The organism is Pseudomonas rustica (assembly GCF_018336155.1).
Lineage (GTDB): Bacteria > Pseudomonadota > Gammaproteobacteria > Pseudomonadales > Pseudomonadaceae > Aquipseudomonas > Aquipseudomonas rustica.
This window is the reverse complement of the sequence record NZ_JAGYHF010000007.1, coordinates 1-57,671: the sequence shown is the minus strand read 5'-3', so window position 1 is coordinate 57,671 and position 57,671 is coordinate 1. Positions and strand designations below refer to the sequence as shown.

Here is a 57,671-nt window from a genome sequence, read left to right as displayed (position 1 = left end):
CGACGATCCGGCCGTTGTCGAGTACCAGCAGCCGATCCACCAGGCTCAGCATCGAGGTGCGGTGAGTGACCAGCAGCAGGGTTTTGCCTTGCACCCAGCCATGAAGTTTCTGGCGCAGGATGTCTTCGCTGCTGTTGTCCATGGCGCTGGTGGGTTCGTCGAGGAGCATGATCGGCGGGTCGAGCAACAGCGAACGCGCGAGTAATACCGCTTGGCGTTGGCCGCCGGAAAGCAATTGCCCGCGCTCACCGACCGGCCGATCAAAACCTTGCGGATGCTGGCGAGCGAGTTCGGTGACGCCGGTCAGCTCAGCCACTTCAAGCATCCGCGAATCGCTGACGTAGCGTGCGCCGAGGGTGAGGTTATCGCGCAGGCTGCCGGCCAGCAGCGGCAGGTCGTGGGCGACATAGCCGATTTGCTGGCGCAGATCCGCGACATCCAGTTGCCGCAGGTCGAGACCGTCGAGCAGCAACTGGCCTTCTTCTGGCTCATAGAAACCCATGACCAATCGCGCCAAGGTGCTTTTACCCGAGCCACTGCGACCGATAATGCCAACCCGTTCGCCGGCTTTGAGACTGAAACTGATGTTGCTCAGGGCCGGCGCATTCTGGCCGTTGTAGTGAAAGGTCACGCCGTTGACGTCCAGCGCACCTTGCAGTTGCGTGCGTTCCAGCGGCCGCTGTTTGCCGTCGCGTTCCTGCGGCAACGACATCAATGCGTCGGTGCTTTTCATGGTCAATTGCGCTTGCTGATAACGGGTGATCAGCCCGGCGATCTGCCCCAGCGGCGCGAGTACGCGGCTGCCGAGCATGTAGCTGGCGACCAGCGCACCAACGCTGAGGTTGCCGGCGATGATGCTGTAAACCCCGGCGACAATCGTCGCCATCCCCGAGAACTGCTGAATGAACAATGTGCCGTTGGTTGCCAGCGCCGAGAGATTGCGCGCATGGCTGTCGAGGCGGGTGAGGGCGCCGTGGGTGCTTTCCCATTTGTGCTGGCGCTCGCTTTCGGCGCTGCAGGCCTTGAGGGTTTCCAGGCCACCGAGGGTTTCGATCAGCACGGCCTGGCGTTCGGCGCCGAGGCTCAGGCTTTTCTGCACGGTGTCACGCAGGCGCACCTGAATCGCCAAGGCGAAGATGATCGTGATCGGAAACGCCAACATCGGAATCACCACCAGCCAGCCGCCGAGCAGACCGATCACTACCAGCATCAGCACGACGAAGGGCAGGTCGATCAGGCTGGTCAACGTCACCGCCGTGAGGAATTCACGCAGGCCCTGAAAGTCATGAATGCTCTGCGCAAACCCGCCAATGGTCGCTGGCCGTGCCTTCATCGACATGCCGGTGATGCGTTCAAATAAAGTCGCGGAAAGGATCACATCGGTTTTCTTGCCGGCGGTGTCGAGCAAGTGCGCACGCACCACCCGCAGCACCAGTTCGAAACCGGTGCCGATCAACAGGCCGATCGACAACACCCACAAGGTCGACGTCGCTTGGTTTGGCACCACGCGGTCGTAGGTCTGCATGACGAACAGCGGCACCATCAGGCCCAACAGGTTGATCAGGAAACTGGCGAGAATCGCGTCGCCGTATAGCCATTTCGACAGCTTCAGGGTGTCGCGAAACCAGGCATGCACGCGCGGCACCAGCGGTGAGCGCAGGTCTTCGAGTTCGTGCCGCGGCCGGGCGAACAAGGCCTGGCCGCTGTAGTGTTCGGTGAGTTCTTCACGGCTGACCCATTGCTCGCCGCCATCGGCTTCGCTGGGCAGAATCAGCGCTTTGCCGTCATCGCCGAAGCGCCGCAACACGGCGGTGCGGCCGTCGTTGAGTAACAACAGAATCGGCAGGTTCAGCGGTGAGATGTCTTTCAGTTCACGGCGCAACATCCGCGCCTGCAACCCTGCACGAGCAGCAGCGCGGGGTAGCAAATCGAGGCTCAAACGTTGTTTGTTCAGCGGCAGCCCGGCACTCAGGCTGGCGCGACTGACCGTCGCGCCATGCAGTTTGCAGAGAATCAACAGACCGTCGAGTAACGGATCATCGAAGCTCAGCCGCGGATCGACCCCAGAGTTGCCGGGTTCCATGCTGGTCATATTGATCGCTCCTTTGAACTGGCTCGGACACCCACATCAACCCTGCTGCGTGATCGTTCCCACGCTCTGCGTGGGAATGAAGCCCGTGACGCTCCGCGTCACTGGACGCAGAGCGTCCCTAGAGGCATTCCCACGCAGAGCGTGGGAACGATCATGCAGCCTTCGGCAGCTCCTACAGAGGGGTTATTTCAGCTCTGGGAGGCGGGCTTCGTTTTTCACTTCGCTGGAGGCGATCGCATCGGCGGGCAGCACCACCCGTTGTTTGCTCAGCAACTGGCCCATGTTCGCCAGCACGCGGTACATCGAATATTCCTCGGTGTAGCGAATTTCGGTGTAACGACGGTTGGCGTTGTAGAGCTCGTTTTCACTGTCGAGCAAGTCAAGCAGGGTACGTTGGCCGAGGCCGAACTGATCCTGATACGCGGCGCGTACACGCTTGGTGGTTTCCGCGTATTCGCGGGCGGTCGGGGTCTGTTTCTTCGCGTTGAGCATGGCGTTCCAGGCCAGGTGAATGTTCTCGTTGAGCTGACGCAGGGCGTTGTTGCGGATGTCCATTGCCTGGTTGATCTGGTGCGCATCGGAGGCCAGTCGCGCCTTGTCGCTGCCGCCACGGAACAGGTTGTAGTTCATGATCACGCCGACACGCCATTCGTTGTCGTGACCTTCATCGCCCTGCACGTTGTTGTTCGCGCCGACTGCCGCTTCTGCGTCGAAACGTGGGTAGAACGGCGACTTGGCGACTTCGTATTGGCTCTCGGCCGATTGCACGTCGGCCTGCGCCGATTTCAGGTACGGGTTGTTTTCGACCATGCTCTGCTGGGCTTCCGGCAGGGTGGTCGGCAACTCGCCACGGGTCGTGGCCGGGGCTTCCAGTTCATCAGGCATGCGCCCGACGACGCTGAAGAAGTTCGACTCGGCATCCGCCAGATCCACTTCAGCGGTGTCGAGGTTGTTTTGCGCCAGCGCTTTACGCGCCACCGATTGATCGGAGTCGGCGGTGCTGCCGATGCCGCGCTCGGTGCGCAGGCCGATCTGATCGTTGACGCGCAAGTGCGCTTGCAGGTTATTCGTGGCCAAAGTCACCAGTTCGCGGCGCTTGAGCACTTCGAGGTAGACCTCGATGGTGCGCAGGGCCAGATCCTGAGCGGTGCCTTGCGCGTAGTAGGCGCGCGAATTGGACACGCCTTTGGTGCGCTCAACCTCGTTGGCGGTGTTGAAACCGTCGAACAGCATTTGCCGCAAGCGCAGCTCGGATTGGGTGTAGTTGAGAATTCGTGTGTCGTGGTTACCGAAGGCGCGGGTGTTGGTGTTGTCGCTGTAGCCACGGCCATACGCGGCGTTCAAATCGACGGACGGATAGAAACCGCCCTTGGCGACTTTGATCTGTTCATCAGCCGACAGGCGTGCGTCCACGCGCGAAGCGAGTTCCGGGTGGGTGGCAATGGTGCTTTGGATCGCCTCGGTGAGGTTCATGGCCTGGGCTTGGGATGTGCAAGCCATGGCCAGCAAAACCGCGCTGCAGAGGGGGGTTAAAACGCGCATGGGTGCATCTCCCTGAGTCCTGATGGTGTGTTACTGTCGCCAAAAATTTGACGATATTTTTAGTGGAAAGCGTTTCACTCTTGTAACAACAGAGCTAAGAACATAATGAAGCGTAGCTAAGAAAAAATTTTCATAAGGCTTATTCCGAAAAAAACTTATGCGGTTTGTAAAATCCGGCACATTGTTCAGCTCGAAAGCCTTTGTTTTATGCGCGCTAGGGAGCGCAGAAAGGCTTGAGGAAAGTTCCATTCACTTTGCGACATACGGCGAAGTACTGCTGAAGGGGAGGGACGCGTAGCGACTGGGGAGCGACAGATTTTTGTCACTCGAGTGATTCACCAGCGTTACGTAGCGCTCGTGGGAATGCTGCATTGATCAGGGTTTTCAAGTGCTTGATAGCACTGATGTTTCCTGAACGGCGCAACCTGCGAACGAACTGTCGAAGGCGCGAGCGTCGCCACGGCAACCCGATTGAGCCATGGGCTACTTCGTTAACCAGTGCCGACAGTGGTCGGCAGCGGAGGAATTCACATGGCAACGCTCATCGGTACCGTCACTAAAGTCATTGGTCAGGTTTTCGCACAGGCAGCGGACGGCACAAAACGCGCGCTGGTCGAAGGCGATCGGCTGTTTGCCGGCGATCAATTGATCACCGGAGCCGAAGGCGCCGTCGCCGTTCATCTGCAAAATGGCAAAGAGCTAACCCTTGGGCGCGGCAGCAGCATGACCCTGTCCGGGCAACTGCTCGCCGATCAGGCCGCGCACGTGAACGCGGCCGAGGCGGTGACGCCGAGCGAAGCGCAACTGACCGACGTTGAGCAAATCCAGAAAGCCATCGCCGCCGGTGATGACCCCTCGAAAACCGCTGAAGCCACTGCCGCCGGGCCAAACGCTCCGGGTGGCGCGCCAGGTGAAGCGGGCGGTGGTCACAGTTTTGTCTTGCTGACGGAAGTCGGCGGGCGGGTTGATCCGATCATCGGTTTCCCCACCGCCGGGTTCGGCGGCATTCCTGAATTCCCTGAAGAACGCCACAACGTGGTGATCGACAACGGCGACGACACACCAGTGATCGTGCCGCCACCGGTCAACAACCTGGTGACCCTCAACGGCCTGTCCGTGCCGGGTGGCGAGCTGAATCTCAACGAAGCCAATCTGCCCGACGGCTCGGCCGCCAATCCGGCAGCGCTGACCCAAAGTGGCAGCTTCACCGTTAACGCGCCGGACGGTTTGACCAGCCTCAGCGTCGGCGGCATCAGCCTGGTCAGCGGCGGTGTGGCGGTCGGTTTCCCGCAGTCGATCACCACGCAATTGGGCAACACCCTGACCATCACCGGCTACAACGCAAGCACCGGTGTCGTCACCTACAGCTATACCCTCAACGGCAGCGACACCCACGCGGCGGGCGACGGCGCGAACAACCTCAGTGAACAATTCACCGTGGTTGCCGGCGACAGCAATGGCGACACCGCGACTGGTACGCTCGACGTCAACATCACCGATGACGTACCGCGCGCGGTGGATGACAGCAACGCCTCAACCGCTTCGGAAACCTTGCTGACGCTGACCGGCAACGTGCTGACCAACGATGTGCAAGGCGCTGACCGCGTGGCCACTGGCCCGGTGACGCCCGGTACGTTCACCGGCACTTACGGCACCCTGGTGCTGAACGCCAACGGCACTTACACCTACACGCTGAATACCAGCGATGCCGATTTCAAAGCGCTGCACGGCGGTGGCAACGGCACCGAAACCTTCGCCTATACCCTCACCGATTCGGACGGCGATAGCAGCACCGCGAATCTGGTTTTGCAGATCCACAACAACGACGACCCGGTGACCCTCGGCGGTTTGAATATTGCGGGCGGCGAGCTGACGGTTTTCGAGAAAAGCCTGGCCTTGGGCAGTTCACCTGATTCGGCAGCGCTGACGCAAAGTGGCAGCTTCACGGTGACGGCACTCGATGGTGTCACCACGCTGACCGTCGGCGGTATTGCTGTGGTCACCAACGGTGTCGCGGCTGGTTTTCCGCAATCGGTGACGACGCCGCTGGGCAGCACGTTGACCATTACCGGGTTCAACGCGGCGACAGGCGTGGTCAGTTACAGCTACACCCTGGTCGATAACGAAGCGCATCCGAACGCCAATGGCGCGAACACTCTGCCAGAGCAATTCGCTGTCACCGTCGTCGACGACAACGGCACCACTGGCAATGCCACGCTCGATGTGAACATCATCGACGACCTGCCAAAAGCGGTGGATGACAGCAACACTGGCACCGCCTCGGAGACCAATCTCAGCCTCACCGGCACCGTGCTGACCAACGATGTGCAGGGTGCCGACCGTGTGGTCATCGGCGAGAATGCCGGCCCGATCACAGCGGGTACTTTTGCGGGGACTTACGGGACTTTGGTGCTGAACGCCAACGGCACTTACACCTACACGCTGAACACCAGCGATGCGGATTTCAAAGCGCTGCACGGTGGCGGTAACGGCACTGAAAACTTCACCTACACCATCACCGATTCCGATGGCGATACCAGCACCGCGAACCTCGTCTTGCAGATCCACAACAACGACGACCCGGTGATCATCAACGGCCTCAACGTGAATGGCGGCGAACTCACCGTTTACGAGAAAAACCTCAGCGACGGCAGCGCACCAGATTCCACCCAACTGACCCAAAGTGGCACGTTCAACATCACCGCACTCGACGGCGTGACCACGCTGACCGTTGGCGGTATTGCCGTCGTCACCAACGGCGTAGCCGCAGGTTTCCCGCAATCAATCACCACGCCTCTGGGCAGCACGCTCACGATCACCGGTTTCAACGAAACCACCGGCGTCGTCAGTTACAGCTACACCCTGGTCGATAACGAAGCGCATCCGAACGCCAATGGCGCGAACACTCTGCCAGAGCAATTCGCCGTCACCGTCGTCGACGATAACGGCACCACAGCCAACGCGACCCTCGATGTGAATATCGTCGATGACTTGCCAAAAGGCGTGGATGACTCGAACGCAGGTACCGCCTCGGAAACCAATCTGTCGCTCACTGGCAACGTGCTGACCAACGATGTGCAGGGCGCCGACCGTGTGGTCATTGGCGAGAATGCCGGGCCGATCACTGCCGGCACGTTTGCGGGGACTTACGGGACTTTGGTGCTCAACGCCAACGGCACGTACACCTACACCCTCAACACCACCGATGCTGATTTCAAAGCGTTGCACGGCGGCGGTGATGGCACCGAAACCTTCACCTACACCATCACCGATTCCGATGGCGATACCAGCACCGCGAACCTCGTCTTGCAGATCCACAACAACGACGATCCGGTGATCATCAACGGCCTCAACGTGAATGGCGGCGAACTCACCGTTTACGAGAAAAACCTCAGCGACGGCAGCGCACCAGATTCCGGTGCATTGACGCAAAGCGGCACCTTCAACATCACTGCGCTGGACGGCGTGACCACGTTGACGGTTGGCGGCATCGCCGTCGTCACCAACGGCGTGGCCGCAGGTTTCCCGCAATCAATCACCACGCCATTGGGCAGCACGCTCACGATCACCGGTTTCAATGAAACCACCGGCGTCGTCAGCTACAGCTACACCCTGGTCGATAACGAAGCGCACCCAACCGCTAACGGCGCGAATACGCTGCCAGAACAGTTCGCCGTCACCGTCGTCGATGACAACGGCACCACCGCCAACGCGACCCTCGATGTGAATATCGTCGATGACTTGCCAAAAGGCGTGGATGACTCGAACGCAGGTACCGCCTCGGAAACCAATCTGTCGCTCACTGGCAACGTGTTGATCAACGATGTGCAGGGCGCTGACCGCGTGGCCACTGGCGAAAATGCCGGGCCGATTACCGCCGGGACGTTTGCCGGGACTTACGGGACTTTGGTGCTCAACGCCAACGGCACTTACACCTACACGCTGAACACCACCGACGCCGATTTCAAAGCGCTGCACGGTGGCGGCAACGGGACAGAAACCTTCACCTACACCATCACCGATTCCGACGGCGATACCAGCACCGCAAACCTCGTCTTGCAGATCCACAACAACGACGATCCGGTGATCATCAACGGTCTCAACGTCAACGGTGGCGAACTCACCGTTTACGAGAAAAACCTCAGCGACGGCAGTGCACCAGACTCCGGTGCACTGACCCAAAGCGGCACGTTCAACATCACCGCACTCGATGGCGTAACCACCCTGACCGTGGGCGGCATCGCCGTGGTCACCAACGGCGTGGCCGCAGGCTTCCCGCAATCAATCACCACCCCGTTGGGCAGCACACTGACCATCACCGGTTTCAACGAAACCACCGGCGTCGTCAGCTACAGCTACACCCTGGTCGATAACGAAGCGCACGCAACCGCTAACGGCGCAAACAATCTGCCAGAGCAGTTCGCCGTCACCGTTGTCGACGACAACGGCACCACCGCCAATGCAACCCTCGACGTCAACATCGTCGACGACCTGCCTAAAGCGCTGGACGACAGCAATACAACCACGGCGTCGGAAAGCCAACTGACGCTGACCGGCAACGTCCTGACCAACGATGTGCAGGGCGCCGACCGTGTCGCCAGCGGGCCGGTTACCGCCGGTACGTTCACCGGCACTTACGGCACCTTGGTGCTCAATGCCAACGGCACGTACACCTACACCCTCGACACCACCGATGCCGACTTCAAAAATCTGCACGGCGGCGGCAACGGTACCGAGAATTTCACCTACACCATCACCGACTCCGACGGCGATACCAGCACCGCGAACCTGGTGCTGAACATCCATAACAATGACGACCCGGTGGTGCTCAACGGCCTCGACGTCAATGGCGGCGAACTGACGGTCTACGAGAAAAATCTCGGTGACGGCACCGACCCCAATACCCCGGCGCTGACCCAGAGCGGCACCTTCACCGTCACTGCCCTCGACGGTCTGCAAACCCTGACCGTCGGCGGCATCAACGTGGTGACCGGTGGCGTCGCCGCAGGTTTCCCCCAATCGATCACCACGCCGTTGGGCAGCACGCTGACCATCACCGGTTACAACGAAACCACCGGCGTCGTCAGCTACAGCTACACCTTGGTCGATAACGAAACCCACCCGAATGCCAACGGCGCCAACAGCATCACCGAGAACTTCAACGTGGTGGCGACGGACACCGATGGCAGCACCGCCAACGGCCAGATCAACGTCAACATCGTCGATGATTTGCCGAGCGCCCACCCTGATGCCGCGTCGGTGGCAGAGGGCGGAACCGTCAGTGGCAATGTGCTCGACAACGATATCGGCGGCGCCGATGGCCCGGCGGCGACCGGCGCGGTGGTTGGCGTGCGTGCCGGCGCCGACACGTCGACCTCGGCCCTCGGTGGCCTGAACAGCAACATCAACGGCACCTACGGCTATCTGACTCTGGATGCCAATGGCAACGCCGTCTACCACAGCAATCCCAATGCGGTGAACGGCCCGGGCGCGGTGGATGTATTCACCTACACCGTACGCGATTCCGACGGTGATGAAAGCACCACAACCATCACCATCGACGTCGCCAACAGCAAACTGTATGCGACCAGCGACACCGATGTGACCGTGTTCGAGAAAGCACTCGACCTGACCAAGGACGGCGCGGATCTGGCCCCCGGTACGGTCACCGGCAGCGACCCGAGCAACACCGGCGAAACCGCGTCCGGCACCCTGGTCGGCTCGGTCACTGGCGCGGTCGGCGCGATCAGCTATGCATTGGTCGGCAGTGCCACCGGCAACTACGGACAGATCGTCCTCAACCCCAACGGCACCTACACCTACACCCTGACATCGCCGGCGACCACCACGCCGCATGCCGACGACGGCGCCAACATCCTGACCGAAAGTTTTACCTATCAGGCCACCGATTCGCTGGGCAATATCGTCACCAGCACCATCGTCGTCAGCATCGTCGACGACGTGCCACATGCAGTGAACGACAGCAACGCCAACAGCGCTTCGGAAAGCCTGTTGACCCTCACCGGCAACGTGCTGACCAACGATGTGCAAGGCGCCGACGTGGTCGCGAGCGGGCCGATTACCCCCGGCACCTTCACCGGCACCTACGGCAAACTGGTGCTCAACGCCGACGGCTCGTACACCTACACGCTGGACACCAGCGATGCTGACTTCAAAAATCTGCACGGCGGTGGCAACGGCACCGAGACGTTCACCTACACCCTGACCGATGCCGATGGCGACGTCAGCACCGCCAATCTGGTGCTGAACATCCATAACAATGACGATCCGGTGGTGCTCAACGGCCTCGACGTCAACGGCGGCGAACTCACCGTTTACGAGAAAAACCTCAGCGACGGCACCAGCCCGAATACTCCGGCCCTGACCCAGAGCGGCACCTTCACCGTGACCGCCCTCGACGGCCTGCAAACCCTGACGGTCGGCGGCATTGCCGTGGTGACCAACGGTGTCGCCGCCGGCTTCCCGCAATCGGTGGTTTCGCCGCTGGGCAGCACCTTCACCATCACCAATTACAACCCGACCACCGGTGTCGTGAGTTACAGCTACACCCTGGTCGACAACGAAACACACCCGAACGCCAACGGTGCCAACAGCCTCACCGAGAACTTCAACGTGGTGGCGACGGACACCGACGGCAGCACTGCCAACGGCCAGATCAACGTCAACATCATCGATGACCTGCCGACCGCCAAAGCCGACACCGGCTCGGTGGCCGAGGGCGGTACCGTCAACATCAGCGTGCTGGGCAATGACGTCACCGGCGCCGATGGCGCAGCAACAGGCGGGGCGGTGGTCGGCGTGCGCGCCGGCAGCAACACCGGCACCTCGGCCATCGGCGGGCTCAACAGCAACATCAACGGCAACTTCGGTTACCTGACCCTCGATGCTGCGGGCAACGCTGTTTATCACAGCAACCCGAACTCGGTGAGCCCTGCGGGCGCGACCGACACTTTCACCTACACCATCCGCGACAGCGACGGCGATGAAAGCACCACGACCATCACCATCAACGTCGCCGACAGCAAACTGATTGCCTCGGTCGATCAGGACGTCACGGTCTACGAAAAAGCCCTCGACCTGACCAAGGACGGCCAGGATCTGGCCGCCGGCACGGTCACCGGCAGCGACCCAACCAACACCGGTGAAACCGCGACGGGCACGCTGGTCGGCGCGGTCACCGGCGGCAGCGGCGCGCTGACCTACACCTTGGTCGGCAGCGCCACTGGCAGCTACGGGCAGATCCAGCTGAATGCCGACGGCACCTACACCTACACGCTGACTTCGGCGCCGAAAACCTCGCCGAACGCCAACGACGGGGCGAACAGCCTCAGCGAAAGTTTCACCTACAAAGCCACTGACGCACTGGGCAACAGCACCACCAGCACCATCGTCGTCAACATCGTCGATGACGTGCCAAAAGCCGTGGCTTCCGATCGTTCGGTGGCAGCGGTGGAGATCGATTCCAACCTGCTGATCGTCCTCGACATCTCCGGCAGTATGGCCGACGCCTCCGGCGTGCCCGGCCTGTCGCGACTGGCGCTGGCCAAGCAGGCGATCAGTGCCTTGCTCGACAAATACGACGATCTCGGCGACGTGAAGGTGCAACTGGTGACCTTCAGCAGCAGCGCTACCGATCGCACCTCGGTGTGGGTCGATATCGCCACTGCCAAGACGATACTGGCGGGTTTGACCGCGGGCGGCGGCACCAACTACGACGCCGCCGTGGCGACCATGCAGACTGCGTTCAACACCTCGGGCAAACTCACCGGCGCGCAGAATGTTGGCTACTTCTTCTCCGACGGTAAACCGACCACTGGCCAGGAAATCGGCACGGCGGATGAAACCGCGCTGAAAGCCTTCCTCGACGCCAACAACATCCGTAACTACGCGATCGGTCTGGGCAGCGGCGTGAGCAACGCCAACCTCGATCCAGTGGCGTACGACGGCATCACCCACACCAACACCAACGCTGTAGTGGTGACAGATCTCAACCAACTCAACTCGGTGCTTTCGGGTACCGTGGTCGGCGCGCCGGTTACCGGTTCGTTGCTGGGCGAGGGCGGTACGTTCGGCGCGGATGGCGGCTTTATCAAAACCATCGTCGTCGACGGCACCACCTACACCTACGATCCGAAAGCCCTTAGCGGTCAGGGTTCGTTGACGGCGACGGTTGGCACCAACCACGGCACGTTCAACACCGTAAACAACTCGGTGAGCATCGCCACCAACAATGGCGGCACGCTGGTGGTCAACCTCGACACCGGCGACTACACCTACACTTCGCAGAAAACCACCGCCGTGGTGATTACCGAGAACATCGGCTTCACCGTCAGCGACAACGACGGCGACCTCGCCAGCTCGACACTGACCGTGAAAGTGATCCCCAATGCGCCGCCGGTGGCGGCGGACGATCACGTCATCACCAACGTGCTGTCGAGCAACGTCGTGGTGCCGGGCGAATTGCTGCTGGCCAACGACACCGATCCGAATGGCGATACGCTCAATGCCACGCCGACGACGTTCAATACCGGTTGGATCTCGAAAGCGGCGGACTTCACCGGCACCGGGGCGATCAACTTCACTGGCACCAACGCCAATACCGCGGCCAACCAGAACCTGGCTAACGTGCGCAATTCGTTCAGTGCCAACGCGGCAACCATGACCGCTGTGCTGGTGGTCAGCGGTTATCTCGGTGCGGTGACCAACAGCAACGCCAACGATGAAGACCGCATCACCGTCAATCTGCGTCAGGGTGAGACCCTTAATCTGGATCACAACCTGGCGGCCGGTCACGTCACCATGGAGTACTCGATCAACGGCGGCGCTTACACCACGCTGGCAGACGGGCAAACGCTGACGGCAGCCGCGAATGGGACTTATCAAATCCATATCACCAACATCAACGACACCACGGGCAGCGGCGGTAACTCAGCGGAAAACTACCAACTGACCATGACCCTCAACTACGCCGGGGCCCACGACATCACCCCGGACTTCAACGGCACCTACACCGCCAACGACAACCATGGCGGCAGCGACACTGCCAACGTCAGCATCAGCTATCAGGACGGCCACACCCTCACCGGAACCTCCGGTGATGACATCCTGGTCGCCGGCACCGGCAACAACATCATCAACGCCGGCGACGGCAACGATGTGCTTACCGCAGGCTCCGGCAACAATGAAATGCACGGCGGCGCCGGCAACGATTTGCTCTACAGCGGCCCGGGCAATGACCTTCTCGATGGCGGCACCGGCACGGACACGGCGAGCTATGCCCACGCCACCGCCGGCGTCACGGTCAACCTCGGCCTGCTCGGTGCGCAAAACACCCTCGGTGCCGGAACTGACACCCTGACGGGCATCGAAAACCTCGTCGGCTCGAACTTCAACGACACGTTGACCGGTGACAACAATAACAACGTGATCAATGGTGGGCTGGGCAACGACATCCTCAACGGTGGCGGCGGTGACGACTTGCTGATCGGCGGCCTGGGCAACAACACCCTGACCGGCGGAGCAGGGGCCGACACCTTCCAGTACCTCAAGGGCAACAGCGGCCACGACACCATCACCGACTTCACCCCCGGCACCGACAAGCTCGACCTGTCGCAACTGCTGCAAGGTGAAAACGGCACCACGGCGTCGCTCGATGACTACCTGCACTTCACCGTCACCGGCACGGGCGCGTCGGTGCTCACCAGCATCGACGTCAGCGCCATGGCCGGTGCCACGCCAAACCAGACCATCGACCTGGCCGGCGTCAACCTCGCCAGCCACTACGGTGTAACACCGGGGGCCGGCGGGATGATTGCCAGCGGGCACGACACGGCGACGATCATCACCGGCATGCTCAACGATCACTCGTTGAAGGTCGATACCGTCTGATCCGAGGCTGAAACGACAAAACCCGCGCTCCCGGTTGAAGGGGAGGGCGGGTTTTTTTGTGCCTGAGCATTCCCAATGGGCGTATCTCCGACAGACGGTAGCAATACCTGTAATTTCTGACAGTAGCCAAGCTCACGACGACGCCGTTAAATCAACTCACGGCCCAAGAGAGGCCTGAACACACAGGCCGCGCGTCCGCGTGTTCCATGACAGCCGAGTCTTGTGGGAGTGGGTGTAATGGCGTCTTCTGATAGCCCGATCAATCCTGTCGTGGAGCTGGCGCTCGAAGCGCCGAAAGTGCCCGTCATTCTCAAGGATGAAAACGGTCAGGAAAGCCCTGAAGGCCTGTTACCAAGAGACGCGTTGAGCGGTGACCTGGTTGTCGTTGTTCCCAATTGGAGCGCCGCCTTCACAGCACCGGAGCCGCTTTACATCATCGACATCAGCTGGACGCTGGAGGGAGGGCCATTTACTTCTGTGTTCCGTGATGAATACGAGGAACCGGGGGATAAAACCTTGAAGGTGCCTCGTGACAAGCTGGATCAGGGCACCTATTCCCTGTCGTATCGGGTCAGTTATGGCGGCAATCCTTTGTACTCGGCACTCAAGCGTGTGACCGTCGACCGATCCCCGCCCAACGACAATCAGGAACCCGTTCGACTCGATATGCTCGATGTCCCGGGCGTTATCACCGATGACTACCTCACCCAACATGGCAAGGTGGAGTTTCAAGTACCGCTGTACGTGGATGCCAAAGTCAGGGATCGCGCGATTTTTTACTGGTCGGATGACCCGACCCCGCCCGATTCTGAAATTGAGATCGGCGAGAAGACATTCAATCAGCAGGACATTGATGACAAGCGATTGATCATCACCGTACCCGAATCGGTAATTCGTCAGCGGGGTGCCGGGCAGCGTTATGTCTTTTACCGATTGCGCGACTGGGTGGGCAATCGAGGGCCGCGTTCGACACTGTTAGCGGTCAGCGTCGACTTGAGTGCGGCGCCCGGTAATCTCAAGCCACCACGAGTGCCATTGTCGGTGCGCGGTTTGCTCGACCGCCAGCACGCCCGGGAAGGGGCAGTGGATCAGGGCGCCGTGACGGTCGAAATCGACGAATATGACGATGTCGCTGTCGGCGATCAGATTCTGATCAAGTGGAACGGCCATGATCTCGGTTCGGTTGATGTCGATCCTGACGGGTTTCCACTGAAGACCACCGTACCTTGGGCGACCCTGATAGATGACGGTCTTGGGCCAGCGCAGGCGACCGTGCTTTATCGCGTGCGCCGCGGTGGAACGTTGACCCTGCCGTCCCCCGAAATAAAAGTGCCGTATAACTTTACGGTCGCCGGCCAGGATCACGACAGCGCCCCGGCGCTATTGAACCCCACCTTGGCGAAACTGCAGGTGTATGGCGCGGTATCGAATCAACTGAATACGCTGTTGCCTGGCGATTTCGGCAAGCCTGCCGAGGCGCGATTGACCCTCTACGACAATCCGCTACCGGGGCAGAAAGTCTTCCTGTATTGGGGAACGATCCCGAGCCCGGTCGCTGAGTACGAAGTCAAGTCGGGCGACGTGGCGGGGAAAATCATCCCGTTGAGCATCGCCTGGGAATTCATTGAGAAAGACAAAGTAAACCCTGCGCTGCCGACCTGGTACACCACCAGCAACGGCGTCAATGAGCAATTGGCGCAAGTGACGCCGCTCAATCTGGCCATCGTGGTCATCGACAATTTGCCGGAACCGGTTTTCACCCATGCCGATCGTGATGGCGTACTTCATTGCTGCGCCCGACCCCGTTTGTGGGAAGGGGTATGGGTGCATATCAAAGGCAACGCGGCGTTCGCCGAGAACGATGTCGTCGAACTGACCTGGCAAGGCTGTGCCAATCAGAATGGTTCTTCACCGATTGCAGGTACCGATGATTCATTTGAAGTCACGCTGACCGCGGATCAGGCGCGCGATGGATTTGATGTGCATGTCAGTGACTATCCGCGACTGATTGCGCCAATGGTCGATAACGGTTCGGCGTTGTGTCGGTATTACTTGAGAAAACACAGCGGTGGGCTTGGCTCATCCAAACCTGACTTCGTGATTATTAATCGAACCATGCCCAGCGGGGTGGTCTGTGGCCCCGATAATGATATTTGTCAGGAATAAGCTGTAGTGGCTGTAAGCGAAGAGTGAAGTAAAAACTCATTGTAATGATCGTTGTGGTTTCTCGATTTGTTTTTGCAATGTTGTTTGTAAATGGCATCAGTGCCCACGTGCTCTGGCAAGGATCCTTATTGTCCGGTGCCAGTCAATCAAGTTGCTCAGAGGATAATCAAGATGACTGTTATTCAATCGTTAAAACCGGCGGAAAATCGTGCGCGTTATTTTAGTGTTCTGCGACGCAGTGTTAAAACTAACGCTGCGCCGCCTGCCATGCACGCTGATAATCTTTTGCTGCCTAATGAAACCGATGATTTTCCTAATCAGTTGCATAGCAGCTTTCAAGGCTTCCCGCTGAAAATTGTGATCCCACGCTTTAGTGAGGCAGAAGATCCTGGGGCCGTTGCGGGTTTTTTGCATTTGACATGGGATGGCACTCCGGTGGGTGACAGGGAATTGTATGTAACTCCCGTAGATCCATTAATTACTGAGTTTGTTCTGGTACTGCCTGAGGGGCTCTCGGCACAACCCGGTACTCATGAGTTGAGTTATATCCTGAATCACGGTGGTAATAAGCCACTTGTCTCCAAGCTGATTGTCAATATTGATAACCGCGCACCGCTCCCCGTCGGTAAGCCGCAAGTTCCACCGGAGGTTGAACGCGACGGTATTACCAAGAAGTATCTGGATGACAACGATGGGAAAGTGGTGGTGACCGTCCCCCCTTATGGGGAAAAAAAGATTGGTGACGTCATCGAATGCTTCTTTGGCAAAAGTTTGCCACTGGCAGTGTTGGTCGGCAGAAAAACATTGACCGAAGCCGATTTGCCGCTACCCATTACCTTCGACCTTACCGCTGATAAAATCGGAACAGAGGAAGGGGTCAAGTCGCTCTTCTACTACATCGAAGATCGCAAGGCTAACAAGAGTTCACCGTCGGCTTTTACCGAGCTCAGTATCACCCTGACAGATCCCCCTGAAGGTTTGCTGGTTCCGTATATTCCCCTGTTTGATGACGATACCGCCCCAAAGCTGGTGGATCTGGCCGATGCGCAAGTCCCTCTGGGTGTGGGGATTTTGGCTGAATACACCAATTATCTGGAAGGGGTCGATGAACTTGAGGTGACGTTCGACGGTAAGAAGTTACCGGCGCTGAAAATCAATACCTTTCCGTTCTTTATCAACGTTCCTTACAATTATGTGTTTAACGGTGACTTGGGTATAAAGACAGTACCCGTCAGTTATCAAATTATACGCAATGGTGCGCCCCATCCACGAGTGCCACTCACTAAAGACGTGGACGTCGATCTTCGTCGTCCAGGTGTTGGCGAGGGCGGAGAGAATCCAAATCCGACACTTGCGTTGCCCGTTGTAAAAGGCGCTGTGACGACCGGTAATAATATTCTGCGAGCGGAAGATGCTAACGCAAACGTGACTGTTAGTTTTGCGGTGTTTGACGGTGTCAAAGCGAATGATGAGGCTACGCTAATTTGGAAAGGCGTTGAGCTTACCGACGCGCAGGGCGGCTATAAAAAACTGACGGGCACTGAAACCGGTAACTTGCAGTTCAATGTGATTTGGGACGTGGTGAGTGATGCCGGTAACGCAAAAGCACTACCAGTCACTTATAAAATTACCCATCCTCTTAACGGCAACGCTGAATATTCCCGGCCACAAGACGTCGATGTTTTAATCAGGCCCGGTGTGGTGCCCGAGTTGAAAATTCTGCACCTTGATCCAGACTTTACCGACTGGTTTAACTGCCAGTCCCTAGTGCCCGATACTCTGTTGGTGAGATGTGCGGAAGTGTCTGTTGGGCCAGGTGAGATACAATTGGCGGATCAGGAGCTGGAGTTTACTTATCAGGGCTATTCAGATGCTGCGGGTACGACGGTGATACCGGACACACTTGAGACGGTTAAATACACGCCGACTCTACAGGAAGCGACGGCTGGTTTTATCGTAAAAATCCCATATCAAAAAATCATTGCAACGGTAATTCCTAATTTGCCCGCTTGGGGGGCGGTTACTTATAAGGCAATCATCGACGGTCACCCAGCAAGCGCTGATCGGCATTTGGTCAGAGTTCATGTGAAAACGGGTGATGGCAGTACTTGCGAAATTTGAGTGGTGAAATGAGGGAGGCTTGACTGCCTCCTTTTCTTTTTGCGAAAGCTGTTTTCCTGATTTAAAAAAGTAGGACTTTTCCATGCGTCTATTAAGACTTTTCCTACTTTTTTACCTAGGCGAAGCCATTACCGTACGCCCGCATTTGCGCTATCGCAGCGGTAGTGGTGTGTGATTTTTTTTCAGGTGATCAAATTATGAAGATGTTTCGTCTATCACGTGTTGGCGCTACACCCCTAAGGGGGCTTGGCGTAATGTGTTGCCTGCAGGCGTTGATGTTGCCCGGGGATTACGCACAGGCGGCGACTATTGTTGATAACGCCACGCTGGACATCAACTCATCGGTCCCCGCGACTGACTATCTTGTGCGTAACAACGGCGTGTTGAATGCTAGCGGTGCCAACACACGATCGATTACTGCCCAGACCGGTTCGACACTGAATATCAGTGGCACTACGGTTGTCGGCAACGCTGGCAATGAAGGTGTCGTGGTCACCAGCAGCAAAGGCACCGTTGATCAGACCAGTATCACCAGTGATGACATCGGCCTGGCCGTCAACCGTTCCTCTGTCGCAGCGGGTGGTTCCAGCGTGACGGTGTCCAACAGCCGGATCACAGGGGATGTGGCGGGTGCTCAGGTTACGGGGTTAAGCACCCTTTCACTGATCAATACGCAAGTTACCGGCGCTGGCGCCAATGGCATTGGCGTGAACATTCTGGGCGGCGAAGTGAACGCCTCCGCAGGCACGCACATTACTGGGCAATCGACTGGCGTGCGGATCGTCAATGACTCGGCAAACGTTGGCGCTCGCACCTTGTCGCTGGATAACGCAACGGTTCAGGGCGTGGACGGTTCAGCGATCCTGGTCGAGCGCGGAACGCAGGCCATCATCCATATCCTCAACGGTTCCACTCTGCTCGCCGGCAATAACATCTTGCTCGACATCCAGGGCGCTTCGGCCGCAACCGTGGCTGTTGCCGGCAGCAGCCTTACAGGCAATATCAATTTCGCCGGCGGCAGTAGCGGTGATATTTCCTTCGAACAGAGCCAAATGATGGGCGACGTGTTGGTCAATGGCACCTCGACCACAACCCTGAACCTTGCGGGCAGCAGCAATCTTTCAGGCAATATGCGGATCACCGATGGCAGCACCGGTCATCTCAACTTCGAACAAAGTACTATGACCGGTGATGTACTGGTCGATGCATCGACAGCAACCGTGAACCTGGGCTACGGCAGTGCGCTTGAGGGCAACGTCAATGTCTCGGGGGGCAGCCTCGCCGATCTTGCCCTCGATCAAAGTCAGATGAAGGGCGACGTGATTGTCAATGGCGCATCGAGTGCCAACTTGAGCGTGGCAGCAAACAGCGCGCTGACCGGTAAAATCGATATCACTGGCGGCAGCACCGGCCACCTCAATTTCAATCAGGGCCACATGGCGGGCGATGTGCGGGTCAATGAATCGACAGCCACCATCGCGTTCGCCAACGGCAGCAGCCTGGAAGGCAACGTAAATTTCACGGGTAACAGCGTTGCTGAACTTAGCTTTGATCAGAGCCAGATGAAGGGCGACGTACTGATCGATGGCGTTGCCTCCACGCCCCTGAAGTTCACTAATCAAAGTGCCCTCAACGGTAACGTCGACATCGCCAACGGCAGCCGTGTTGACCTTGGCTTCGACCAAAGTCAGATGACCGGCGACACCCTGGTCAAAGGTGCCTCAACTGCAAATCTGAACGTGACCGCCAACAGTTTATTGACCGGCGCAGTCGACATCGCCGAAGGCAGCACGGGTAATCTCAACTTCAATCAGGGCCACATGGCGGGCGATGTGCGGGTCAATGACTCGACAGCCACCGTCGCGTTTGCCAACGGCAGCAGCCTGGAAGGCGACGTGAATTTCACGGGCAACAGCGTTGCTGAACTTACCTTTGATCAGAGTCAGATGAAGGGCGACGTACTGATCGATGGCGTTGCCTCCACGCCCCTGAAGTTCACTAATCAAAGTGCCCTCAACGGTAACGTCGACATCGCAAACGGCAGCCGTGTTGACCTTGGCTTCGACCAAAGTCAGCTGACCGGCGACACCCTGGTCAAAGGTGCCTCAACTGCAAATCTGAACGTGACCGCCAACAGTTTATTGACCGGCGCAGTCGACATCGCCGAAGGCAGCACGGGTAATCTCAACTTCAATCAGGGCCACATGGCGGGCGATGTGCGGGTCAATGACTCGACAGCCACCGTCGCGTTTGCCAACGGCAGCACCCTGGAAGGCGACGTGAATTTCACGGGCAACAGCGTTGCCGAACTTAGCTTTGATCAGAGCCAGATGAAGGGCGATGTGCTGATCGATGGCTTGCCCGACACGACGGCCGTGAACTTTGCCAACAACAGCGTACTCACCGGCAATGTGAACATCGCGGGCGGGAGCAACGTCGATCTGCGCTTCGATCAAAGTCAGCTCACCGGCGATGTCCGGGTCGCCGGGAACTCGACGACGCAGATGGCGCTGAACAACAGCACGTTTCTCGGCAACCTGAATATCAGCGATGACAGCACCGCCAATCTGACGCTCAATCAAAGCCAGATGACAGGTGACGTACTGGTCGATGGGTTAAACACCACTGAGTCGGTCACCCTGGAAAATCAGTCGCAACTCACCGGGCGTCTCGACAAGGTCAACAGCGTTAACATCAAAAGCCAATCAAACTGGACGCTGACGGGTAACGACAACATTGGTACGTTGGGCATGAATGGTGGCAGCGTCACGTTTGGCGCTGCCGAGGCAACCAGCACTTATTACACACTCAACGTCGGCACGTTGGCAGGTACCACCGGTACGTTTGTGATGAAGGGCGATTTTGTCAGCGGCGAGAGTGACAAACTCATAGTGGCTGGACAATCGACGGGGAATTACGGGCTTGCCGTCGCGGCCTCCGGGCTGGATGCGATAGCCCCCGAGCAGGTTGTCCTGGTGCGCACCGGCACCACCGATGGCGCCAGTTTTACGTTGGCGGGCGATCGTGCGGTGGATCTCGGCACCTGGTCTTACAGTCTGGCCAGTCGAACCAATGCCGAGGGCGGCAAAGAGTGGTACCTCGATCCGACCACTGAAGTCATCAGCCCCGGTGCTCAGTCGATTCTGGCCTTGTTCAACACCCCGGTCACCAGTTGGTATGGCGAACAGTCGTCACTGCGCACCCGCATGGGCGAGCTGCGTCTTAACGGCGGACAGTCCGGCGGCTGGATGCGCACCTACGGCAGCCAGTACAACGTCGCTGATGGCTCGGGCGTGGGTTATCAGCAAAACCAGCAAGGGATCTCGCTGGGCGCCGATGCGCGAGTCGGCGACAGTCAGTGGCTGGTCGGTGTGCTGGCGGGGACGAGCAAGTCGGATCTGAATCTCGATCACGGCACCACGGGCACCGTAAAAAGCTACTACGTCGGGCCCTACTTAACGTGGATGTCCGACAAGGGCTACTACTTCGACGGTGTGCTCAAGTTCAACCGGTTCCGTAACGAGTCCAAGGTCAACCTCAGCGATGACACCCGCGCCAAGGGTGATTACGACAACTGGGGCCTCGGCGCTTCGGCGGAATTTGGTCGGCAATTCAAACTCGCCGACGGCTACTTCGTCGAACCGTTCACCCAATGGTCTGCGGTGCAAATTCAGGGCAAACGCTACACCCTGGACAACGACATGACAGCCGACGGCGACACTACGCGTTCCTTGCTCGGCAAGGCGGGCGTTACGGTTGGCCGTAACTTCGAGTTCGGCAAGGCCAGTATTGCGCAGCCTTATCTGCGCATGGCGGTCGCTCATGAGTTTGCGAAGAATAATGAAGTGAAGGTCAACGACAACGTATTCAACAATGACCTGTCAGGCACACGCGGCGAGTTTGGCGCAGGTGTGGCAGTGGCGATGTCCGAGAAGTGGCAGGTGCATGCGGACTTTGATTACTCGAATGGGGAACATATTGAGAAGCCGTGGGGGGCGACACTTGGATTTAGGTTTTATTGGTAATCAGGTGGTTTAGCCTGATAAAAAACCGCTTTTCCTTTAAGGGAACAGCGGTTTTTTTGTGCCGTAAATCATGTTGTGTTCGAACGTGCTCCCTTAACGCTCAAATGTGAAGTGATCGAGTAAATAGGCGTCATTGGCGCCACGAATTTCGATGGCGGTTATTCCGGCGTAGGCACCCTCAATTCTTTCCAGCGTCGATGGGCTTTCTGATTGAGTGAAGGGTTTCGAGCCGAGTAGCTCATTTTTTTTGAAAAAGTAGACCGACGTAGAGTTTTTGGTTTGGTTATACCAAAAGCTGACTTTGGAAAACTCTGCTTTGAAGTCCAGGCGAATGGTGGATTGCACGCCGGACGAGGGTTCAAGAAAAAGCACATTGTTTTCCATCTTTCCAGGCTGAGGTGACGGTTTGGGATAAGGCGGAGCAGCTTTGCTTAATGCAATGACCCGTAATGCAGCTTGTTCTGTCAGCAGACGTATTGTCATAAGCGGAGTTTCGATACTTCCACCGAACCCCACTGACTGTTCCGGGACGTTATCGAAGTTTTCCTGGGGGAGTTCAACGGTAAAGGTGCGTGGAGGGGCGGAGATGTTCCCATCGCCATAGAGTGCGCGCGCGGTGAGGCTGTAACGCTTGACGGCCAATGAGCTCATCACTTTGCTCCAGCTACCGCTGTCTGTGACATCTGCGGTTTCGTGTGAAGCAGTACCATCGAGCAACTCGATCCGCTCTCCTCGGGTTGCTGTCCCTTTGACAGTTACCTGTTTATCTAAAGTCTTGCCGCCCTCAGCGATCAGACCTTTTGAATCATGTACTTCGGTAATCGTTGGAGTGACGTAGTCGTAACGCGTTCTAACGGTCAATTCCAATACCGGAAAAACAATCGCTGCCGATTCCACCGTCCCGCCATCGAAGGCAACCTTGCAGATCACCTTCGCCGACGTGGCATGTCCCAGTTTCACCAATTCGCTTCTGAGTAACCCTGCATTGAGCCCGTTGCCGACCTGCGCATCAGACATTTCAACGCCGTCGAGCAAGATCACTCGATGGTCTGTGCCGGTGCTTGTTTGCCCCTCGAGTGCCAGCCACACGCGTTGTTTGAGCGCAATTAACGGCCAGACAGACACGCGTGTCGTCGCATCGCCAGTAAACGTCGTCAAGTCGAGGACATTGCCCGTTGCCTGTACGACCAGGGGGCGGGGCAGTTCGGTTTCGGGGTTTTGAAATCCCGAGACCAACAGATCCAGAGTTTGCGAAGGGGTTGGCCGTGAATGACGCTTCACTTCGTATTCAACCTCGACGCGCTTGGAGAGGTTGGCAGCGACCACGGTCGGAGGCAGGTGAAACGCGACGCTACCACTGGCGTCGCCTGGCAGTTCCAGGTCGTCGGAAGTTCCCGCGCCCGGCGTGCCAAGCCATTTCAGCCGGATGATGTCTTGATCAGGCTTCATGTCGGGATAGCTGACGTTGATGTCGACACCCTTCAATGCATCCATCGGGTTCAGTGTGCCGTCAGCGGCTTGAATAACGGTCGGTGCAGGCAAAACGCCGACCTGTTCGCCGATGAGCAGGTCGAGCCCCGCCGAATATTCAAACTGGTTTGTGGTTGCCCGCAACAACGTATAGCGCACCCTGATCGATTGCCCGGTATTGGCATGAACGTACCGGGCATCCAGCCGAAATCTCACGGGTTTGCCGATGATCAGGCTGGTAATCGGAACCCAGTCGGAAGTACTGGCACCGGGGCCAGTCCAATAGTAGGTGAGGATGTCATCCTTGTGCGTTCCGGGGAAATTCACCAGTACGGTGACGTTGTCGCTGACGTTGTCAGGGTCGAGCACACCGTTGGTTGCCTCCGGAACTTGCGGCGCCGGCAGTGTCGCGTGAATGACCTGAACCTTGGCCAGCAGCCGATCGGACTCGCTTACGCCATACAGCGTCACGTTGTCATTGCTCACGCGATAGGACAAATCCAGGCTGCCGCCATCAAGCACTTTGATGTGTTGGTTCTTGATCTGAAAAGTAATGAGCTTCGCTTCAGCTTCATTGCGAGTGACCGTGTGTTGTTCTTCATGCGGGTAAGGCACGCCGTCCGCTTGAGTGCCCAGCCAGATCAAATTGATCAAGTCGCCGCTGGCCATGCCCGGATAGCGGATATCCACAGTCGCCAGTGGGGTATGCGGTTCGAGCGTATCGCCGATCAGCTCGCGGATCGTCGGCTCCGGTAGCATCACCACCGCCCCCACCACATCGGCGAACGTGCGCTTGGAGGACAACGGCGGGCCACCACTGTTTTTGCGCAGCACATAAGAAGCATCAGCGCGGCCCATGGCAATGGCGCGGACATCCTCGTAGGGCACGTCTATTTCCACAATGCTCGGGACAGATTCGATCGTGCGCGACTCGCTGTGAATCAGCGGCTGGCCGGTAAACGGCGTGCCGATCCACGTCATGGTCAGCGTATCGCCCAGCGCGAAATCCGTACCCGCTACACGCACCTGAACCGTGACCGGCTGCTTGTTCAGATCCTTGACGGTAATGATCCCGTTGATGGCTTCTTTGATGATCGGCGCGTCCAGCCGCCAGGCACCGGCGTCCACGTCGATGTGGGTGCGCTTGGAATGGCGCACCGCCCAGTTCCAGGTTTCATCGTAAAGGTCGTATTTGATCTCCAGCTTCTTGCCATCGCCGCCCGCCAGAATCGCCTCCTGATCAACCACGATGACGATCGGTTGCAGTCGGTCGACATGCGCCTGCGTGACCCGATAAGGCGTCAGCGCGACACTGCCCCAACGCAGCAAAATCGAGTCACGCAGGGTCATGTCCGGGTAGAACGGAATCGTCACCGGCACACCTTTTTCCGCCCATGCGGCATCGATGACACCTTGGTCGACCAGATCCGGGGGCAGTTGCACAATCTTCAATTCCGAGTGGCCATCCGGCAGATGCGGTTCCCGGTCGCGCCCGCCCGGTCGAAAGAGTTTGACCAGCAATCGCAAGGGCACAGAAGGATCGTCCGGCACCGTTGCGCCGGCGCGAGTCAGTTGGTAATAACACTGCTCGACCCAACCTGAGGCCAGACCATCGACGGGCAGGAAAAAGTACATCGGCTTATCGACGTCGCCGGGCTCGACGGTCTTGCGGAAAATCACTTTGGTTTCCCAATAGATGTCATGGCTGTCGCCAGCGCGCATGCCCAGATACGGATTAATCAAGCAGAGCAAGCCTTCGGCATGGTCACTGACGACGGCAATATTGATCCCGCCATCGCCCTCGACAATCGGCTGCACCATGCCCGCGATCAGTAACGGGCGGAGGGCAAACGGCGCGTTTTGGTCATCGCATGGCGGGAACAGAAAGGGCGAGTGGCTGGGCATGGCAAGCTTCCTTGCTGGGGGAGGGGGCGATCGTTGGCAGACGCGCCGGGTCTTGTGATTGAGCATTACGGGCGGCAAGTTGGCTACTGTCAGATCTGACAGGGGCGGGGGGGTTTGAGACGAACGGTCGGTGGGGTGGCGACGAAGCCTGTCGGACGGTTCGCCAAATGGCATAGGCAATGAGCGCCGTTTAATGTGCGCGTTTAAAAGACACCGGGTGTTACGTCCTGAGGCCCACAAATCGTTGCGCCATTGCCTACGCGTAAGACAGAATCCGCCGGCTTGTGCGCCTGGGGGCAGGTCGGTAACTTGGATCGGGTCACTGATTTCCAGTGATCGGGTTTAGCAGCCCGGCTAGTTATCCGGTTGTACGAGTCTCATCCAGTCAGGCATTCGCCTGCACTTGATGGTGGCTGTGCGCTTGGCACCTTCGGGTGCGCCGGTTTCGGGTGACTGCCGGTCTGCTAACTCGCGTACAGCTGCCACCCTTTCGTTTAGCAGCGAGATGGACGCGGCCTTATTCAGAGGTAAGTCACCCATGTTCAAAATTACGCCAAACCCACCGGCCACCGATCCGGCATCGCCCTACGAATCCCACGAATCAAAGAAATTCCACGAAGCCGCCGAGCGCGCCCTCGACCACTACCTCGGCCCACCCACCGCCGAAATCATGGCTGCACCGTATGTGTCCAACCGTTTGTTCATGGTCAACCCGGCTAGCGCAAACGAACCTCTGTTAGCCGACGCCAGCGAAAGCCTCGGTTCGGCTTGCGTGATGATCAACGACCTGGCCGGGATGTTGGAAGGCACGCATCGCAGGACATTGTTGGGCATTGCGCAAGTAGTGATGCTGGGAGAGTTGGCGGTTAATCAGGTATTGGATAATCTGGTTCCGGTGGATTAATTCCTAGTTGCGGCGAGGTTGTCGGCCTCGCCCCACCGTCCAATGTAAGAGCGGGAAGGTCTTCTTCTAGGAAGTAAATGAGCTCCCTATTATGGTGATCTTTATACTGGTAAATATTTCTCTTTTTGACACGGCTTAACGCGTTAATTCTATGGAGTCGAGAACAAACCCAAGTCGTGCATCAATATCGATTGTTACGCTTTTAAAAGTTACTCGGTTTATACGAGATTCCGAAAATTCGATTTTTGTAGGTGTTGGGCTAATAGTAAGCGTCTCCTGTTTTTTACTTCCGTTTCCGTATGTGTAAGTGATGTGGATCCGGTCGGATTTGTCTGTGCTCGCGCGACAGAGCCAAAATGATATTTTTGAGCACGGAACCTTGATGTCCACTACGCATTCGGCACTCTCCAGTGTTGGTGTTGAGCGTGTTTGCATGTAGTACGCCATGCCTTTCATGGCTGGTGATCTATTAATAATTTCAATCATGGACGCGTGGTGTTGGTCTGGGGGTGAAAACAGTGGAGTGATTCTTATATGTCGAAGCTCAAGTGTTTGACCACTCTGATAATGCTGTGCTTGAAGCTCGTCAAAGTTTTCAAGTAATACCGCATGGGCTACGGTAAATATCCTCGCTGACGACTGCGATTCTGTGCCATACATAGCCTTGGCCGTAATACTGTGCTCCGAAACGCTCAATCCTGAAACCTTAAGCGTCCAGACCCCGGTTGTCGGATCCACGGGCGGCTTGCCTTTAGATGCCGAGCCATCCCTCACATCGACCTTCTGCCCTTTGCTCGCCGTCCCGGTGATCGTCACGCTGGTATCAAAGGTGCTGCCACCAGGTGGAATCTCGACACCCTTGCTGTCCTTGATCGAGGTAATGGTCGGCGTGACCATCGGCGTAACGATGATTTTCCATATCACCGACACCGGATTGCTGCCGTATTGCGCAACAGCGGTAAGGTTGCACTCGCCCTGGGCCAATCCGACCAAATCCCGTTCCCATTTACCTTGAGCATCCGCTGTTGCGAAGCCGCCAGTGCTCACGCTGTTGTTGTAAATCAGGATGGTCTGATGGGGTGTTGCCGTGCCGCCGACCTTGACACTGGACTCAACGGTGAGACCGTTTTGGGGAATGGCGATGCCTTTTGAATCGAGCACCGATGTGATCACCGGCACCGTCGCTGCGGCGACAGTAAAGGTTCGAACAGCTGATTCCGTCTCACTGCCGTATTTGGCTTTTGCCTTGAAGGCGTGAGCGGCAACGGTCAAACCTGTAGCGGTGTAGATCCAGATCCCTTGAGCATTGATCGGCGCCGAGTCTTTTAATGTGGTGCCGTCATAAATATCCACTGCACGGTTCGCCGTACCCGTGCCTGTCAGCGTCACAGTGGTGTCAACGGTGGTGCCGTTTTGTGGGATATCGATGCCTTTGGAATCTTTCACCGAGGTGATGGCTGGAACCAAGGCGTGCGCCACAACAAACGTGCGGGCAGCCGATTCCGGGTTGCTGCCGTAAATGCCTTTGGCGGTCAGGCTGTGCAGCCCATTGACCAAGCCACCAACACCACGTGTCCAAACACCGCTGGCATTAACCGCAGCAGTGCCTTTGGGGGTCGCCCCGTCGAAGATATTGACCTCCAGACCCGCCGTGGCTGTACCGGTCAGGGTGACGCTGTCATTGGTAATGGTGGAACCATTTGGGACTTCTTTGCCGTAGGGGTCTTTAACTGAAGTGATCGTGGGTGTGGCGAGCGCTGCAACGGTTAAGGTGCGTGCCGCCGACACCGGCCCTGCGCCATACTCTGCTTTGGCGGTAAAACTGTGCGCCGCAATGCTCAAGCCAGAAACCGTCAGTGTCCAGATTCCGGTCACCGGGTTTGCAATAGGCTTGTCTTTGGGGATCGTGCCATCCCTCACATCGACCTTCTGCCCTTTACTCGCCGTCCCGGTGATCGTCACACTGGTATCAATGGTGGTTCCGCCATGAGGAATCTCGACACCCTTGCTGTCCTTGATCGAGGTAATGGTCGGCGTGACCATCGGCGTGACGATGATTTTCCATATCACCGATACCGGATTGCTGCCGTATTGCGCAACAGCAGTAAGGTTGCAGTCGCCCTGGGCCAGTCCGACCAAATCCCGTTCCCATTTACCTTGAGCATCTGCTGTTGCGAAGCCGCCAGTGCTCACGCTGTTGTTGTAAATCAGGATGGTCTGATGGGGCGTTGCAGTGCCGCTGACCTTGACACTGGAATCAACGGTGAGACCGTTTTGGGGAATGGCGATGCCTTTTGAATCGAGCACCGATGTGATCACCGGCGTCACCAGTGCCGCGACATTAAACGTGCGCGCCGCCGATACCGCTCCGGTGCCATATTCTGCTTTGGCGGTAAAACTGTGCGCCGCAATGCTCAAGCCAGAAACCGTCAGTGTCCAGATTCCGGTCACCGGGTTTGCAGGCGGCTTGTCTTTAGAGATCGTGCCATCCTTCACATCGACCTTCTGCCCTTTGCTCGCCGTCCCGGTGATCGTCACGCTGGTATCAATGGTGGTTCCGCCATGAGGAATCTCGGCACCCTTGCTGTCCTTGATCGAAGTGATGGTCGGCGTGACCATCGGCGTGACGATGATTTTCCATATCACCGACACCGGATTGCTGCCGTATTGCGCAACAGCAGTAAGGTTGCAGTCGCCCTGGGCCAGTCCGATCAAATCCCGTTCCCATTTACCTTGAGCATCTGCTGTTGCGAAGCCTCCAGTGCTCACGCTGTTGTTGTAAATCAGGATGGTCTGATGGGGTGTTGCCGTGCCGCCGACCTTGACACTGGAATCAACGGTGAGACCGTTTTGAGGGATTGCGACGCCTTTGGAGTCGATCACCGAGCCGATCACCGGTTTCACATCCTCCACAGCCTTGACCCTGTAACGCTTCACCGGCGCGACAATCGCATCCGCCTCAACCTGGCTCGACGTCAACGCAGCCTTGAAATGGAGTTCCAGCTCCGTGCCATGTGCCAGATCCTTAAAATAGGTATAAGGCACCGGCTGATCATATTTACCCCCATTGATCCAGGTCTGATTAACCGCTGCCCCCGGCACTTTCCACACCACATGGTTATGCTCGCCACCCTGCGCGTTCTTTCCCTTGAGCGTTAACCAGACAGGTTGGCCCGACTTGATAAACGCCCACACGCCCGCACGTACGGTGGCGCCCGTCGTAACTTTGCTCAAATCCAGTTCAACGCCATCAGCCTGCAAGATAGATAGCTTGTCCAGCTCCGTCGCTGGCAGTGGCGTCATCGTTACCGTCAACGGCAGCGACGGAATTTTGTTGCTGCCCAGCGTCACTTCGTACGTGAGCGTAAACGTTGTTGAACCATTGCCGATGTTCGCGGCGATGGCATCCGGTTCAATCAAAAACTCGATGCTGCCACTGCTTGAACCGAGTTTGGCCGGAATGTTCGGCGAACCGGCACCAGGTTTGCCGACCATAGTCAGTTGGATGGAATGGCCGTCGTTCATTCCCGCGTAAGCCACGATAACCTTTGCACCCGTTTGGGCATCGAGCGGTGCCAAAGTCACACTGGCACCGCTACCCGTAGCCTGTGGAAGTCGAGCGATCGGGAGTGGATTTTCCAGCGCGTTGCCAACCCTGAACTCCAGCGCATTCGAATAACTCGTCCCACCCGCCGCACGCTTGATGAGGTACTTCGCCAATACCGTGCCGCCGTTGTTGCCGCTGATGAACTCAGCATCAATCCTGAACGGAACCGGTTTGCCCTCAGTCAAAGACGACAGCGTGATTCCGTCCGTTTTCGTGCCGGTTTTCGAACCGATCCATTCGTAAATCACCTCGTCATTCTTGACCGTGTTGAGGTAGTTCACCGTCAACGTTGTACCGGCGGTGTCGCCGGGTAATGCCCCGTCGATCACGCCTGCCACCACGGGTTCGGGCAGTTCCAGGCGTGGCTCGCCGATCTGCAGAATATCGGCGTGAATGGATTCGCGGATGGCGTGGGTGGCGTTGACATGGTTCATCGCGCCGAGCGCGGCGTCCTCGATCAGCAACTGATAGTAGAGCTCCAGTTTGCCGCCGTTGATCGGCGTCAAATGCGCGCCGTCGATGGGGATCAGCAGCGGTTTGCCGGCACTGATGTCGCCCGCAGTGAGCGGGTACAGTGGCAGTTCCGGGAGGTAAGGGGTGAGTTCCGGCCGGGTGCCGAGCCAGAACAGTTTGATTGCCTGGCCGTCAGCAAACGAGGCGTCGAACTGAATCTCGATGCGCACCTGTTTCAACGTCGGGTCGAGCGCGCCACTCACTGCGTCCAGTGCTTTGGGGGCGGCCAGGCGTTTGATCGCGCCGATGGCGCTGATGAACTGTGATTTGGAAGGCATGTCGGGCGCGCCGCTGGCCTTTTTCAGGCGATAGGACAAGGCGATCTGGGACTTGGCCATCTGCCGCAGCACGGCGTTGGCGATGGGGATTTCGGCGGTGGTGGGCACGCTGGTCAGCGGCTCGCCGGTGAACTCGACATCGATCGGCAGGCCCTCCACGGGTGTGCCCTTGACCCGGATGATCGGGGTATCACCGGGCTGGAACGATCCACCGGTCGTGACCCAGACCTGCGCGGTGCCATTCGCATCGCCCAGTTGGTCGATGTCGAGCACGTTGCTTTGCGCTTCCTTGAGAATCGGCGCTTCCAGCCTGCTCGCGTCGATCGCGACCACCACCCGTTGTGCCGCGCTCCAGTCCTCGGAGCGATTGTCGACCTTGTCGTAGACCTCGAAGGCCACGGACAAACCCACCCCGTCAGAATCCCCGGCCTCACGAATGACCGCCTCGCTGACGTGCACCACCAGCGGCACTTTGCCGTCCGCCTGATCCTGAGTCAGTGGCGCGCTGAGCACAAACACACCGCCCCAACTCACTTGAATCACATCACCGGCGGCAATGTCTGGATACGACTCGATGGCGACCGGAACACCGGCGGCCACGTTGTCCTTATCAATGCCGCCGTCGAGGATGTCCTGCGGCAAGTGCATGATCAGCTTGGAGTGGCCGGGATCGTTGTTGTCGTCATGACCACCAGGGCGGGTGAGTTTGACCAGTACCTGCAAGTCCTCGGACGTCTCCCAGGTCTGGCCGAGGCGCTTGACGCTGTAATACCCGACGGCCCGGCCTTCCGGGATGCGCGCCGAAGGCACGAACATTTGCAGCGTCGTGTTGACGTCCGCCGGGCCAACGGTTTTCTGCAGGACTTCCACATCCTTGTTCCAGAACACCTTGATCTGATCGCCAATTCCCATTGACGTCCACGGCCCGGCGCGGCAGAGCAGGCCTTGGCGCGGGAAATTACCCAACGCCGCCGCAATATTGAGGCCCCAGACCTTTGGTGACTCCGACACCGGCCCGGTTTTGCCGGGGATATCGAGTTGGTCGAGGATTAATGTGTCGGCGTCGGGAAGGTTGGGGGTAAGCATGGACGGCTCCGTTGAGCGGTGAGGCAACGGAGTGATTTATGGCTGGAAACGGGTGTGGCGTCACCTGTCAGATCTGACAGGGTAGGGTGGTTTCAAGACGAACGGTCAGCGGGAAGCCTCAGCGCTTGGGAAGGGTCTTCTGTCGCAAAATATAAACCGTCACCAACACCGCACTGGTCAACATAAACCCGCGCGCCCACGGCATTGGCACCAGATAACACGAGAACAGAATGCTCGCCCACATCAGCCCGATCGCGTAGACCTTGCCCTTGAGCGGAATGCCGTTGCCCTCCAGATAGTCACGAATCCATGGCCCGAGCCGAGGATGCTCGACCAGCCAGCGATAGAAACGCGGCGAACTGCGGGCGAAGCACCCGGCGGCCAGCAGGAGGAACGGTGTGGTGGGGAGAACAGGCAGGAAAATACCGATCACCCCCAATGCCACGCTGAGCCAGCCGATGGCCAGCAGGATGTAGCGCAGCATCAGGGAGCGGTTGCCTATGGGGTTGTCCATAGGCCGGATCTTAGTGGTGACGTGGCTTGAGGATCGCCGGTTTTTCGTCTGGCGCCTGGCACAGCAAGTACAGCGCGGTCAGGGCTTCCGGGATCTGCACGATCATGTCGTCCATCAGGTTGGCGTCTTTGGCGATGTCTTCGAACTCAGGCTGCTCGTCGAACAGGCCCGAACCGACCATGATCGGCAGAAGCATTTCGCTGACTTCTTCTTCAGCGGTTTCGAACCAGGCGGCTTCGCGCAGGAACACGCCTTCCATGAAACCGATGCACCAGCCGCGCAGTTCGGAATCGTCCGGATCTTCGCCCAGATCCAGTTCGCATGGCAGCTCGAATTCTTCATCCGACGCCAGTTGACGGGCGATGTGCGCCTTGAGGCCGATCAGTGTGGCTTCGATTTCTTCGCGCTGGGCTTCACCGCTGTAGTGCGGCTCTTCGGCGAACAGTGCGTCGATCCACTCGCGATCCGGCACAACGTCCGAGCAGATCGACAGGGCGGTCAGGTAGCCGTGAGCGGCCACGTAATCCAGCGCCTCGTCGTGCAGCTCGTCGGCGTCGAGGAAGACTTGCAGGCGGGTTAGTTGCTCAGCGAAGGACATTACGGGGCTACCTTGGGGGAATAAACAATGCGGGAATTCTAGGCCTTCTTGCGCGCTCAAGCCAGCCGCACGGCAGATTTGCCGGGCAGAACACGTCACCTGTGGGAGCGGACTTGCTCGCGAAGGCGGTGTGTCAGGCACTTTTACATTCACTGATCCACCGCCTTCGCGAGCAAGCCCGCTCCCACAGGGTTCGGTGTGAAGCCAATTACAGCGTGTGTCTTATCAGCGGCACCCTGTGCAGGGAAGGCCTCGGGTATACTGCCGCGTTTTGCGATCCCTGCCCGCATTGCGGCCGTCATGCAATGCGTTCTTACGATTCTGCGGTGCAGCTTTGCCCGTCATGAACCAGCCTTGCAGGGATGTTTTTGTGATTTTTGGAGTTTCTATGCTCGAACAGGCTCAACGCGTCCTCAAGGACATCTTCGGCTACGACAGTTTTCGTGGCCGTCAGGGTGCAATCATTGAGCGCGTGGCCAGCGGCGGTGACGCACTGGTTCTGATGCCTACCGGTGGCGGCAAATCCCTGTGCTTCCAGGTGCCGGCGCTGTTGCGCGAAGGCCTGGCAGTGGTGGTCTCGCCGCTGATCGCGTTGATGGACGACCAGGTCGCCACCCTCGAAGAACTTGGCGTCGCGGCGGCAGCGTTGAACTCGACACTGAGCGCCGAGCAACAACGCGATCTCGCCGCGCGGATCAAACGTGGTGAAGTGAAAATGTTGTATCTGGCGCCCGAGCGTCTGGTGCAGCCGCGCATGCTGTCGTTCCTGCAGAGCCTGGACATCGCCCTGTTCGCCATCGACGAAGCGCACTGCGTATCGCAATGGGGTCACGATTTCCGCCCGGAATACCTGCAACTCGGTCAACTGGCGGAACTGTTTCCCGATGTGCCGCGCATCGCCCTGACCGCCACCGCCGACAAGCGTACCCGCGAAGAAATCGTCACGCGTCTGCACCTGCAGAACGCCGAGCGTTTCCTGTCGAGCTTCGACCGTCCGAACATTTTTTACCGCATCGTGCCGAAAGAGCAGCCGCGCAAGCAGTTGCTGGCGTTTCTGGCCGAGCGACGCAGCGACGCCGGCATCGTCTATTGCCTGTCGCGCAAGAAAGTTGAAGAAGTCGCGACGTTCTTGAGCGAGCAGGGTTTCCCGGCGCTGCCGTATCACGCCGGTCTGCCCAATGATTTGCGTGCCTTCAACCAGAAGCGCTTCCTTAATGAGGAAGGCCTGATCATGGTCGCCACCGTGGCGTTCGGCATGGGCATCGACAAGCCCAACGTGCGCTTTGTCGCGCACCTCGATTTGCCGAAATCCCTTGAAGCGTATTACCAGGAAACCGGTCGCGGCGGCCGTGATGGTCTGCCGGCGGACGCGTGGATGGCCTACGGTCTGCAAGACGTGGTGATGCTCAAGCAGATGCTGCAAAACTCCGAAGGCGACGAGCGCCACAAGCGTCTGGAGCAGCACAAGCTCGACGCGATGCTCTCGCTCTGCGAAGAAACCCGCTGCCGTCGTCAGACCTTGCTGGCGTATTTCGACGAAGACATGCCCGAGCCGTGCGGCCACTGCGACAACTGCGTCGATGGCGTGCAGACCTGGGACGCCACCGAGCCTGCGCGTCAGGCGTTGTCAGCGATTTTCCGCACTGGCCAGCGTTACGGCGTCGGTCATTTGGTCGATGTGCTGTTGGGCAAAGACAATGAAAAAATCCGCAGCTTCGGTCATCAGCATTTGTCGGTGTGGGGCGTTGGCAAGGCGTTGAGCGAGAGCGAATGGCGCTCGCTGTTCCGCCAGTTAGTGGCGCGGGGCCTGGCGGATGTCGATCACGAAGGTTATGGCGGTCTGCGATTGAATGATAGCTGCCGACCGCTGCTCAAGGGCGAAGTGAGCCTGGAGCTGCGCCGCGACCTCAAGCCGCAAGTCACTGCGAAAAGCGGCAGCAAGAGCCCGGCCAGTCAACTGGTGCGCGGCGAAGAGCGCGAACAGTGGGAAGCGTTGCGTGCGTTGCGGCGCAAACTCGCCGAAGAACATGGTGTGCCGCCGTACGTTATTTTCCCGGATTCGACGCTGCTGGAAATGCTCCGCAGCCAACCGACTTCGTTGGCGGAAATGGCCCGGGTCAGTGGTGTCGGTGCGCGCAAACTTGAGCGTTACGGCGATGCCTTCCTCGAAGTGCTCGGTGGCGAGGTCGAGGCGCCGAAAGTCGTGGCCGATGTGCGCCATGAGCTGATCACGTTGGCCCGCGCGGGCATGACGCCGTTGCAGATTGCCGGTCAGTTGCAATGTTCGGAGAAGAATGTTTACACGATGTTGGCTGAGGCGATTGGCAAGCAGCAGTTGTCGCTGGAACAGGCGCTGGATCTGCCTGAAGAGCTGATGGGTGAAGTGCAGGATGCGTTTCTTGATGGCGAAGGTGAGTTGCCGTCGGTCGCTGAGATTGCCGAGTTGTTCGCCGGGCGGGTGCCGGAAGGCGTGTTGTATTGCGTTCGGGCAGCGTTGCAATCGGAATTTGAGATGTAATTTGGCCGTTGCCCCTCATCGGAACGCCGCCCGCCCAGCCCTCTCCCCTAGGGAGAGGGGGCCGACCGAGGTGTCTTGCGTCCTACATCGACCTGAATGACCGAGTCGATTATGAATTCAACGTCGCACTATCACGTCGGCGTAATTCCCCAATATCCCCCAATCAGTCCCCTCTCCCTCTGGGAGAGGGCTAGGGTGAGGGGCTTCAAGATGTAACGATTCAGTACAGAGCGACTCTTGCCTATAACTGCGGCTCATGCTTAGCTGGCTAATAATTAGAAATTCCTTATTTTTCAGACTAACCGTGAGTGTTTTATGCCGTTAACCGATCAACACCGCTTTGGCATGCAGCTGGCCCAAATGTCCCGTGGCTGGCGCGCCGAACTGGATCGCCGTCTCGCCGGGCTGGGCCTGTCCCAGGCGCGCTGGCTGGTGCTGCTGCATCTGGCGCGTTTCGAAGAGGCGCCGACCCAACGTGAGCTGGCGCAGAGCGTCGGCGTAGAAGGGCCAACCCTTGCGCGCTTGCTCGATAGTCTGGAAAGCCAGGGCCTGGTGCAACGCCAGTCCGTGATGGAAGACCGTCGGGCGAAAAAAATCGTCCTTTGCGCGCCCGCGCTGCCGCTTATCGAACAAATTGAAACCATTGCCACGCAGTTGCGCCACGAATTGTTCGAAGGCGTCGACGAGGCGGATTTAAAGGTGTGCATGCGTGTTCACGCGCACATTCTGACCAACCTGGAAAAATCTTGAGGCACAACCCTGTGCCGATTTTTTGAGAGATCGCACTGAGCCGACTATAAGAACTACTGGGCAATATCGTGTTCGTACCGGATGTGCGAACGCATAGAAGTCGGTTTTGCTTATTTAAGGGATGCTCATGCTCGCAAGTTGGCACGTGGTACGGCGCAGTGGCGGCAAATGGTTGCTGCTGGCCGGGCTATTCAGTTACTCGACGTGGTCGATGGCGTTGGGGCTGGGTGACATTACGATCCATTCAAGCCTCAATCAGCCGCTCAAGGCCGATATCGCGTTGGTGGATGTCGGCGGGCTGACGCAAAACGATCTGTCGGTGCGCCTGGCCACGGCGGATGAGTTCGCTGAGGCCGGGGTCGAGCGGGTGTTTTTCCTCAACGACCTCAAGTTCATCCCGATCCTGCATGGCAATCGCCAGATGATCCGGGTGACGTCCAGCAAACCGGTTAACGAACCCTTCCTGAATTTCCTCGTGCAGCTCAATCAGCCCAACGGCCGATTGCTGCGCGAATACACCGTGCTGATTGATCCGCCGGGTACGCCGGGAATCGAGCCGGCCACTGATGAGCCGGATCCGCGTGCGCAGTCCTCTTCGTTTCCATTTGTCGAGCCTGTGACCGCGCCGGTTCAGGCCGCGCAGGGCAAGCGAGAAACTGCTCCGCCGCCACCAACTCCCGCCGCACCGGCCAACGATGCAGTCGCTGAACAGTTAGCCGCCAGCGTGTTGCTCAATCAACAACTGCAAAAAACCATCGAAGAGCAGAACGCCAAGTTGCAGGAGCAACAGGCGCTGATCACCGACGGCAAAAAACAAATGGGCGAATTGCAGACGCGTCTGGCCGAGCTGCAGAAACCGCCGCCAGCTGTGGTGACGCCAGCACCCGCTCCGGTGGTTGCGCCAGTCGCTACGGAAGATGATTCGCCCAACTGGCTGCTGCTCGGCGGATTAGTGCTGTTGTTGTTCGCGCTGATTGGCGGGTTGATCGTGCGCCGTCGCCAACAAACGCCAACCGTTGCCGCGCCGCCGTTGCCACTTGGCGTCGAGCCCGACACCGAGGAAACGCAGAGTCCCGATTCATTCAGACACCACGCCTCAGCCGAACACCGCGAAGAACCCGCAGCAGGCGATGTGTTGGAAGCGGTGGGCATTTATCTGGCGTACGGCCGGCTCGGCGAGGCCGTCGGCTTACTGCGCGATGCCTTGGCCAAGGAACCGGAACGCATCGACCTCGGGGTGCAACTGCTCGAAGTTTTAGGGCGCCAAGGCGATAACGCCGCGTACGAGCAACAGGAAAACCACTTGCGACAGCTTGGAGTCGATGAACACGAATTGCAGGCAGTTCGCGATCGGCATCCGAAGCTGACGAATGTTGCGCCGGTTCTGGTGGCCGCACCGATCGCTGCCGCTCAGCCCGAACCCACGCCGCCGGTGGATGATTTCGAATTGAATCTGGGCGAGCTGTCGATGGATTCCAGTTGGGATCTGCAGGACAACTCTCCAGCGCCGGTTCAGCCATTGTCGGAGGAGTCGGAGCTGGAATGGATTCCCGAGCCGGATGCGCAGCCGCTGGATGATGACTTCCTTAATGAGTTTGGTGATCCGCAGGCGTTGACGCTGGAGCCGCTGGATTTGCAGCTGTCAGAGCCTGAAGTGGAGGAGGGCGCCGGCAAGCTTGAGCAGGCGCAGAACTGCATTGATGATGGTGATATCGACAGTGCAATTGCGTTGCTTAATGAATTGCTCAAGGAAGGCGACGAACCGTTGAAGCAGACGGCGCGGACGTTGTTGGCGGGGATTCGCTGAGCTGATTGATGGGGTGAATGTACTGACGCCTTCGCGAGCAAGCCCGCTCCCACAGGGGGAACGCATTCCAAACTGTGGGAGCGGGCTTGCTCGCGAAGGCGCCAGATCAGACAACGCTAATCAAAAAGTCTGCCCAAGGTTCAGATAAACCGCCTGCTCATCCGCATCATTCAACCCATACGTGAAATTCAACGGCCCCAGCGGCGTGTCAAACCCGATAAACACACTCGCCGCATTGATGTAACCACTGTCGAACTCATTGTCATTGTTCCACGCCCGCCCACGCTCCAGCGAAGCACCGGCGTACAGCGGGAAGTCCAGCGGCAAGTACGAACGCGGCGTCAGACGGCGGAAATACACGGCACGCATCAGGCTGACGTTCTGCCCGGAAATCGCATCTTCCCGGAACCCCGACAACTGCCGCGCGCCGCCGAGCAGGAAGCTCGATGTCACCACATTGGCGTCGTCCAGCGTGCGCCCGTAACGACCGCCAAGGATCAACGTGTCGGGGCCATGACTCATGGCTTTGTCGATCTTGAAATCCCACTGCCGGTAACGTGTATCCGAGCCCAGGCTCGGTTCGAATTGCGTCAGCGTCAGGCTGATGTCCTTGCCTTCGTGAGGGTAGTAAACGTTGTCCAGCGAGTCATACGAGTACTTCAACGAGTAGAAGCCTTCGTTGAAGCTTTCGCTCGGCAGATCCTGATCGCCAATGCGCACATCGGCCTTGCCCCACGCTTCGCCAACGCCGAAACGCACTTCGCCGTTGTTGCCGATCTGCCGACCGAGGTTGAGGCCGAAACCGTAGCGCTCGACGCGGTATTGCGCGATCGGATCGTTATCGAGAATCGACTCGACGTTCTGCGCTTCGAACGATGCATACGGGGCGACGAAGTAGCGCGAACCGACGTCCAGCGGCTGATAGAACTCGGTGTACAACTCTTGTTTGTCGCCGATCTGCGCACGCGTCAGCCATTCCGCGCCGAGACGGTTGATGCCGTTGACGCGGTAGCTGGCGCCGAGGTTGAAGGCGCTGTCGCCGCGCATGTCATCCGACAGATTGAGGCCGACGCGCAGGTAATCGGTGCCGCTGCGTTTGCCGCGCGCGCTGATCACCAGGGTGTGATCCGGGCCTTTGTGCACCACGCGGTATTGCACCTGCTCGAAGTAATCGAGGCCGTACAAGGTGCCCATGTCCGAATGCAGTCGGCCCAGATCCAGCGGTTCGCCGATGGGTTGACGGATGTAGTAGCGGATCACGTCATCATCGACTTTCGAATCGTTCTCCACACGAATGGCGGTGATGACCGGCGTGCGCTGGCCCGGCGAGCGGGCGGCGTTGAGTTCGGCGTCCTGGGATTCACTCGGCTTGAGCTGGGCGAGGCGGGCGTCGAGGGCTTTGGTCGCGCGGTAACCGGCGTCGATCATTTCCTGCGCCTTGCCGAAATCGGTGACGCCGAAGGCGGCCAGTGCCGGTTGAATCAAAACGTCATCGGCGTGCAGCGCGGCGAGTTGTTCTTCCGAGTTGCGCCGGGTCATCAGGGTGATCGACTGGTTGAGCACGTCGACCACGGTGGTCAGTTGTTTGCGGTTGCGCAGCGGCGTACCGATGTCGACCACGATGGCGATGTCGACGCCCATTTCCCGCGCCACATCCAGCGGAATGTTGTCGGTCATGCCGCCGTCCACCAGCAACCGGCCATCGAGTTCGACCGGCGCGAACACCGCCGGGATCGACATGCTCGCGCGAATCACCTGCGGCAGATGGCCTTTGCGGAATACCACTTTCTCACCGTTGGCGATGTCGGTGGCCACGGCGCGGAAGGGGATCGGCAGTTTGTCGAAATCGCGGGTATCACTGGTGTGGGCTAACAGGCTTTCCAGCAGCAGCGCGAGGTTTTGCCCCTGAATCACACCCAGCGGCAGGCCGAGGCTGCCGTCGTCGCGAAAGCTGAGTTTCTGTTTCACCAGAAAATCGCGGTCGTCCTGCTTGCGTCGAAACGGCACGTCTTCACGCGGTGGCGCGTCGGACAGTGCGGCTTGCCAGTCGATGTTCAGCGCGAGTTTTTCCAGCTCGTCGATCTTGTAACCCGAGGCGTACAAGCCGCCGACCACCGCGCCCATGCTGGTGCCAGCGATCGCATCGATCTTGATGCCTTGCTCTTCCAAAGCCTTGAGCACGCCGATGTGCGCCAGCCCGCGCGCGGCGCCGCCGGACAGCACCAGGCCGATTTTCGGGCGCGGCGCTTCAGTGGCATGGACGAAGAGGGGCAGAAAACCAAGCAGCAGGCAGAACAGCAGACGGCGCATTGTGAGTCTCGGGGCAAGCGGTAAAGCCGGCTATTATAGCGGCGCCCTCTGTCTCAGGAGTTGTAGCGAACATGACTGTCGCAAAAGCAGAAGTTGTCATCACTTATTGCACGCAATGCCAATGGCTGTTGCGCGCCGCGTGGCTGGCGCAGGAGTTGCTCAGCACCTTCGGCGACGATCTCGGCAAAGTCTCGTTGGTGCCGGGCACCGGCGGAGTGTTTCAGATCACCTGCGCTGGCGTGCAGATCTGGGAACGCAAGGCCGACGGCGGTTTTCCGGAAGCCAAGGTGCTGAAACAGCGGGTGCGCGATCAGATCGATCCTGACCGCGACCTCGGTCACAACGACCGCACTCAGTGAGACGCGGCCTCGGCGGCGACGGTTTTCTTGTCGGCATTGCCTGACATCCGCGCCGAGACGACGATGGCGACAATGATCAGCGCGCCGCCGATCAACATCTTCGGCGTCGGGTTTTCATCGAACAGCAGCCAGGCGACGGTGATGCCGTAGACCGGCTCCATCGCGAACACCACCGCTGCGGTGCGCGCCTTGATCACCGCCAGGCTGGCCACGAACAGGCTGTGAGCGACGCCGGTGCAGAATACGCCGAGCAGGGCGATCCACAACCAGTCCAGTGCGCGCACTTCGCTCAATTGCGGCGCCGCGACCGGCAGCAGACACAACGCCACCACCACGTTTTGACACAGCGCCGCCTGCACCGCCGGGATGCGTCCGGAGCTGGCGCGGTTGGTCAGCGAAAGCAAGGAGAACAGCAGCCCCGACAGCACCGACCAGAGCAAGCCAACGGTGGCGCCGCTGCCCAGATCGAAGGCCGGGGTCACCAGAATCAGGCCGACGCTGACCAGCACCACCAGCACAATTTCGTTGGCGCGGATGCGTTCGCGGAAGATCAGCCCTTCAAGAATCACCGTGAATGCCGGGAAACTGGCGAAGCCCAACGTGGCGATGGCCACGCCGGCGACTTTCACCGAAATGAAGAAACTCACCCAATGCCCGGCCAGCAATACGCCGCTGAGGATCAGTCGACGCCAGTCCACGGCCTCGAGTTTTTGCCAGCCCTGCGCACTGGCGAAACGGGCGAAAAACGCCAGGGCGAGCACGGCAAAAGCGGCGCGGCCGAAAACGATCACGGCGGGGGAGGCGGCAGCGAGTTTGCCGAACACACCGGTCAGGCCAAACATCAAAGCACCAATATGTAGAGCGCCGAGGGCGGTACGCGGGGTCATTGCAATCCTTAATCCAGACACGATTCGTTGTGATGCATTGATCGTTCCCACGCTCTGCGTGGTAACGATCATTCACACAATCTCACTGTAGGAGCTGCCGCAGGCTGCGATCTTTTGATCTTGATTTAAAAAACAACATCAAAAGATCGCAGCCTTCGGCAGCTCCTACATTTAAGCGTGTAGAGGTCAGTAAGTCTGTCGGCGGACTATCGTCTTTTGTCGCCGGAATCGCGGCGAAGCTGGCCGGGTGATGAGCCGAACTCGCGCAGGACGGCGGCCGAGAAGGCGCTTTGCGAGCTGTAACCGACGCGGCTGGCAATCTCGCCCATCGGCAAAAGCGTGTCGCGCAACATTTGCACCGCCAAATGCAGCCGTCGACTGCGCATGTAATCCATCGGCGTCTGCCCGCATTCCGCCATAAACCGTGCATGCAGCCGCGCACTCGACAACCCGGCAACCCGCGCCAGATCGGCAACTTGCAGCGGATAAGCCGCGTTCTGCTCGATGTGCGCATCCAGCGCCGCATAAGGCAAACGGCGGGCAGTCAGTTCGACTGGTTTCGCATGATTGAGGCTGGCCAGCAGCAACACCGAGCCTTGCTGCGCGATCAACGGATCGCTGACCGGGCTGTTCGCCAGCCAACTGACCAACTGACTCTGCCCGGAATCCAGCGACAGGCGCGCAGGCTGATCGAGCAAACGGCGGCTGGCCTCGGCATGTGCTCCCAACGAATCCACCAGCCATTGCCCGTCGGGAATGTCCATCACCAGGCAACGACTGCCATCGGGACTGCCGCACGCGTGATGCGCACCCGAAGGGATCACCACAAAACTTTGCTGACGCACCTGACTGCCACGGCCCTCGACCTCGAAATCCAGCGCACCGGACAGCCCGAACACCAATTGGGCGTGCTCGTGGCTGTGGACGATCAGATCGCGGGTGTACTGACGCAGGGTGAGAATCGGGCGCATAAACAAGTCTCCGGGCAGGCCTGCAGTCTACACCGGCGGGCGCTGTGTGCGCTGTCACAGGACTGACTCGCGCCTGTCATGGTCGATTAACCGGACGCGCGCAGAGTGGCGAAAACATCGCAGAGGGTTGCCCATGACCAGCGCCGAGCTCGCCAGACCCAGCCGCAAACAACGGGTGCGAACCCTGTGGATCTCCGACGTGCACCTGGGCACGCGCGATTGCCAGGCCGAGCACTTGTCGACGTTCCTCAAGGGCTATCACGCCGACAAGGTGTATCTGGTCGGCGACATCATCGACGGCTGGAAACTGCGCGGCGGCATGTACTGGCCGCAAGCGCACACCAACGTGATTCGTCGATTGCTGACCATGAGCAAGCGCGGCACCGAAGTGATCTACGTCACCGGCAATCACGATGAGTTCTTGCGCCGCTACTCGAAGCTGATTCTCGGCAATATTCAGTTGGTCGACGAAGCGGTGCATGTCACGGCTGACGGTCGGCATCTGTTGGTGATTCACGGCGATCAGTTTGATGTGATCACCCGATATCACCGCTGGCTGGCCTTCCTCGGCGATTCGGCCTACGAATTTACCCTGACGCTGAATCGCTGGCTCAACCATTGGCGTGCGCGTTATGGCTACGGCTATTGGTCGCTGTCGGCGTACCTGAAGCACAAGGTGAAGACGGCGGTGAGTTTTATCAGCGACTTCGAAGAAGCCATCGCCCATGAGTGCGTGAAGCGCGGGTTGCACGGGGTGGTCTGCGGGCACATTCACCATGCCGAGATTCGTAAGGTCGGCGAGGTGGATTACCTCAACTGCGGCGATTGGGTGGAGTCGTGTACGGCGCTGATCGAGCATTGGGATGGCACGATCGAGTTATATCGGCTAGCGGATGCGCAGGCGCGAGAGGCTGAGATAAAAGCGGCCAAAGTCGCCGAACTCGCTTAAATGCAAAAGATCGCAGCCTTCGGCAGCTCCTACATGAGACCTGTGTAGGAGCTGCCGAAGGCTGCGATCTTTTGATCTTAGGCGGGGCTATGTTCTTCCATCGCCGCCTTGTAAATGGAGTTCTTCGGCTGCGCAAACAAGCGTTCCATCATCGGTTCAAAGAAGCTCAACGGCAGCGTGTCATACGCCGGATCAAACGCCGCCGCATCGTACTTGGCGCAAAACTCGGCCGTCGCCTGATACTGCGGATGCCCGGCGAACTGCTCGCGCAAATGCCGATCCATGCCCAAATGATGAAAGAAGTAGTAACCCTGAAACACCCCGTGTTTCTCCACCATCCACAAATTATCGGCACTGACGAACGGCTTGAGAATCGCCGCCGCAATGTCCGGATGGTTGTACGAACCCAGAGTGTCGCCAATGTCATGCAGCAACGCGCAGACCACGTATTCCTCGTCGCGACCATCACGAAAGGCGCGGGTTGCGGTTTGCAGCGAGTGGGTCAGGCGATCCACCGGGAAGCCGCCGAAGTCGCCTTCAAGCAATTTCAGGTGCGCCATGATCCGCGAGGGCAATTGTTTGGCGTAGGCACTGAAGTCCGAGGCGATGATCGCCCAGTCTTCCTGCGTACCGTCCTTCATATGGGTGAAACGGGCATTGGCATTCATCGGCAAACCTCGTGTTTCTTATTGTTTAGAACGCCACGCGACCCAGGATCATGTCGCGGTACATGACGAAATCGCCGAGCAGGCTGTACAGCGGATGCTGGAAAGTCGCCGGCCGGTTCTTCTCGAAAAAGAAATGCCCGATCCAGGCAAAGCTGTACCCCGCCAATGGCACGGCCAATAACAGCAGCCAGGCGCCTTTGGCGATGGTCATCGCCAGAATGAAAATAACCAGCGTGGTGCCGATGAAATGCAGACGCCGGCAGGTGCTGTTGTTGTGCTCACTGAGGTAATACGGATAGAACTCAGCGAAGCTGTTGAATTGCTTGATGTTTTCCACGACCGCGTTCTCTGTGGTTATTGTTCTGGCGACGAGTTGTTCTGCGGGTAGCTTATTTGAGTCTAGAGTGATCATTGGCGTGGGCCAGTGACAATCGGCGCCACTTTAGTATCCTTCGCAAATCAGGCCGTAACATGCGGTCCATCATGTAAAAGAAAAACGCCATGAGCGAACGAACGACTTCTGCAAGCTGGGCGATGGGGATTGTCAAAGCATTGGAGATGGACGGCCTGGATTGCCGGGTTCTGTTCAAGCAACTGGGGCTCGATTACACGGCTCTGGATGATCCGGATGCGCGCTTCCCGCAAGACTCCATGACCCGGCTCTGGCAACGGGCGGTCGAGCTGTCCGGTAATCCGGCGATCGGCCTGAACATGGGCAAAGTGGTGCGACCGGCATCGTTTCATGTCGCCGGTTACGCGCTGATGTCGAGCAATACGCTCGCTGAAGGCTTTCAACGGCTGGTGCGCTATCAGCGGATCATCGCCGAAAGTGCCGACCTGAGTTTTCGTCTGCTCGAAGAAGGCTACGCGCTGATTCTGACCGTGCATGGCGATCATCTGCCGCCGACCCGACAAAGCGCTGAAGCCTCTCTGGCCTGCGCGTTGGGCCTGTGCGGCTGGTTGAGCGGGCGTACGCTGCACCCGGTCAAAGTGTTGGTGCAGGGCGCCCAACCCGCCGATCTCGAACCGTATAAACAAGCCTTCCATGCGCCGTTGGTGTTCAACGCGCCATACGATGCGCTGATCTTCGAACGCGCCGACATGGAAGCGCCGCTGCCCACCGCCAACGAGGCGATGGCGCTGCTGCACGATCGTTTTGCCGGAGAATATCTGGCGCGGTTTTCCGAGAGCCGGGTCACGCACAAGGCACGGCAGGTGCTGTGCCGTTTACTCCCGCAAGGTGAACCGAAGCGCGATACCGTGGCGCAGACCCTGCATTTATCGCAGCGTACGTTGCAGCGACGGTTGCAGGAGGAGGGCACGAGTTTTCAGCAGTTGCTCGATGACACCCGCCGCGAACTGGCCGAGCAGTATTTGGCGCAACCGAGCATGACCTTGCTGGAAATCGCATATCTGTTGGGTTTTGCCGATCCGAGCAACTTCTTCCGCGCCTTCCGCCGCTGGTTCGACACCACGCCCGGCGATTACCGGGCGCGGCTGTTGCAGGCGCCGAACGCGGTCAATGACGCCAAAATGCCGGAATACACAGCACAAACACCGTAATGATCTCGAGTCGGCCGAGCAGCATGCCGAACGACAGAATCCACTTCGCCGCATCCGGCAGGGTGGCGAAGTTGCCCGCCGGGCCAATGGTCTCGCCCAAGCCCGGGCCGACGCCGGACACGGTGCTGGCGGCACCGGTCAGCGCGGTCATCCAGTCGACGCCAAGCAGCGATAGCAGCAGGGCGATCACGCAGATGGTGATGGCGAAGAAGAACGAAAAGGTCAGAATCGAACGCACGATCTCTTCGTCGAGACGGTGACCGTTGTACTTCTGCTTGATCACCGCGCGCGGGTGAATCAGCTGATTAAGGTTGGCCTTGAGCAGGATGTAGGCGACCTGGAAACGGAAAATCTTGATCCCGCCAGCGGTCGAGCCGGAACAGCCGCCGACAAAGCCCAGATAGAAGAACAACATCAACGAGAAATTGCCCCACAGGCTGTAGTCGCCGAGGGCGAAACCAGTGGTAGTGACTACCGAGGTCACGTTCAGCGCCACGTGGCGCAATGCGTCCAGCCAATGCAGGTTGGTCGTCCACCAATACCAGGTGCCGAGTACCAGCCAGGTCACCAGCAACATCCCCAGCAAACCCTGCACCTGCTGATCGCGGATCAACGCCTTGCGGTTGCCGCGCATGGTCGCCACGTACAGGGTGAACGGCAGGCTGCCGAGAATCATGATCACCACCGCAACCCAGTGCACCGCCGGTTGCGTCCACTTGGCCAGCGACTGGTCGGAGGTCGAGAAACCGCCGGTGGAAATCGCCGACATCGCGTGGTTGATCGCATCGAACGGGCTCATCCCGGCCCACCAGAACGCGAGGCTGCCGACAATGGTGATGCCGACGTACGCCGCCACGATCAGGCGCGCCACCATGTGCGAGCGCGGCATGACCTTTTCCGAACGGTCGGACGATTCGGTCTGGAACAGGCGCATGCCACCGATGCGCAACAGCGGCAGGATCGCCACCGCCATACCGATAAAGCCGATGCCGCCGATCCAGTGCAGCAACGAGCGCCACATCAGGATACCGGGAGACATGTCGTCGAGATGATTGAGCACGGTCGAACCGGTGGCGGTGATCCCGGACATACTCTCGAAAAACGAGTCGGTGTAGCTGATGTGCTGGGTCAGCAGAAACGGCAGCGCGGCGAAAATGCACACCACCAGCCAACTGCTGACGGTGAGCAAATACATGTCGCGCGGGCGCAAGTGAATGTGTTCGGGCCGGCCCGGAATCACCAGCGCGAGGCCGGCGACGAAGGTGATCATGCTCGCCCAGAGGAACGACGGCAGATCGCTGGTGCGATCGAAAATCACCAGGGTGGCCATGGGCACGACCATGGCGACAGCCAGCGTGATCAGGAAGATGCCGATGATGAAACCAATGATCCGTAAGGTCGGCAACGCCATGAAGTCCGCTCGGGCTGTGGTGGGGAGGGCGCCATTCTACCTGCGGGGCAGGGCATGTAAACCGGCATCCTGTTGGCAGTTACAGCTAGAATAGCCGCACATATTTTTCAGGAGGTGGCCGATGCAGGCTCTCGACGCGTTGCTCAACCGTGTTTCCGTTCCACGACTGGTCGAACCGGCCCCTACTGCCGAACAGCGCGAAGCCTTGTTTGGCGCCGCGATGCGCGCACCGGATCACGGGCATCTGCAGCCGTATCGCTTCCTGACCGTCGAAGGCGCGGCGCGCGAGCAAATGGGCGAGTTGCTGGCCGAAGCGGCGCAGCAGCAGGCAGGCGAAGTCACCGAAGCGATGATCGACAAGGCCCGCAACGGCCCGCTTCGAGCGCCGTTGGTGGTTGTGGTGATCGCCAGGTTGCAGGATCACGTCAAATACCCGAAAGCTGAGCAGCTGCTCGCCGCCGGGTGTGCGGCGCACGGGATTTTGCTGGCGGCGTATGCGCAGGGGATTGGCGCGGTGTGGCGCACCGGGGATTTGGCGTATTCCCGGCACGTGGCGCAGGGTTTGGGCCTGACCGAAGGTGAAGAGGTTATCGCATTCCTCTACCTCGGCACCCCACAGAAAGAACCGCGTGTGGCGGAGAAGGTTGACCTGGCCGAGTTCGTCAGCGCCTGGCCCGGTAAGGCTTAAAATCAAAAGATCGCAGCCTGCGGCAGCTCCTACATTGGAATGCGTTTTCCTGTAGGAGCTGCCGCAGGCTGCGATCTTTTTGCATCATCGAAAATCTACGGCTGAACCACCGCGCCCGGCACCAACGGCAATTCCAGACTCGCGACAAACCCGCCCTGCGGATGATTGGCCAACGTCAAACTCCCGCCATGCCGCTCCGCCGCCCTGCGCGCAATCGCCAGGCCCAAGCCATGTCCCGCCGCCGTCTGTCCCGGCGCGCGATAGAACGGTTCACCCAACTGACTCAAATGTTCGGCCTGCACCCCCGGCCCATGGTCGCGCACGCTCACAATAATTTTCTCGCCCTGACGTGACGCCTGCATTTCAATCGCCTGCCCCTCCGGGTTGAAACGCTGAGCATTACGCAGAAGATTATCGACGGCCCGCTCAATCATCGTCGGCCAACCTTTGAGTTGCAGATTCGGTTCAACGTCCAGACGCACTGTCTGCTCGGGCGAACCGAGTTTCGCGTCTTTCTGCAAAGTGCCGAGCAGTGCATTCAAATCCACGTCTTCCGCACTGGCGTTGTCTGCATCGACCCGTGCCAACACCAGAATCTCGCTGATCAACGCTTCCAGGCGATCGCACTCGCGGGTCAGGCGTGGCCAGAGTTTTTCGCGTTCTTCCGGATTGGCCCGTTCGGCCAGCGCCAAAGCAATGCGCAGCCGCGCCAACGGTGAACGCAGTTCATGAGACACGTCGCGCAGCAACTGGCGTTGACTACCGATCAAGCTTTGCAGACGCGCGCCCATGCGGTTGAAGTCAGTGGCGAGCACGCCGAATTCATCGCGGCGGTTGGCCAGTTTGGCCAGGCTGTTTTGCTGATAGGTGGTTTGCCCCAGATCATGCACCGCGCCGCGTAATCGACTGAGCGGGCGGGTGATGGAGAAAGTTACCAGCAAGCTGAACAGGGTCAGTACGACCAGCGCGATGCCCAACGCACTCAGCGGCCAGAGCAGGCTTTCGCGGTGCCAGGCGTCGAGTTCCGGGTGCGGGATGCGGTAGATGAACAGGTAGGTGTCGCCGGTTTTCTCACTGGTGAATTCGTCAGTGAGGCGGCGCCATGGCAGGCGGCGGTCATCGTTGTTCTGCCGGGCTTCGAACGCGGCGGCGCGGCGCGGGAAGGTGCCGCGGACGACCGGATCGCCGGATTCGTTCAGCACCTGGACGTCGATGTGATATTGGCGTTTGCGTTGTTCGAGGATGTCCTGAGCGGCTTCCTCGCCCTGGGCTTCGTAGGTTTGCGTCCAGTCGCCGGCCAAGGTGTTGAGGCCCGGATGGCGGCTGAGGATCCACGCGTCCTGATTGAGCATATGCCCGAGCAGAATCGACAACCCGGCCACCAATGCGATGGCCAGCCAGAAGCTCGCGAGAATACGCCAGAACAATGAACGCACAGAAAATCCTCAATCAAACATAAACCACTGTAGGAGCTGCGGCACGCTGCGATCTGATCGTTCCCACGCTCTGCGTGGGAATGCAGTCGGGGACGCTCTGCGTCCCACAGTCAAAAGATCGCAGCGTGCCGCAGCTCCTACAGGGGCAAGTGCAAAAAGGCCCAACGGGGGTAGCCGTTGGGCCATGGTCAGAACATTATTGCGCTTTTTGCGGCTGTTGCGCTTTCCACGCCTTGAACTCGGCCCATTCGGCACGCCGTTCAGCCTGTTTTTTCTGGATCTCGTCGAATTTCTTCTGTTGATCCGGCTTCAGCACCGCACGAACATCGGCCTCGCCTTTCTTGTGGTTGGCGGCCATTTCGTCTTTCAGGGCTTTCTGATCCGCTGGCGAGAGTTTTTCCAGGTACTTGTCGACCACTTGCTTACGCTCGTGCATCTGCTCGCCCATGATCTTGCGGATCTGCTCGCGTTGTTCGCGGGACAGGTCGAGTTGGCTGTACGGGCCCTTGCCGTGCATGCCGTGCATCTGACCGCCGTGGCGTGGGCCGTCGAGCGGGCCACCCATCGGGCCGCCATCTTGCGGCATGGCCATGGCGACGGTTGGCAGAGCGGCAGCGAACATCAGAGCGATAAGAGTCTTGCGCATGGTGTATCTCCTTGTCTCGTTCCCGGTACGTTCCGGATGAGTTCAGATTACGGAGATCAAGGTCAGCGGCGGTCAGCGCTACGTAAAGCTTGGGTAAAGACGTTTCGTCATCAGCCTTACACATATCCCTGTAGGAGCTGCGGCACGCTGCGATCTTTTGACTGTGGGACGCAGAGCGTCCGCGGCTGCATTCCCACGCAGAGCGTGGGAACGATCAGAAAAACAAGATCAAAAGATCGCAGCCTTCGGCAGCTCCTACAGGGGGCGATTTATCGTCATGCCCGTGCGGGACGGGTGTAATTCAGAGGCTGTAGTAGTAACCCCGGCTGCGCAGGGCGACGATGCGTGGGCGGCCGTCGGGGTGCGGGCCGATTTTTTTGCGCAGGTTGCTGACGTGCATGTCGAGGCTGCGGTCGTACAGGGTCAGTTTGCGGCCGAGGGCGATCTGCGCCAGTTCCTGCTTGTCCAGTGGTTCGCCGGGCTGCTTGAGCAGCGCTTCGAGCAAGCGGCTTTCGGACACGGTGAGGGTCAGTTCTTTTTCGTCGATGCTGACCACACCGCGCACCGGGCTGAAACTCAGGTCGCCCAGCTCCAGTTGCGTCGACACGGCGGCCGGGTGACTGCGGCGCAATACGGCGCGCAGGCGCGCGGTCAATTCACGCGGGTCGCACGGTTTGGCCAGATAATCGTCGGCGCCGAGTTCCAGGCCGAGGATACGATCCAGCGGTTCGCCACGGGCCGACAACATCAACACCGGCAGATCAGCGTGATCGTTGCGCAACTGCTTGAGCAGTTCCAGACCGCTGCCGTCGGGCAGCATCACGTCCAGCACCACCGCCGCCGGAGCGGTTTCGGCCAACGCTTTACGGGCGCTCTGGCCATCGTGGCAGGCGCGCACCTGGAAGCCTTCCTGGCTTAACCAGCTACTCAGGAGTTCGCACAACTCCTGGTCATCATCAATCAGTAACAGCTCGCTCATGACTCACTCAATTTAGCCATTGCCGACGTTTTCGGCTTGCTCCACTGGCAAAGATACCGCAGAGCAGCGCCAATAGCGCTACCCCGGCTCCCGTGACGAACCACTGCTGTTGATCGGTCAACAAACGCGGGAGCGGGCTGGCCTGTGCTTCCTTGAGTTGCAGCTTGAGGCGCTGGTTCTCCTGGCGCAACCGGGCGAGCTGAGCGCTTTCGCGTTCGTCGTCGACATTTTGCAGTTGTTTGTTCAGTTCTTCTCGCTGCTGCTCGCTGGCCTTGAGGCGCTGCTGCAACTCGGTGATCTGGCTGCCGGCGCTTAATGACAATGGCGTGGAATTGCCGCCTTCGGCGGTTTCCTCACCATGGGCGGGCGCCATGATCGACAGCGTGATCAACATCAGACACAACGAACCCTTGCGCATCGCAACACCTGCTTCCCAATGGATAGTGGGCAGGTTGTCGGCAGACGAACGAGAATAATGAGCGATTGAGATGGGTGAGAAGCGAGAAGGTTCAGTGCGCGGGAAGGGATGTTGGGGCTGATGGGCTTTTTGTGGCAGAGGAGGGTTTTGTGGCAGGTGGGTATTTTGGGACAGCTGAGTATTTGAGTCAGATGACTATTTGAGCCAGATGAGTATTTGTGGCGAGGGGATTTATCCCCGTTGGACTGCGTAGCAGTCCTGAAATGGGAGCATGCGGTGTGTCAGGCACACCGCATTGGATGGCATTGGGGCCGCTTCGCGACCCAACGGGGATAAATCCCCTCGCCACATAAATCCCCTCACCACAGGAATCCCCTTTGTCTCAGTAATCCTGTAAGGCCCTGTCTTCAGCGTTAAGGCAGGACTTGTTTGAACGGCTTCACGACCACATTGGCATACACACCCGCCGCAATATACGGATCAGCATCAGCCCACGCCTGCGCAGCGCTCAGGGAGTCGAACTCGGCGACGATCAGGCTGCCGGTAAAACCCGCGGCGCCCGGATCATTGCTGTCGACCGCCGGGTGTGGGCCGGCCAATACGATGCGGCCTTCGCCTTTGAGCGCTTGCAGGCGTTCCAGATGCGCAGGGCGCGCGGCCAGGCGAGCTTCCAGCGAGTTGGCGACGTCGGTGGCAATGATTGCGTAGAGCATGTCAGTCCTCGGTTTTTGGTGTTGTTGGGGTATCGGCATCGTGCAGATGGCGCGACAGGTAAATGCCCTGTGCGACCAGGAACACCAGGGTCATGCCCAGGCTGCCGAACACCTTGAAGTCCACCCAGTAGCTCTGGAAGGTGAAGGCGACGAACAGGTTGGCGGCCCCGCAGAACAGGAAAAAGGCGATCCAGGCGATGTTCAGGCGCGTCCAGACCGGATCCGGCAGGGTCAGCGCGTGGCCCATGATCCGTTTGATCAGCAGGCGGTCACCGATGAAGTGGCTGCCAATGAACGCGACGGCAAACAGCCAGTTGACCACCGGGGCTTTCCACTTGAGGAAGGTTTCGCTGTGGAAGGCCAGCGTCAGGCTACCGAAGACCAGACACGCGATCAGGGTCAGCCACTGGCTCTTTTCCAGCTTGCGCTGTTTGATGAAAAGCGCGCCGTACACCACCAGGGAGCTGATGATCAGCATCGCGGTGGCGCTGTAAATACCGCCTACAGTGACTTCATGGCCCGCGACATCGACCACCCGTGGATCAAGTTTGTAAACGATGAAAAACAGCAGAAGCGGGATGAAATCGATGAATTGTTTCACAGTAAGAGCCAGAAGCTGGATGTGGCGGCATAATAACAAACATATGGGCGCGCGATAGCGCCAGCTGATTTGAGGTTACAACTCTCCGTGAATGTTGATTTGCACTGCCATAGCACGGCCTCCGATGGCGCACTGGCGCCTGCGGTTCTGGTTGCGCGTGCGTTCGAAAACGGCGTGCGAGTCCTGGCGTTGACCGACCACGACACCCTCGAAGGCCTCGCTGAAGCGCGCGCGACCGCCAAAGAATTGGGCATGCAACTGGTCAACGGCGTCGAATTGTCCTGCACTTGGGGCGGCGCGACCATTCATGTATTGGGCTACGGTTTCGACGTCAACGCCGCGCCGTTGGTCGAGGCCATCGCCAAATTGCACGATGGGCGCTGGCTGCGGTCGGAAGAAATAAGCCGCAAGCTCGCCCTCAAAGGCATGCCCGGCGCCCTCGACGGCGCGCGGAAAATCCAGCAGGAACTGGGCGACAGCGGCAACGCGCCGGCCCGTCCGCATTTCGCTGACTGGATGGTACGTGAAGGTTTCGTCAAGGATCGCGCCGAGGCCTTTCGCAAGTGGCTCGGCGCCGGCAAGTTGGGCGACGTCAAGCTGCACTGGCCGACGCTGGAAGACACCGTCGGTACGCTGCGCGCCGCCAATGCCTGGGTCAGTCTGGCGCATCCGTGGCACTACGATTTCACCCGCAGCAAGCGCCGAAAGCTGATTGCCGACTATATTCAAGCAGGCGGGCATGCAATCGAGGTGGTCAATGGCCACCAGCCTGCGGAACAGGTGGGCAGCCTGGCAATCCTTGCCCGTGAGTTCGGTCTGCTGGTCAGTGCCGGCAGTGACTTCCATGGCCCTGGCGGCTGGTCCGAGATCGGCCAGTACCGGCCGGTTCCCGAGGACCTTCCACCCCTGTGGTGTCGGTTCAAACATGACACAGATATTGCCGCCGTCTGAACAGGTAGAGAATGTGAGTCAATTTTTCCAGATTCATCCGGAAAACCCGCAAGCGCGCCTGATCAAACAGGCGGTCGAGATCATCCGCAAGGGCGGGGTAGTGGTGTATCCCACGGACTCTTCCTACGCGATCGGTTGCCAAATCGGCGACAAGACTGCCATCGAGCGCGTGCGACGCCTGCGTCAGCTCGATGAAAAGCACAACTTCGCGCTGATCTGCAGCGACCTGTCGCAACTGGGCAATTACGCCAAGATCGACACCGGCACCTTCCGCATTCTCAAGGCGCACCTGCCGGGGCCTTACACTTTTATTCTCAACGCCACCCGCGAAGTGCCGCGCCTGTTGCTGCACCCGAAGAAGCGCACCATCGGTCTGCGCGTGCCGAGCCATCCGATTGCGCTGGCGCTGCTGGCCGAACTGGGCGAGCCGCTGATGAGCGTGACCCTGATCATGCCCGGCGATGAAGACCCGCTCAGCGATCCGTACGAAATGCGTCAGTTGCTCGAACACCAGGTGGACTTGATCGTGGATGGCGGTTTCGGCGGCATCAAAGCCTCCACCGTGATCGACCTGACCGGCGACGACCCGGAAGTGGTACGCGTCGGTTGCGGCGATCCGACGCCGTTCATGGTCGAGGCCTGAATGTCCGCAGTGGAAACCGTTGTCGATCCCCAGGCCGATGCTCAGCAGGAACTGCCGTTTGCCATGGTCTATGGCCAGGCGGTCATGGAAATGCCACTCGACCTGTACATCCCGCCGGATGCGCTCGAGGTGTTTCTTGAAGCCTTCGAAGGCCCGCTCGACCTGCTGCTGTACCTGATCCGCAAACAGAACATCAACATTCTCGACATCCCGGTGGCGGAAATCACCCGCCAGTACATGGGTTACGTCGAGTTGATGCAGTCGGTGCGTCTGGAACTCGCTGCCGAGTATCTGGTGATGGCGGCGATGCTCGCCGAGATCAAGTCGCGCATGCTCCTGCCGCGCGCTGAAACCGTCGAAGACGAAGAAGACGACCCGCGCGCCGAACTGATCCGCCGCTTGCAGGAATACGAGCGTTTCAAAGCTGCCGCCGAAGGTATCGACAACCTCAGCCGCGTCGGCCGCGACGTGGTTGTGCCCAAGCTCGACGCCCCGGAAGCCCGCGCGCGCAAGCTGTTGCCGGATGTCGCGCTGGAAGAAATTTTGATGTGCATGGCCGAAGTGCTGCGCCGTGGCGATATGTTTGAAAGCCACCAGGTCAGTCGTGAAGCACTGTCCACCCGCGAACGCATGAGCGATGTGCTGGAACGCCTCAAGGGCGGCGGTTTTGTGCCGTTTGTCGAGTTGTTCACTGCCGAAGAGGGCAGGCTGGGTGTGGTGGTGACCTTTATGGCAATCCTTGAACTGGTCAAGGAATCCTTGGTCGAGCTGGTGCAGAATGAGCCGTTCGCCGCGATCCACGTGCGAGCCCGAGCCGAATAACGAGTCGAAACATGAACCTGACTGAACCCCGCGAGCTGGCACCCCTGCTTGAAGCCTTTCTGTTGGCCTCGGGAAAGCCGCAATCCCTTGAGCGTCTTTTTGAACTGTTCGAAGAGGGCGAACGGCCTGAGCCTGCAGTCTTCAAGAAAGCCCTGACCCTGCTCGGCAAGTCCTGCGAGGGCCGTGCGTTCGAGCTCAGGGAAGTCTCGTCGGGCTATCGCCTGCAGATTCGCGAGAAGTTTTCGCCGTGGGTTGGCCGACTCTGGGAGGAGCGCCCGCAGCGTTATTCCCGTGCCTTGCTGGAAACCATCGCGCTGATCGCCTATCGCCAGCCAATCACCCGTGGCGAGATCGAAGACGTGCGCGGTGTGGCGGTGAACAGCAACATCGTCAAAACCTTGCTGGAGCGCGAGTGGATTCGTGTTGTTGGTTACCGCGACGTGCCTGGTAAGCCGGCAATGTTTGCGACTACTAAAATGTTTCTCGATCACTTCAACCTGAAAAACCTCGAAGACCTGCCGCCACTGGCCGAGCTGCGCGAAATGGAAACCGATCCGGTGCTCGATTTCGACGACGCGCCAGTGCCGCAGAGTTTGCAGGAGCTGGCCGACGCCAGTGCCGAGCCGGAGGAGGAGAAGGAAGAAACCAGTTTCCACACCTTGCTGCTGGAGCTGGACAGCATGGAGGAGGGGATCAAGACCGACTTCGACGATTTGCTGCGGGATGCGGCGGACGGTGAGGCGCCGACGTCCGAAACAGAAATTGAGTCTGAGCCCGAGCCCGGCATTGAAGTTGAACTTGAAGCCGAGCCAGAAGCCGAACCGGAAGAGGACATTCTCGGCGTCGCCGAAGCCCGCGAAAAGCTGTTGGCCGCCGTCGCCGCCCTCGAACAACCCGCGCCCGAACCCGAGCTGAGCGAAGAAGAAGCCGAAGCCCGCGCACTGGCCGAAGCCATCGAAGCCGAACGCCGCGAGTTCGAAGACTGACCCGCCCTCAAGAACACCGCGAAACCCCTGTGGGAGCGGGCTTGCTCGCGAAAGCGGTCTATCAGAAACAAATAAATTGACTGACACACCGCTTTCGCGAGCAAGCCCGCTCCCACATTTGGCTCTATGTCCAGCCAGGAGATGCTGATGAGTTCGACAAAAGACCCGTGTATCAGCCTCTGCAAATTCACCGACGACATCTGCCTCGGCTGCGGCCGCAGCAAGCGTGAAATCAAAGCCTGGAAGAAACTCGACAAGGACGACAAGCGCACGGTGCTTGCCGAAGCCGCGCTGCGCCTGATCAAACTCGGTGGCGCCGGTCGGCGGAAAAAGAAATAACTGTCCATTGATCAGCTAGTCTCTGATGCGCGACGGCGCACATCCGCGTATGATTCGCGACCCTTCGCCGATCCCTTCGGCCAAGAACCCAGATTTCAATGCTTCAGGCCCCCAATTCAGAGCGCCTGAACAGACCACACCGGGAGGTGCCCAGATGAGTATCAAAGATCAGCAAGACGACCAGCCAATCGGCCCAGCAGGCGAAAAGCTGCAGAAAGTCCTCGCCCGTATCGGCGTCGGCTCGCGCCGTGACGTGGAATCCTGGATCAGCCAGGGCCGGATCAAGGTCAATGGCAAAGACGCCACCCTCGGTCTGCGTGTCGATCTGCACGACGCCATCACCATTGATGGCAAGGTGATCAAGCGCGAAGAAGCGGCCGAATCGGTACGCCGCGTGATCATGTACAACAAACCCGATGGCGAGATCTGCACCCGTGACGACCCGGAAGGCCGTCCGACCGTGTTCGACAAACTGCCGCGTCCGAAAGAAGGGCGCTGGATCAACATCGGCCGTCTCGACATCAACACTACCGGTTTGCTGATGTTCACCACCGACGGTGAACTGGCCAACCGCCTGATGCACCCGTCCTACGAGATGGACCGTGAGTACGCCGTGCGTGTACGCGGTGAAGTCGACGACGAGATGATCGAGCGACTGAAGGCTGGCGTGGTGCTGGAAGACGGCCCGGCCAAGTTCACCGACATCAAGCAGGCGCCAGGTGGCGAAGGCTTCAACCACTGGTACCACTGCGTGGTGATGGAAGGTCGTAACCGTGAGGTTCGTCGTCTGTGGGAATCCCAGGGTCTGGTGGTCAGCCGTCTGAAGCGCGTGCGTTTCGGTCCGGTGTTCCTCAACTCCGACCTGCCGATGGGCCGCTGGCGCGAAATGAGCCAGTACGAAGTCGACATCCTCAGTGCTGAAGTCGGCCTGACGCCAGTGGCGATGCCGCAACTGAACGCCAAGAGCAAAGACAAGCTTGAGCGTATGCAGCGTAAATCGTCGCGTCCGATGGGCAAGACCGAGCGCGTACGTACCCTGCGTCCAGCCGCTGGCGCACCGACCGGCCCACGCCCAAGCCGCGAGCCGCAGATCGAAGGCGAGCGTCCAGCCCGCAAGCCGGTTGCCCGTGACGGCGAGCGCGCTCCGCGTCCGGCCAACGGTCGCACTGAACGTGGCGAGCGTGGCGCGCCTGCCGGTCGCGGTACGCCCGTGGCGGATCGTCCAGCGGACACCACCAACAAGCGTCCGGCTAAACCGACGTCGAAGCGTCCGGGAATCAAGTTGGTTGATGGCGACAAGCCGTCGGGCAAGCGCCGCGGTGCGCCGGCCGGTTCGGGTCAGCGTCCGGGGTTCGGTCGTCGCAAGCCTGAATAAGGCGGCTGTGAGCTTCTAGCGGCAAGCTTCAAGCTCGAGCAAAAACGCCAACCGCAGGGTTGGCGTTTTTTTTCGTCTGAAGAAAGATGTTCGGTGTCTGATCGGGCCTCTTCGCGAGCAAGCCCGCTCCCACAGGGGATCGCATTCCAAC

At 59.0% G+C, this 57,671-nt stretch carries 36 protein-coding genes (1 of these 36 running past the window's edge); 18 read left to right on the top strand and 18 right to left on the bottom strand.

The genetic code is table 11. The annotated features are described in order from the left end of the window. Together KFS80_RS14765 and KFS80_RS14760 are read right to left on the bottom strand one after the other, a co-directional pair. Positions 1-2,092: the 5' portion of a type I secretion system permease/ATPase gene (locus tag KFS80_RS14765; protein WP_159814645.1), read on the bottom strand. Its footprint begins 68 nt before the window's first position; 2,092 of the gene's 2,160 nt are visible here — the first part of the coding sequence; it begins with the start codon at positions 2,090-2,092; the stop codon falls past the left edge of the window. Positions 2,093-2,275: 183 nt separating this feature from the next. Next, positions 2,276-3,634 carry a TolC family outer membrane protein gene (locus KFS80_RS14760; protein WP_159814644.1) on the bottom strand — a complete coding sequence of 453 codons (1,359 nt, stop codon included), beginning with the start codon at positions 3,632-3,634 and terminating at the stop codon, positions 2,276-2,278. Positions 3,635-4,165: 531 nt separating this feature from the next. On the opposite strand from KFS80_RS14760, the gene KFS80_RS14755 reads away from it, so the two are divergent. The 4 genes from KFS80_RS14755 to KFS80_RS26970 all read left to right on the top strand — a co-directional run bounded on the left by KFS80_RS14755 (position 4,166) and on the right by KFS80_RS26970 (position 21,855). Continuing rightward, entirely contained in the window at positions 4,166-13,543 is a 9,378-nt protein-coding gene (locus KFS80_RS14755; RefSeq protein WP_212545164.1) for a retention module-containing protein, read from the top strand. Between the two features lie 237 nt (positions 13,544-13,780). Then, on the top strand, positions 13,781-15,709 hold the full coding sequence (locus KFS80_RS14750; RefSeq protein WP_212545163.1) for a hypothetical protein: 1,929 nt from the start codon (positions 13,781-13,783) through the stop codon (positions 15,707-15,709). A 171-nt stretch (positions 15,710-15,880) separates the two neighbouring features. Beyond that, positions 15,881-17,830, top strand: coding sequence for a hypothetical protein (locus KFS80_RS14745; protein ID WP_246541863.1), 1,950 nt, complete (start codon positions 15,881-15,883; stop codon positions 17,828-17,830). 254 nt (positions 17,831-18,084) lie between these two features. Then, on the top strand, positions 18,085-21,855 hold the full coding sequence (locus KFS80_RS26970) for an autotransporter outer membrane beta-barrel domain-containing protein (RefSeq protein WP_246541859.1): 3,771 nt from the start codon (positions 18,085-18,087) through the stop codon (positions 21,853-21,855). Positions 21,856-21,948: 93 nt separating this feature from the next. On the opposite strand, the gene KFS80_RS14735 is transcribed toward KFS80_RS26970, so the two are convergent. Beyond that, positions 21,949-25,230, bottom strand: coding sequence for an Ig-like domain repeat protein (locus tag KFS80_RS14735; protein WP_212545162.1), 3,282 nt, complete (start codon positions 25,228-25,230; stop codon positions 21,949-21,951). 538 nt (positions 25,231-25,768) lie between these two features. Between KFS80_RS14735 and KFS80_RS14730 the strand changes: the two genes are divergently transcribed. Continuing rightward, positions 25,769-26,134, top strand: a complete 366-nt coding sequence (locus tag KFS80_RS14730; protein WP_212545161.1) for a DUF6124 family protein — start codon at positions 25,769-25,771, stop codon at positions 26,132-26,134. Between the two features lie 135 nt (positions 26,135-26,269). Here the strand turns inward: KFS80_RS14730 and KFS80_RS14725 are convergent, their stop codons facing one another. From KFS80_RS14725 to KFS80_RS14715, 3 genes are all read right to left on the bottom strand, one after another. Beyond that, on the bottom strand, positions 26,270-31,618 hold the full coding sequence (locus KFS80_RS14725) for a hypothetical protein (RefSeq protein ID WP_212545160.1): 5,349 nt from the start codon (positions 31,616-31,618) through the stop codon (positions 26,270-26,272). A gap of 118 nt (positions 31,619-31,736) precedes the next feature. Further along, on the bottom strand, positions 31,737-32,132 hold the full coding sequence (locus KFS80_RS14720) for a YbaN family protein (protein ID WP_212545159.1): 396 nt from the start codon (positions 32,130-32,132) through the stop codon (positions 31,737-31,739). 10 nt (positions 32,133-32,142) lie between these two features. Then, positions 32,143-32,730, bottom strand: coding sequence for a UPF0149 family protein (locus KFS80_RS14715; protein WP_053118230.1), 588 nt, complete (start codon positions 32,728-32,730; stop codon positions 32,143-32,145). Positions 32,731-33,118: 388 nt separating this feature from the next. Between KFS80_RS14715 and recQ the strand changes: the two genes are divergently transcribed. From recQ to KFS80_RS14700, 3 genes are all read left to right on the top strand, one after another. Then, the gene (gene recQ, locus KFS80_RS14710; protein WP_053118234.1) at positions 33,119-35,248 is read left to right on the top strand and encodes a DNA helicase RecQ; all 2,130 of its coding nucleotides are present in this window, start codon (positions 33,119-33,121) and stop codon (positions 35,246-35,248) included. Positions 35,249-35,563: 315 nt separating this feature from the next. Then, on the top strand, positions 35,564-35,998 hold the full coding sequence (locus KFS80_RS14705) for a MarR family transcriptional regulator (RefSeq protein WP_053118236.1): 435 nt from the start codon (positions 35,564-35,566) through the stop codon (positions 35,996-35,998). A gap of 127 nt (positions 35,999-36,125) precedes the next feature. Further along, on the top strand, positions 36,126-37,805 hold the full coding sequence (locus tag KFS80_RS14700) for a motility hub landmark protein FimV (RefSeq protein ID WP_212545158.1): 1,680 nt from the start codon (positions 36,126-36,128) through the stop codon (positions 37,803-37,805). A 120-nt stretch (positions 37,806-37,925) separates the two neighbouring features. Here KFS80_RS14700 and KFS80_RS14695 read toward each other — a convergent pair whose 3' ends face one another. Next, positions 37,926-40,115 (bottom strand): patatin-like phospholipase family protein, encoded by a 2,190-nt coding sequence (locus KFS80_RS14695; protein WP_212545157.1) that lies wholly within the window; start codon positions 40,113-40,115, stop codon positions 37,926-37,928. A 71-nt stretch (positions 40,116-40,186) separates the two neighbouring features. On the opposite strand from KFS80_RS14695, the gene KFS80_RS14690 reads away from it, so the two are divergent. Further along, positions 40,187-40,474, top strand: coding sequence for an Rdx family protein (locus KFS80_RS14690; protein ID WP_122608951.1), 288 nt, complete (start codon positions 40,187-40,189; stop codon positions 40,472-40,474). Here the strand turns inward: KFS80_RS14690 and KFS80_RS14685 are convergent. Together KFS80_RS14685 and KFS80_RS14680 are read right to left on the bottom strand one after the other, a co-directional pair. Next, positions 40,468-41,361, bottom strand: a complete 894-nt coding sequence (locus KFS80_RS14685; protein WP_212545156.1) for a DMT family transporter — start codon at positions 41,359-41,361, stop codon at positions 40,468-40,470. The two genes, KFS80_RS14690 and KFS80_RS14685, sit on opposite strands and share 7 nt — an antisense overlap. Before the next feature lie 206 nt (positions 41,362-41,567). Further along, positions 41,568-42,332: an AraC family transcriptional regulator gene (locus KFS80_RS14680; RefSeq protein WP_212545155.1), complete on the bottom strand. Its 765-nt coding sequence runs from the start codon at positions 42,330-42,332 to the stop codon at positions 41,568-41,570. A gap of 133 nt (positions 42,333-42,465) precedes the next feature. Here KFS80_RS14680 and KFS80_RS14675 point away from each other — a divergent pair, with 133 nt between their 5' ends. Continuing rightward, complete coding sequence (locus KFS80_RS14675; RefSeq protein ID WP_212545154.1) at positions 42,466-43,281, top strand: UDP-2,3-diacylglucosamine diphosphatase; 816 nt, start codon at positions 42,466-42,468, stop codon at positions 43,279-43,281. A 77-nt stretch (positions 43,282-43,358) separates the two neighbouring features. Here KFS80_RS14675 and KFS80_RS14670 read toward each other — a convergent pair whose 3' ends face one another. Both KFS80_RS14670 and KFS80_RS14665 read right to left on the bottom strand, forming a co-directional pair. Beyond that, positions 43,359-43,949, bottom strand: coding sequence for an HD domain-containing protein (locus tag KFS80_RS14670; RefSeq protein WP_212545153.1), 591 nt, complete (start codon positions 43,947-43,949; stop codon positions 43,359-43,361). Positions 43,950-43,974: 25 nt separating this feature from the next. Then, complete coding sequence (locus tag KFS80_RS14665) at positions 43,975-44,286, bottom strand: Mpo1-like protein (protein WP_053118254.1); 312 nt, start codon at positions 44,284-44,286, stop codon at positions 43,975-43,977. A 164-nt stretch (positions 44,287-44,450) separates the two neighbouring features. On the opposite strand from KFS80_RS14665, the gene KFS80_RS14660 reads away from it, so the two are divergent. After that, positions 44,451-45,512, top strand: a complete 1,062-nt coding sequence (locus KFS80_RS14660) for an AraC family transcriptional regulator (protein WP_212545152.1) — start codon at positions 44,451-44,453, stop codon at positions 45,510-45,512. On the opposite strand, the gene KFS80_RS14655 is transcribed toward KFS80_RS14660, so the two are convergent. Beyond that, positions 45,469-46,923: a TrkH family potassium uptake protein gene (locus tag KFS80_RS14655; protein ID WP_008087314.1), complete on the bottom strand. Its 1,455-nt coding sequence runs from the start codon at positions 46,921-46,923 to the stop codon at positions 45,469-45,471. The two genes, KFS80_RS14660 and KFS80_RS14655, sit on opposite strands and share 44 nt — an antisense overlap. A 121-nt stretch (positions 46,924-47,044) precedes the next feature. Here KFS80_RS14655 and KFS80_RS14650 point away from each other — a divergent pair, with 121 nt between their 5' ends. Then, the gene (locus tag KFS80_RS14650; RefSeq protein WP_212545151.1) at positions 47,045-47,611 is read left to right on the top strand and encodes a nitroreductase family protein; all 567 of its coding nucleotides are present in this window, start codon (positions 47,045-47,047) and stop codon (positions 47,609-47,611) included. A gap of 95 nt (positions 47,612-47,706) precedes the next feature. On the opposite strand, the gene KFS80_RS14645 is transcribed toward KFS80_RS14650, so the two are convergent. The 6 genes from KFS80_RS14645 to KFS80_RS14620 all read right to left on the bottom strand — a co-directional run bounded on the left by KFS80_RS14645 (position 47,707) and on the right by KFS80_RS14620 (position 52,404). Then, positions 47,707-49,047: a sensor histidine kinase gene (locus tag KFS80_RS14645; protein ID WP_212545150.1), complete on the bottom strand. Its 1,341-nt coding sequence runs from the start codon at positions 49,045-49,047 to the stop codon at positions 47,707-47,709. Between the two features lie 196 nt (positions 49,048-49,243). Next, entirely contained in the window at positions 49,244-49,693 is a 450-nt protein-coding gene (locus KFS80_RS14640; RefSeq protein WP_053118259.1) for a Spy/CpxP family protein refolding chaperone, read from the bottom strand. 301 nt (positions 49,694-49,994) lie between these two features. Next, the gene (locus KFS80_RS14635; protein WP_053118261.1) at positions 49,995-50,672 is read right to left on the bottom strand and encodes a response regulator transcription factor; all 678 of its coding nucleotides are present in this window, start codon (positions 50,670-50,672) and stop codon (positions 49,995-49,997) included. A 7-nt stretch (positions 50,673-50,679) separates the two neighbouring features. Beyond that, entirely contained in the window at positions 50,680-51,090 is a 411-nt protein-coding gene (locus KFS80_RS14630) for an SH3 domain-containing protein (protein ID WP_212545149.1), read from the bottom strand. A 413-nt stretch (positions 51,091-51,503) separates the two neighbouring features. Beyond that, the gene (locus KFS80_RS14625; protein ID WP_007919677.1) at positions 51,504-51,803 is read right to left on the bottom strand and encodes a YciI family protein; all 300 of its coding nucleotides are present in this window, start codon (positions 51,801-51,803) and stop codon (positions 51,504-51,506) included. A gap of 1 nt (position 51,804) precedes the next feature. Next, positions 51,805-52,404: a septation protein A gene (locus KFS80_RS14620; protein ID WP_053118264.1), complete on the bottom strand. Its 600-nt coding sequence runs from the start codon at positions 52,402-52,404 to the stop codon at positions 51,805-51,807. Between the two features lie 87 nt (positions 52,405-52,491). On the opposite strand from KFS80_RS14620, the gene KFS80_RS14615 reads away from it, so the two are divergent. From KFS80_RS14615 to rluB, 6 genes are all read left to right on the top strand, one after another. Next, positions 52,492-53,355, top strand: a complete 864-nt coding sequence (locus tag KFS80_RS14615) for a PHP domain-containing protein (RefSeq protein WP_159812589.1) — start codon at positions 52,492-52,494, stop codon at positions 53,353-53,355. Between the two features lie 13 nt (positions 53,356-53,368). Further along, the gene (locus tag KFS80_RS14610) at positions 53,369-53,998 is read left to right on the top strand and encodes an L-threonylcarbamoyladenylate synthase (protein ID WP_038363745.1); all 630 of its coding nucleotides are present in this window, start codon (positions 53,369-53,371) and stop codon (positions 53,996-53,998) included. Beyond that, positions 53,999-54,820: a segregation and condensation protein A gene (locus KFS80_RS14605; protein ID WP_008088827.1), complete on the top strand. Its 822-nt coding sequence runs from the start codon at positions 53,999-54,001 to the stop codon at positions 54,818-54,820. Positions 54,821-54,831: 11 nt separating this feature from the next. Then, positions 54,832-55,806, top strand: coding sequence for an SMC-Scp complex subunit ScpB (scpB, locus tag KFS80_RS14600; protein ID WP_212545148.1), 975 nt, complete (start codon positions 54,832-54,834; stop codon positions 55,804-55,806). A gap of 147 nt (positions 55,807-55,953) precedes the next feature. Further along, positions 55,954-56,145 carry a DUF1289 domain-containing protein gene (locus KFS80_RS14595; protein ID WP_007919669.1) on the top strand — a complete coding sequence of 64 codons (192 nt, stop codon included), beginning with the start codon at positions 55,954-55,956 and terminating at the stop codon, positions 56,143-56,145. A 154-nt stretch (positions 56,146-56,299) separates the two neighbouring features. Continuing rightward, entirely contained in the window at positions 56,300-57,520 is a 1,221-nt protein-coding gene (gene rluB / locus KFS80_RS14590; RefSeq protein WP_053118273.1) for a 23S rRNA pseudouridine(2605) synthase RluB, read from the top strand. The last annotated feature ends 151 nt before the right edge of the window (positions 57,521-57,671 follow it).

Coding starts and splice junctions, on each gene's coding strand:
- KFS80_RS14760 (WP_159814644.1), bottom strand. CDS start 3,634: ATGCGCGTTTTAACCCCCCTCTGCAGCGCGGTTTTGCTGGCCATGGCT.
- KFS80_RS14755 (WP_212545164.1), top strand. CDS start 4,166: ATGGCAACGCTCATCGGTACCGTCACTAAAGTCATTGGTCAGGTTTTC.
- KFS80_RS14750 (WP_212545163.1), top strand. CDS start 13,781: ATGGCGTCTTCTGATAGCCCGATCAATCCTGTCGTGGAGCTGGCGCTC.
- KFS80_RS14745 (WP_246541863.1), top strand. CDS start 15,881: ATGACTGTTATTCAATCGTTAAAACCGGCGGAAAATCGTGCGCGTTAT.
- KFS80_RS26970 (WP_246541859.1), top strand. CDS start 18,085: ATGTGTTGCCTGCAGGCGTTGATGTTGCCCGGGGATTACGCACAGGCG.
- KFS80_RS14735 (WP_212545162.1), bottom strand. CDS start 25,230: ATGCCCAGCCACTCGCCCTTTCTGTTCCCGCCATGCGATGACCAAAAC.
- KFS80_RS14730 (WP_212545161.1), top strand. CDS start 25,769: ATGTTCAAAATTACGCCAAACCCACCGGCCACCGATCCGGCATCGCCC.
- KFS80_RS14725 (WP_212545160.1), bottom strand. CDS start 31,618: ATGCTTACCCCCAACCTTCCCGACGCCGACACATTAATCCTCGACCAA.
- KFS80_RS14720 (WP_212545159.1), bottom strand. CDS start 32,132: ATGGACAACCCCATAGGCAACCGCTCCCTGATGCTGCGCTACATCCTG.
- KFS80_RS14715 (WP_053118230.1), bottom strand. CDS start 32,730: ATGTCCTTCGCTGAGCAACTAACCCGCCTGCAAGTCTTCCTCGACGCC.
- recQ (WP_053118234.1), top strand. CDS start 33,119: ATGCTCGAACAGGCTCAACGCGTCCTCAAGGACATCTTCGGCTACGAC.
- KFS80_RS14705 (WP_053118236.1), top strand. CDS start 35,564: ATGCCGTTAACCGATCAACACCGCTTTGGCATGCAGCTGGCCCAAATG.
- KFS80_RS14700 (WP_212545158.1), top strand. CDS start 36,126: ATGCTCGCAAGTTGGCACGTGGTACGGCGCAGTGGCGGCAAATGGTTG.
- KFS80_RS14695 (WP_212545157.1), bottom strand. CDS start 40,115: ATGCGCCGTCTGCTGTTCTGCCTGCTGCTTGGTTTTCTGCCCCTCTTC.
- KFS80_RS14690 (WP_122608951.1), top strand. CDS start 40,187: ATGACTGTCGCAAAAGCAGAAGTTGTCATCACTTATTGCACGCAATGC.
- KFS80_RS14685 (WP_212545156.1), bottom strand. CDS start 41,361: ATGACCCCGCGTACCGCCCTCGGCGCTCTACATATTGGTGCTTTGATG.
- KFS80_RS14680 (WP_212545155.1), bottom strand. CDS start 42,332: ATGCGCCCGATTCTCACCCTGCGTCAGTACACCCGCGATCTGATCGTC.
- KFS80_RS14675 (WP_212545154.1), top strand. CDS start 42,466: ATGACCAGCGCCGAGCTCGCCAGACCCAGCCGCAAACAACGGGTGCGA.
- KFS80_RS14670 (WP_212545153.1), bottom strand. CDS start 43,949: ATGAATGCCAATGCCCGTTTCACCCATATGAAGGACGGTACGCAGGAA.
- KFS80_RS14660 (WP_212545152.1), top strand. CDS start 44,451: ATGAGCGAACGAACGACTTCTGCAAGCTGGGCGATGGGGATTGTCAAA.
- KFS80_RS14655 (WP_008087314.1), bottom strand. CDS start 46,923: ATGGCGTTGCCGACCTTACGGATCATTGGTTTCATCATCGGCATCTTC.
- KFS80_RS14650 (WP_212545151.1), top strand. CDS start 47,045: ATGCAGGCTCTCGACGCGTTGCTCAACCGTGTTTCCGTTCCACGACTG.
- KFS80_RS14640 (WP_053118259.1), bottom strand. CDS start 49,693: ATGCGCAAGACTCTTATCGCTCTGATGTTCGCTGCCGCTCTGCCAACC.
- KFS80_RS14635 (WP_053118261.1), bottom strand. CDS start 50,672: ATGAGCGAGCTGTTACTGATTGATGATGACCAGGAGTTGTGCGAACTC.
- KFS80_RS14630 (WP_212545149.1), bottom strand. CDS start 51,090: ATGCGCAAGGGTTCGTTGTGTCTGATGTTGATCACGCTGTCGATCATG.
- KFS80_RS14625 (WP_007919677.1), bottom strand. CDS start 51,803: ATGCTCTACGCAATCATTGCCACCGACGTCGCCAACTCGCTGGAAGCT.
- KFS80_RS14605 (WP_008088827.1), top strand. CDS start 53,999: ATGTCCGCAGTGGAAACCGTTGTCGATCCCCAGGCCGATGCTCAGCAG.
- scpB (WP_212545148.1), top strand. CDS start 54,832: ATGAACCTGACTGAACCCCGCGAGCTGGCACCCCTGCTTGAAGCCTTT.
- KFS80_RS14595 (WP_007919669.1), top strand. CDS start 55,954: ATGAGTTCGACAAAAGACCCGTGTATCAGCCTCTGCAAATTCACCGAC.
- rluB (WP_053118273.1), top strand. CDS start 56,300: ATGAGTATCAAAGATCAGCAAGACGACCAGCCAATCGGCCCAGCAGGC.